Source organism: Bacillus sp. 205(2023), assembly GCF_037027485.1.
GTDB classification, from domain to species: Bacteria; Bacillota; Bacilli; order Bacillales; family Bacillaceae; genus Bacillus; species Bacillus halotolerans.
Window position 1 is genome coordinate 1205833 of the sequence record NZ_JAXCHF010000001.1, and the last position, 57671, is coordinate 1263503.

General features: G+C 45.7%; 58 protein-coding genes, 1 pseudogene and 1 other annotated feature (2 of these 60 only partly in view). Of the genes and pseudogenes, 10 read left to right on the top strand and 49 right to left on the bottom strand.

The window, feature by feature from the left end:
• The 10 genes from WA325_RS06155 to zapA all read right to left on the bottom strand — a co-directional run.
• Positions 1 to 187, bottom strand: the beginning of a protein-coding gene (locus WA325_RS06155; protein ID WP_305934557.1) for an electron transfer flavoprotein subunit alpha/FixB family protein. Its footprint begins 791 nt before the window's first position; the window shows 187 of its 978 coding nt (coding positions 1-187); the start codon lies at positions 185 to 187; its stop codon lies off the left edge, out of view.
• 35 nt (positions 188 to 222) lie between these two features.
• The gene (gene etfB, locus WA325_RS06160) at positions 223 to 996 is read right to left on the bottom strand and encodes an electron transfer flavoprotein subunit beta (protein ID WP_336183325.1); all 774 of its coding nucleotides are present in this window, start codon (positions 994 to 996) and stop codon (positions 223 to 225) included.
• 14 nt (positions 997 to 1010) lie between these two features.
• Positions 1011 to 1787, bottom strand: coding sequence for an enoyl-CoA hydratase (locus WA325_RS06165; RefSeq protein WP_322008448.1), 777 nt, complete (start codon positions 1785 to 1787; stop codon positions 1011 to 1013).
• Positions 1788 to 1801: 14 nt separating this feature from the next.
• The gene (fadR, locus tag WA325_RS06170; RefSeq protein ID WP_014477593.1) at positions 1802 to 2386 is read right to left on the bottom strand and encodes a fatty acid metabolism transcriptional regulator FadR; all 585 of its coding nucleotides are present in this window, start codon (positions 2384 to 2386) and stop codon (positions 1802 to 1804) included.
• A gap of 117 nt (positions 2387 to 2503) precedes the next feature.
• Positions 2504 to 4186 carry an AMP-binding protein gene (locus WA325_RS06175; RefSeq protein ID WP_336183326.1) on the bottom strand — a complete coding sequence of 561 codons (1683 nt, stop codon included), beginning with the start codon at positions 4184 to 4186 and terminating at the stop codon, positions 2504 to 2506.
• A gap of 187 nt (positions 4187 to 4373) precedes the next feature.
• Complete coding sequence (locus WA325_RS06180; RefSeq protein WP_010335217.1) at positions 4374 to 4778, bottom strand: DUF350 domain-containing protein; 405 nt, start codon at positions 4776 to 4778, stop codon at positions 4374 to 4376.
• A 14-nt stretch (positions 4779 to 4792) separates the two neighbouring features.
• Positions 4793 to 7150, bottom strand: a complete 2358-nt coding sequence (locus WA325_RS06185) for an endonuclease MutS2 (RefSeq protein ID WP_336183327.1) — start codon at positions 7148 to 7150, stop codon at positions 4793 to 4795.
• A 20-nt stretch (positions 7151 to 7170) separates the two neighbouring features.
• Entirely contained in the window at positions 7171 to 8883 is a 1713-nt protein-coding gene (gene polX, locus WA325_RS06190; protein WP_105953454.1) for a DNA polymerase/3'-5' exonuclease PolX, read from the bottom strand.
• A gap of 72 nt (positions 8884 to 8955) precedes the next feature.
• On the bottom strand, positions 8956 to 9489 hold the full coding sequence (locus tag WA325_RS06195) for a CvpA family protein (protein ID WP_024122409.1): 534 nt from the start codon (positions 9487 to 9489) through the stop codon (positions 8956 to 8958).
• A gap of 6 nt (positions 9490 to 9495) precedes the next feature.
• On the bottom strand, positions 9496 to 9753 hold the full coding sequence (gene zapA / locus WA325_RS06200) for a cell division protein ZapA (RefSeq protein ID WP_024122410.1): 258 nt from the start codon (positions 9751 to 9753) through the stop codon (positions 9496 to 9498).
• Between the two features lie 133 nt (positions 9754 to 9886).
• Between zapA and rnhC the strand changes: the two genes are divergently transcribed.
• Positions 9887 to 10828, top strand: coding sequence for a ribonuclease HIII (gene rnhC / locus WA325_RS06205; RefSeq protein WP_336183328.1), 942 nt, complete (start codon positions 9887 to 9889; stop codon positions 10826 to 10828).
• A 36-nt stretch (positions 10829 to 10864) separates the two neighbouring features.
• Here rnhC and pheT read toward each other — a convergent pair whose 3' ends face one another.
• Positions 10865 to 13279 (bottom strand): phenylalanine--tRNA ligase subunit beta, encoded by a 2415-nt coding sequence (pheT, locus tag WA325_RS06210; protein WP_105953453.1) that lies wholly within the window; start codon positions 13277 to 13279, stop codon positions 10865 to 10867.
• 15 nt (positions 13280 to 13294) lie between these two features.
• On the bottom strand, positions 13295 to 14329 hold the full coding sequence (gene pheS, locus WA325_RS06215) for a phenylalanine--tRNA ligase subunit alpha (RefSeq protein WP_059335559.1): 1035 nt from the start codon (positions 14327 to 14329) through the stop codon (positions 13295 to 13297).
• Between the two features lie 83 nt (positions 14330 to 14412).
• Here pheS and WA325_RS06220 point away from each other — a divergent pair, with 83 nt between their 5' ends.
• Positions 14413 to 14661 carry a hypothetical protein gene (locus WA325_RS06220; protein ID WP_202852729.1) on the top strand — a complete coding sequence of 83 codons (249 nt, stop codon included), beginning with the start codon at positions 14413 to 14415 and terminating at the stop codon, positions 14659 to 14661.
• 24 nt (positions 14662 to 14685) lie between these two features.
• On the opposite strand, the gene WA325_RS06225 is transcribed toward WA325_RS06220, so the two are convergent.
• Positions 14686 to 15432 carry a TrmH family RNA methyltransferase gene (locus tag WA325_RS06225; protein WP_103671718.1) on the bottom strand — a complete coding sequence of 249 codons (747 nt, stop codon included), beginning with the start codon at positions 15430 to 15432 and terminating at the stop codon, positions 14686 to 14688.
• 120 nt (positions 15433 to 15552) lie between these two features.
• On the opposite strand from WA325_RS06225, the gene sspI reads away from it, so the two are divergent.
• The 4 genes from sspI (at position 15553) to WA325_RS06245 (ending at position 19790) form a co-directional block, all read left to right on the top strand.
• Positions 15553 to 15768, top strand: a complete 216-nt coding sequence (gene sspI / locus WA325_RS06230; RefSeq protein ID WP_010335228.1) for a small acid-soluble spore protein SspI — start codon at positions 15553 to 15555, stop codon at positions 15766 to 15768.
• 68 nt (positions 15769 to 15836) lie between these two features.
• Positions 15837 to 16943: a CdaR family transcriptional regulator gene (locus WA325_RS06235; protein WP_336183329.1), complete on the top strand. Its 1107-nt coding sequence runs from the start codon at positions 15837 to 15839 to the stop codon at positions 16941 to 16943.
• A 103-nt stretch (positions 16944 to 17046) separates the two neighbouring features.
• Complete coding sequence (gene glcD / locus WA325_RS06240) at positions 17047 to 18459, top strand: glycolate oxidase subunit GlcD (protein WP_336183330.1); 1413 nt, start codon at positions 17047 to 17049, stop codon at positions 18457 to 18459.
• The gene (locus WA325_RS06245; protein ID WP_202852732.1) at positions 18456 to 19790 is read left to right on the top strand and encodes a (Fe-S)-binding protein; all 1335 of its coding nucleotides are present in this window, start codon (positions 18456 to 18458) and stop codon (positions 19788 to 19790) included. The genes glcD and WA325_RS06245 overlap by 4 nt, the downstream gene beginning before the upstream one ends.
• A 37-nt stretch (positions 19791 to 19827) precedes the next feature.
• On the opposite strand, the gene WA325_RS06250 is transcribed toward WA325_RS06245, so the two are convergent.
• The 16 genes from WA325_RS06250 to WA325_RS06325 form a co-directional block, all read right to left on the bottom strand.
• Entirely contained in the window at positions 19828 to 20211 is a 384-nt protein-coding gene (locus WA325_RS06250) for a VOC family protein (protein WP_044153993.1), read from the bottom strand.
• 33 nt (positions 20212 to 20244) lie between these two features.
• Complete coding sequence (gene cstA / locus WA325_RS06255; protein WP_336183331.1) at positions 20245 to 22041, bottom strand: carbon starvation protein CstA; 1797 nt, start codon at positions 22039 to 22041, stop codon at positions 20245 to 20247.
• 111 nt (positions 22042 to 22152) lie between these two features.
• A complete protein-coding gene (locus WA325_RS06260) occupies positions 22153 to 23043 on the bottom strand; it encodes a DUF4097 family beta strand repeat-containing protein (RefSeq protein WP_202852734.1) in 891 nt (296 codons plus the stop codon).
• Positions 23040 to 23594, bottom strand: a complete 555-nt coding sequence (locus WA325_RS06265; protein ID WP_099043322.1) for an HAAS signaling domain-containing protein — start codon at positions 23592 to 23594, stop codon at positions 23040 to 23042. The genes WA325_RS06260 and WA325_RS06265 overlap by 4 nt, the downstream gene beginning before the upstream one ends.
• A complete protein-coding gene (locus tag WA325_RS06270) occupies positions 23591 to 23917 on the bottom strand; it encodes a PadR family transcriptional regulator (RefSeq protein WP_024122421.1) in 327 nt (108 codons plus the stop codon). The genes WA325_RS06265 and WA325_RS06270 overlap by 4 nt, the downstream gene beginning before the upstream one ends.
• A gap of 151 nt (positions 23918 to 24068) precedes the next feature.
• The gene (gene abfA, locus WA325_RS06275; RefSeq protein ID WP_202852736.1) at positions 24069 to 25571 is read right to left on the bottom strand and encodes an alpha-L-arabinofuranosidase AbfA; all 1503 of its coding nucleotides are present in this window, start codon (positions 25569 to 25571) and stop codon (positions 24069 to 24071) included.
• Positions 25572 to 25589: 18 nt separating this feature from the next.
• Positions 25590 to 26435 carry an arabinose ABC transporter permease AraQ gene (gene araQ / locus WA325_RS06280; RefSeq protein WP_044153972.1) on the bottom strand — a complete coding sequence of 282 codons (846 nt, stop codon included), beginning with the start codon at positions 26433 to 26435 and terminating at the stop codon, positions 25590 to 25592.
• Positions 26436 to 27377: a carbohydrate ABC transporter permease gene (locus WA325_RS06285; RefSeq protein WP_010335239.1), complete on the bottom strand. Its 942-nt coding sequence runs from the start codon at positions 27375 to 27377 to the stop codon at positions 26436 to 26438. It lies immediately after the preceding gene.
• 35 nt (positions 27378 to 27412) lie between these two features.
• The gene (locus WA325_RS06290) at positions 27413 to 28714 is read right to left on the bottom strand and encodes an ABC transporter substrate-binding protein (protein ID WP_202852737.1); all 1302 of its coding nucleotides are present in this window, start codon (positions 28712 to 28714) and stop codon (positions 27413 to 27415) included.
• 30 nt (positions 28715 to 28744) lie between these two features.
• Complete coding sequence (gene egsA / locus WA325_RS06295; protein ID WP_105953440.1) at positions 28745 to 29929, bottom strand: sn-glycerol-1-phosphate dehydrogenase; 1185 nt, start codon at positions 29927 to 29929, stop codon at positions 28745 to 28747.
• Complete coding sequence (locus WA325_RS06300; RefSeq protein WP_105953439.1) at positions 29926 to 30744, bottom strand: HAD-IIA family hydrolase; 819 nt, start codon at positions 30742 to 30744, stop codon at positions 29926 to 29928. Before WA325_RS06300 ends, egsA begins: the two co-directional genes overlap by 4 nt.
• Complete coding sequence (gene araD / locus WA325_RS06305) at positions 30722 to 31411, bottom strand: L-ribulose-5-phosphate 4-epimerase (RefSeq protein WP_024122427.1); 690 nt, start codon at positions 31409 to 31411, stop codon at positions 30722 to 30724. Before araD ends, WA325_RS06300 begins: the two co-directional genes overlap by 23 nt.
• A gap of 12 nt (positions 31412 to 31423) precedes the next feature.
• On the bottom strand, positions 31424 to 33109 hold the full coding sequence (araB, locus tag WA325_RS06310; protein ID WP_105953438.1) for a ribulokinase: 1686 nt from the start codon (positions 33107 to 33109) through the stop codon (positions 31424 to 31426).
• Positions 33110 to 33124: 15 nt separating this feature from the next.
• Entirely contained in the window at positions 33125 to 34615 is a 1491-nt protein-coding gene (gene araA / locus WA325_RS06315; RefSeq protein WP_101860148.1) for an L-arabinose isomerase, read from the bottom strand.
• Positions 34616 to 34796: 181 nt separating this feature from the next.
• The gene (gene abnA / locus WA325_RS06320) at positions 34797 to 35768 is read right to left on the bottom strand and encodes an arabinan endo-1,5-alpha-L-arabinosidase AbnA (RefSeq protein WP_105953437.1); all 972 of its coding nucleotides are present in this window, start codon (positions 35766 to 35768) and stop codon (positions 34797 to 34799) included.
• A 197-nt stretch (positions 35769 to 35965) separates the two neighbouring features.
• A complete protein-coding gene (locus WA325_RS06325; RefSeq protein WP_024122431.1) occupies positions 35966 to 37051 on the bottom strand; it encodes a M42 family metallopeptidase in 1086 nt (361 codons plus the stop codon).
• A gap of 187 nt (positions 37052 to 37238) precedes the next feature.
• Here WA325_RS06325 and ysdB point away from each other — a divergent pair, with 187 nt between their 5' ends.
• Positions 37239 to 37631 (top strand): sigma W pathway protein YsdB, encoded by a 393-nt coding sequence (ysdB, locus tag WA325_RS06330; RefSeq protein WP_024122432.1) that lies wholly within the window; start codon positions 37239 to 37241, stop codon positions 37629 to 37631.
• A gap of 16 nt (positions 37632 to 37647) precedes the next feature.
• Here the strand turns inward: ysdB and WA325_RS06335 are convergent, their stop codons facing one another.
• The 8 genes from WA325_RS06335 to lytS form a co-directional block, all read right to left on the bottom strand.
• Positions 37648 to 37917: a DUF1294 domain-containing protein gene (locus WA325_RS06335; protein ID WP_336183334.1), complete on the bottom strand. Its 270-nt coding sequence runs from the start codon at positions 37915 to 37917 to the stop codon at positions 37648 to 37650.
• A gap of 53 nt (positions 37918 to 37970) precedes the next feature.
• Positions 37971 to 38330 carry a 50S ribosomal protein L20 gene (rplT, locus tag WA325_RS06340; protein ID WP_003222420.1) on the bottom strand — a complete coding sequence of 120 codons (360 nt, stop codon included), beginning with the start codon at positions 38328 to 38330 and terminating at the stop codon, positions 37971 to 37973.
• Positions 38331 to 38361: 31 nt separating this feature from the next.
• On the bottom strand, positions 38362 to 38562 hold the full coding sequence (rpmI, locus tag WA325_RS06345; RefSeq protein WP_003222418.1) for a 50S ribosomal protein L35: 201 nt from the start codon (positions 38560 to 38562) through the stop codon (positions 38362 to 38364).
• 12 nt (positions 38563 to 38574) lie between these two features.
• Positions 38575 to 39096: a translation initiation factor IF-3 gene (gene infC, locus WA325_RS06350; protein ID WP_071543361.1), complete on the bottom strand. Its 522-nt coding sequence runs from the start codon at positions 39094 to 39096 to the stop codon at positions 38575 to 38577.
• Between the two features lie 57 nt (positions 39097 to 39153).
• Positions 39154 to 39284 (bottom strand) — a sequence feature (ribosomal protein L20 leader region).
• Between the two features lie 529 nt (positions 39285 to 39813).
• Entirely contained in the window at positions 39814 to 40509 is a 696-nt protein-coding gene (lrgB, locus tag WA325_RS06355) for an antiholin-like protein LrgB (protein ID WP_336183335.1), read from the bottom strand.
• Between the two features lie 21 nt (positions 40510 to 40530).
• On the bottom strand, positions 40531 to 40971 hold the full coding sequence (gene lrgA / locus WA325_RS06360; RefSeq protein WP_059293441.1) for an antiholin-like murein hydrolase modulator LrgA: 441 nt from the start codon (positions 40969 to 40971) through the stop codon (positions 40531 to 40533).
• Positions 40972 to 41105: 134 nt separating this feature from the next.
• The gene (locus WA325_RS06365; RefSeq protein ID WP_336183336.1) at positions 41106 to 41831 is read right to left on the bottom strand and encodes a LytR/AlgR family response regulator transcription factor; all 726 of its coding nucleotides are present in this window, start codon (positions 41829 to 41831) and stop codon (positions 41106 to 41108) included.
• Positions 41809 to 43590 carry a two-component system sensor histidine kinase LytS gene (lytS, locus tag WA325_RS06370; protein WP_105953431.1) on the bottom strand — a complete coding sequence of 594 codons (1782 nt, stop codon included), beginning with the start codon at positions 43588 to 43590 and terminating at the stop codon, positions 41809 to 41811. Before lytS ends, WA325_RS06365 begins: the two co-directional genes overlap by 23 nt.
• Before the next feature lie 173 nt (positions 43591 to 43763).
• Between lytS and WA325_RS06375 the strand changes: the two genes are divergently transcribed.
• Positions 43764 to 44549 (top strand): HAD family hydrolase, encoded by a 786-nt coding sequence (locus WA325_RS06375; protein WP_105953430.1) that lies wholly within the window; start codon positions 43764 to 43766, stop codon positions 44547 to 44549.
• 39 nt (positions 44550 to 44588) lie between these two features.
• On the opposite strand, the gene thrS is transcribed toward WA325_RS06375, so the two are convergent.
• The 9 genes from thrS to WA325_RS06420 all read right to left on the bottom strand — a co-directional run bounded on the left by thrS (position 44589) and on the right by WA325_RS06420 (position 53973).
• Complete coding sequence (gene thrS / locus WA325_RS06380; protein ID WP_010335257.1) at positions 44589 to 46520, bottom strand: threonine--tRNA ligase; 1932 nt, start codon at positions 46518 to 46520, stop codon at positions 44589 to 44591.
• 396 nt (positions 46521 to 46916) lie between these two features.
• On the bottom strand, positions 46917 to 47762 hold the full coding sequence (gene ytxC / locus WA325_RS06385; protein ID WP_336183337.1) for a putative sporulation protein YtxC: 846 nt from the start codon (positions 47760 to 47762) through the stop codon (positions 46917 to 46919).
• A gap of 78 nt (positions 47763 to 47840) precedes the next feature.
• Entirely contained in the window at positions 47841 to 48482 is a 642-nt protein-coding gene (locus WA325_RS06390; RefSeq protein WP_202852742.1) for a TVP38/TMEM64 family protein, read from the bottom strand.
• 36 nt (positions 48483 to 48518) lie between these two features.
• The gene (dnaI, locus tag WA325_RS06395) at positions 48519 to 49451 is read right to left on the bottom strand and encodes a primosomal protein DnaI (RefSeq protein ID WP_024122442.1); all 933 of its coding nucleotides are present in this window, start codon (positions 49449 to 49451) and stop codon (positions 48519 to 48521) included.
• A gap of 27 nt (positions 49452 to 49478) precedes the next feature.
• Complete coding sequence (dnaB, locus tag WA325_RS06400) at positions 49479 to 50900, bottom strand: replication initiation membrane attachment protein DnaB (protein WP_336183339.1); 1422 nt, start codon at positions 50898 to 50900, stop codon at positions 49479 to 49481.
• A 113-nt stretch (positions 50901 to 51013) separates the two neighbouring features.
• Positions 51014 to 51472, bottom strand: a complete 459-nt coding sequence (gene nrdR, locus WA325_RS06405) for a transcriptional regulator NrdR (protein WP_010335260.1) — start codon at positions 51470 to 51472, stop codon at positions 51014 to 51016.
• Positions 51473 to 51745: 273 nt separating this feature from the next.
• A complete protein-coding gene (gene speD / locus WA325_RS06410; protein ID WP_003223584.1) occupies positions 51746 to 52126 on the bottom strand; it encodes an adenosylmethionine decarboxylase in 381 nt (126 codons plus the stop codon).
• A gap of 237 nt (positions 52127 to 52363) precedes the next feature.
• The gene (locus WA325_RS06415) at positions 52364 to 53386 is read right to left on the bottom strand and encodes a glyceraldehyde-3-phosphate dehydrogenase (RefSeq protein ID WP_059293437.1); all 1023 of its coding nucleotides are present in this window, start codon (positions 53384 to 53386) and stop codon (positions 52364 to 52366) included.
• A 206-nt stretch (positions 53387 to 53592) separates the two neighbouring features.
• Positions 53593 to 53973, bottom strand: coding sequence for a winged helix-turn-helix transcriptional regulator (locus WA325_RS06420; protein WP_202852745.1), 381 nt, complete (start codon positions 53971 to 53973; stop codon positions 53593 to 53595).
• A gap of 183 nt (positions 53974 to 54156) precedes the next feature.
• Here WA325_RS06420 and WA325_RS06425 point away from each other — a divergent pair, with 183 nt between their 5' ends.
• Both WA325_RS06425 and WA325_RS06430 read left to right on the top strand, forming a co-directional pair.
• Positions 54157 to 55347 carry an MFS transporter gene (locus tag WA325_RS06425; protein WP_044153909.1) on the top strand — a complete coding sequence of 397 codons (1191 nt, stop codon included), beginning with the start codon at positions 54157 to 54159 and terminating at the stop codon, positions 55345 to 55347.
• Positions 55348 to 55371: 24 nt separating this feature from the next.
• On the top strand, positions 55372 to 56214 hold the full coding sequence (locus WA325_RS06430; protein WP_336183340.1) for an aldo/keto reductase: 843 nt from the start codon (positions 55372 to 55374) through the stop codon (positions 56212 to 56214).
• A 35-nt stretch (positions 56215 to 56249) separates the two neighbouring features.
• Here WA325_RS06430 and coaE read toward each other — a convergent pair whose 3' ends face one another.
• From coaE to mutM, 3 genes and pseudogenes are all read right to left on the bottom strand, one after another.
• Positions 56250 to 56843 carry a dephospho-CoA kinase gene (coaE, locus tag WA325_RS06435; protein WP_095714231.1) on the bottom strand — a complete coding sequence of 198 codons (594 nt, stop codon included), beginning with the start codon at positions 56841 to 56843 and terminating at the stop codon, positions 56250 to 56252.
• A gap of 15 nt (positions 56844 to 56858) precedes the next feature.
• Positions 56859 to 57509: pseudogene (ytaF, locus tag WA325_RS06440) on the bottom strand (sporulation membrane protein YtaF); the annotation flags it as partial.
• A gap of 153 nt (positions 57510 to 57662) precedes the next feature.
• Positions 57663 to 57671, bottom strand: partial view of a DNA-formamidopyrimidine glycosylase gene (gene mutM / locus WA325_RS06445; protein WP_105953423.1) — the end only. The gene runs 819 nt beyond the window's last position; the window shows 9 of its 828 coding nt (coding positions 820-828); its start codon lies beyond the right edge, outside the window — the gene reads right to left on this strand; its stop codon occupies positions 57663 to 57665.

A 57671-nucleotide genomic window follows, 5' to 3' on the forward strand; every position in this document is an offset into this window, starting at 1 on the left:
CTGTGAGAACTTTGTCTGCACCATAGTGGATAAGCTCCTCTGCATGCTGTGATATGTTTTCTCCTATAAGAACACCGATCACTTCTCCATCACCTGAAATGATTCTTCCAGCGGAGATCGCTTCAAAGGTGACATTTCGCAGTTCTCCGTCACGAATTTCTCCGAGTACGATCACTTTTTTTCCCATCCTAACATCCCCCTGTTTCTTTGAATGTGCAAGCGCTAAATGACTTTCGTCTCGCTGCGGAGCAATGATACGAGCTCTTTTGCCTGTTCGGCAGGCTCACCCTGCAGAAGCTTCCCGGCTTCTTTTTTCGGCGGCAGAAAACGTTCAATTGTTTTCATTTTTGGTTCAGCATCTTCTTCATCCAAGTCCAGATCATCCAACTCAAGCTCTTCAAGCGGTTTTTTCTTGGCTTTCATGATTCCCGGAAGCGATGGGTAGCGCGGTTCATTTAAGCCTTGCTGAGCTGTGACCAGCAAAGGAAGAGTCGTTTTGATTTTTTCAACATCCCCTTCAACGTCCCTTTCCGCTTCTGCGTCACTTCCATTGATGTCGAGTTTGGTGATCGTCGTGATGCACGGAATGTCCAAAAGCTCTGCCAGGCGAGGCGCCACTTGTCCTGAGCCTCCATCGATCGCGACATTTCCGCCGAGAATAAGGTCAAACTCCTGTTCCTTCATATAGTGGTATAAAACTTGAGAAATGGAATACTGGTCGGGTTCTTCGAGATCATCTTCTATGTTGATTAAAACGGCTTGGTCACACCCCATGGCAAGCGCTGTACGCAGCTCCTTTTCCGCTTCTTCGCCGCCGACAGTGACAACGGTGATGGTGCCGCCGTGTTTTTCCTTCAGCTGAATGGCTTCTTCAATCGCGTATTCATCGTACGGATTGATAATCCATTCAGCCCCGTCATCCTGAATCTTCCCTGCGTCAATGACGATTTTTTCTTCTGTGTCAAACGTCCGTTTCATCAGTACAAATAGATTCATGATCATATCCCCTTTTATTCGCCTTTGAACTGAGGCTTTCTTTTTTCGAGAAATGCCTGAATGCCTTCCTTGGCGTCCTCCGACTCAAACGCTTCTCCAAACCGCTTTGCTTCAAGCTTTAAGCTGCCTTCATAGGAATACACCTTGTTTGTATAGAGAAGCTCAAGCAGAGACGCCATCGTTTGCGGACTTTTTTCTGCAAATTTGCCAGCAAGCGTTTTCGCTTTTTCAAGCACTTCTCCTTCATCTTTTGCTCCGATTGTCACAAGTCCGAGGTCAAGCGCTTCTTTCCCCGATATCGGTTCTCCTGATCCAATGAGCTCCAATGCTTTTGCTGTACCAACGTATCGCGGGAGCCGCTGTGTACCTGCAAAACCGGGAATAATGCCGAGGTTAAGCTCAGGAAGCCCCAGCTTGGCATCTTCTGCCGCAATTCTGATATGGCAGGCCATTGCAAGCTCCAGCCCGCCGCCGAGGGCAGCTCCGTGAATCGCTGCGATAATCGGTTTTGGAAAGCTCTCCATTCTCTCCATCAGCTGCTGGCCGCGTTCAGCCAGCATTGAGGAATCCTCACTGTTTCTCAGTGACGTAAATTCTTTAATATCAGCGCCTGCGGAGAAGAACCTTCCTTCCCCGTGTATAATAATGCACCGCACGCCGGCATCTGTCTCACACTGATCAAGACAGGAGGACAGCTCTTCTAATATCCGGCTGGAAAGCGCGTTTGCCGGCGGATTGTGAATCGTCATAACTGCAACAAATTGATCAACTGCGAGTGATATTGCATTCATAGGACAGAACTCCTTTACTTATTGTGAATTCCGGATACCAGTAATTCTAAAACACTGTCTGACAAAGCAGCCAGATCGTACTTTTGATCATTCATCACCCAGGTCGTCACGGTTTCGTCAATCGTTCCAAAAATCATTTGCCGGGCGAGGCGGACATCGAGGCCTTCTTTTAACTCGCCTGATTGTATTCCTTCCGTCAGAATGCCGTCTAAAATATTTAAGTAGCCTTTTAATATTTCATTAATTTTCTGCCGCAGCTCCAAATTGGATTGGCGGAGCTCAAGCTGAGTGACAATGGCGAGGTTATGGTCGCCCGCCAAAAGTGAGAAATGTTTTGAAATCACGAGCGCCAATTTCTCTTTTGCTGTTGCCTTTTCTTTTATGTCCTCTTCCATCCGCTCAATGAATTGGCCCATTTTTTCTTTAAACAGAGAAATTAAAATGTCTTCTTTATTTTTAAAATAAAGATAGATGGTGCCGTCCGCTACTCCGGCTTGTTTGGCGATTTTAGATACCTGTGACTGGTGGTAGCCGTTTTCCGCAATTACTTCAACTGCTGCATCAATAATCTGCATATACTTTGGCCGTTTTTGCTTCAATTTTCATCGTTCCTTCCTATAGGAATGAATGACTATTCATTCATAATTTTATGATAAGAAGGATTTTCCGGTTTGTCAAGTTTATTCATAAATGTTCTCTTTTTCTTGCTCTATTTGTTACTTGATATGATGATTTTCGGTTTCTTCTTCAAGTAAACGCCTTCTTAAAATTTTCCCAACCGCTGTTTTCGGAAGCTCTTTTCTGAATTCATAGGCTTTCGGCACTTTATAGGGTGCGAGACGGGCTCTGGCGAAAGCGTCCAGTTCTGCTGCGTCGGCTTGTGCGCCTTTCTTTAACACGACAAACGCTTTTACCGTTTCCCCTCTGTACGAATCAGGCACGCCTGCAACGACAATTTCCTGAATCGCTTCATGTTCGTACAGCGCTTCTTCAACTTCCCGCGGGTAAATATTATAGCCGCCTGCGATAATGATGTCCTTCTTCCTGTCGGCAATATAGAAAAATCCATCTTCATCCATATAGCCCATGTCTCCGGTGAAGAGCCATCCGTCCTTTAAGACAGCAGCCGTTTCCTCCGGCTTGTTCCAGTACCCCTTCATGACCTGCGGGCCTTTTACGACGATCTCACCATGCTCATACGGGGCGGCAAAATGGCCAGTCTCGTCAGAGTAAATGGCTGCGTCTGTATTTGGCCAGGGACAGCCGATACTGCCGGGTTTGTTTTTTCCCAAGATAAAATTAGCGTGTGTCACCGGAGATGCCTCGGATAAACCATATCCCTCCACAAGCTTTCCGCCAGTCACCTTTTCAAATTGCTGCTTCACCTCGACAGGGAGAGCGGCTGAGCCGCTGAGGCAGCTTTTAATGGATGACAGATCGTATTGCTGTAATTGGGGATGATGCAAGAGGCCAATGTAAATCGTCGGCGCGCCGGGAAACAGTGTCGGTTTTTGTTTATCGATGATTTTGAGCGTGTGCAGTGGATCAAACTTGGGAAGCAGGATCATTTCAAATCCTAGTTTAATCGAATAATTCATCACTGCTGTCAGCCCATAGACGTGAAAAAATGGGACAATGCCAAGCACTTTTTCATCGCCTTCCTTTACGTTGTACATCCAAGCCGCACACATTTCAGTATTGGCTAAAATATTTCTGTGCGTGAGCATGACTCCTTTGGGCGCTCCCGTCGTTCCTCCGGTGTATTGCAGAACGGCGATATCATGCTCAGGGTCAATGTCCGGAATTGTGATCAGCTCTGTTTTTTCCCGCTTCATGCTCGAAGCAAAGGTATGAATATTGTCGTTTTCATCATAGTCAATGTGCACTTTTTGTTTTTGCGTAAGCGGATAGAGAATATTTTTTGGAAACGGCAAATAGTCTTTTATACTCGTCACCACTATCTGATCTACGATTGATAACGTTTTCATTTTTATTGCCTTCGGGAAAAGCAAATCTAAGGTGATGATCACCCTGGCCTCTGCGTCTCTCAGCTGATATTCGAGCTCATGCTCAGTGTAGAGCGGGTTTGTCTGCACCACGATACCGCCGGCAAACAGCACCCCGTAATAAGAAATGATGGATTGCGGACAGTTGGGCAGCATGACAGCCACTCTGTCTCCTTTTTGCAGGCCATTTTGCTGCAAAAAAGCTGCGAGTTTAAGAGCATCGGTCAAAATATCATGAAAGGTGAGTTTTTTTCCGAAAAAAGATACGGCTGTTTTGTCAGGGAATCGTGCGGCGGAGTCTGTCAGGATGGATTGCAGGGTTTGGTTCGGCAACGGAAGCTCATGCGGGATATCGTCGGGATACTCGGCAAGCCACGGCTTTTGAGACTGCATAAAACCTCCCCTTTCGATTTTAGAGTTCACCCTATTATTATAGCAGATGGACGGCAAAAAAAAGAAAAAGAAAGGAAAATCTTTCTTTTTCTCATCATACGAACAGATATATAAGACCAATCAACAAAAAGATTCCTGCCGCGGCGAGCAGTATTTTTGCAAGCTTTTCCATCTATTCTCCGTCCCCTTATATTCCGGCTGCCACAACAAATGAGAGCCCGACAGAAATGACAAATGAAATAAAGCCGACAGCCCGGTTATCATTTTCAATTTCTTGATCAATTTTAAAGCGCGGTGTCAAAAACTCAAAAATGAAGTAGCTGATCAAAAGCATAACAAACCCGTACACACCCCAGCCGATCATTTGCAGCAGAGAATTGTGCTGAGAGATGGAGTGCTGGAACACATTTGCTATTCCTAAAATTTTCCCGCCTGTTGCCATTGCCACAGCGAGATTTCCATTTTGAATCTCTTCCCAGTTTTTATAAGCTGTCACCAGCTCAAACACAGTCAAAAAGAGGACGAGGCAGAGAACCGCGACACTGTAATACGCCGCGATTTCCACAAGCTCGTTTTCCCAAAAATCACTCATGGCCATACTCCCTTTTATTTTAATTCAACAATTGTAACGCCTGATCCTCCCTCACCAGCTTCACCGAAACGGGAGTTTTTAACGCTGCGGTGATTTTTCAGGAGATCCTGCACGCCTTTTCTTAAAGCGCCGGTACCTTTGCCGTGGATAATGGATACCCTTGGATATCCCGCTAACACCGCGTCATCCAAGTATTTTTCAACACGGCTGAGGGCATTTTCATAGCGCTCGCCGCGAAGATCAAGTTCAAGCGATACGTGGTAATCTTTGCCCTTAACCGCCGTAATGAGTTTTTCTTTTTTTGGTTCCGGAGCCGATTTGATAAATTCCAAGTCTTTTTCTTTCACTTTCATTTTTAAAATGCCGATTTGAACATTCCATTCATTGCCGCCGGTTTTTTCAAGCAATGTTCCTTTCTGCCCGAAAGTAAGGACTTTTACTTCATCCCCCGGCTTCAAGACGCGTTTTTGCGTTTTCGGTTTTTCCGGTTTTTTGGACTTTTCAAAGGTCGGCATCGCGCCTTCTAACCGTTTCTTCGCGTTAATCAGCTCGTGATCCTTGAAGGATTTGTGTTCTTCTTTAATCGAGCGTAATTCGTGAATGATGTCTTCAGCTTCTTTTGTGGCCGCTTTAACTTTTTCAGCCGCCTGCTGTTCGGCCTCTTCCATCAATTTGTCTTTTTTGCTGTTGAGTTCAATGATTTGCTGCTGCAGCTCTTTATGCAGCTTTTCGGCTTCTTTTCTGAACGCCTCTGTTTCAGAAAGCTCTTCTTCCGCCCGTTTTTTGCTTCGTTCAAGAGACGCAATCATCGTATCGACCTCATTATGCTCGGCCGTCATTTCTGATTTCGCCTGCCCGATAATATGGTCCGGAAGCCCGAGCCGTTTAGAAATTTCAAAGGCGTTGCTTCGTCCCGGTACACCAATTAAGAGCTTATAGGTTGGTGAAAGTGTCTCAATGTCAAATTCGACACTGGCGTTCATGACGCCTTCTCTGTTATAGCCATACGCCTTTAACTCCGGATAATGCGTCGTCGCTAATACTCTGGCATTGGTGCGGTGGACTTCATCCAAGATGCTCATGGCGAGTGCCGCGCCTTCTTGCGGGTCTGTACCCGCTCCCAGTTCATCAAAGAGCACAAGGCTGTTTTCGTTGACTTGTTTTAAAATGCCGACAATGTTCACCATATGGGAAGAAAATGTACTTAAGCTTTGCTCGATCGACTGTTCATCGCCGATATCAGCGAACACATGCTCAAATACAGCGGCTTCCGATCCTTCATCTGCCGGAATATGAAGACCCGATTGCGCCATTAAGGTCAACAGCCCCAGTGTTTTTAATGTAACTGTTTTCCCCCCGGTATTCGGTCCTGTAATCACGATCGTTGAAAAATCGCAGCCCAGCTCGATGTCATTGGCGACCACCTGATCAGACGGAAGCAATGGATGGCGCGCTTTTTTCAGACGGACAAATCCGCTGTCATTCATGGTCGGTTTTGTAGCTTTGACCGCTTTTGCGTATTTCGCTTTTGCAAAAATGAAGTCAAGCGTCTGCAGGACTTGCAAATCTTGAAAAAGCTCCTCTGTGTGCTCCGCCGTATGCTCTGTCAGCACGCGTAAAATCCGTTCAATTTCTTGCTTTTCTTTCACTTTCGCCTGCTGAAGCGAGTTGTTCATATCTACAATCGCCTGCGGTTCAATGAACAGAGTCGCGCCAGAAGAAGAGGTGTCATGCACAATGCCTCCGTAGCTTGATCTGTACTCTTGTTTGACCGGGATCACAAAGCGGTCATTTCGGATTGTAACAATCGTATCAGACAGCATTTTCGAAGCGGAGGAGGAACGCAGAATGGACTCTAACCGGTCTCTGATTCTCGATTCGAGCGTTCTGAGCTGCGTGCGGATTCCTCTTAACGTTTCTGACGCGTGATCAAGCACTTCGCCGTGATCATCTATGCAGGAATTAATTTCTCGTTCTAAATCGGGCAGTGTCATGAGCTGTTCAGTATATTGCTGCATCAGCGGAATGTCGACTCCGTCTTCAGCCATTTGTCCGAGAAAGTGTTTCATTTGTTTGACTGCGTAAAGCAGCCCTGATATTTCAGTGAATTCCGAGGGACTGAGAACGCTGCCGATTTCCGCCCGTCTTAATGCCCCTCTGATATCGGTAAGGCCGCCAAACGGTGCCTGGCCTCGCAGCCGGATGATCGCAGAGGCTTCATCTACCTCATCCAGCTGTTTTTTGATTTCGTCAATCGAAGCAGAAGGCTTTAGCTGGAGAAGCATTTCTTTTCCGAGCGATGAAGCGGCGTGCTCGATTACCTGTTCTTTCACTTTATGGAATTCAAGAGATGATAATACTTTTTGCTGCACGGTTGTGTGAGCCTCCTTACTTAATCGTTGCGCTTCAGGAATGCCTGTACGTCTTCAAGCGACCGGGCATTCAGGACGTTTTTCGTTTCCGTCCAGCCTTTGCGCGCGGCAGTGACGCCGGTTTTCATATCGTTTAACATCTCAATGTTATGGGCATCGGTATTAATGACCAATGTAACCCCTTGTTCATTTGCTTTGATTAAATGCTCTGTCCGCAGGTCGAGACGCGCAGGGTTAGAGTTGAGTTCAAGCGCCGTATTTGTTTTCTTCGCGAGCTCAATCAAATTGTCGATATCGATTTCGTAACCGGCACGTCTGCCGATGAGGCGTCCGGTCGGATGGGCGATAATGTCAACATGCTTGTTGGTCAGTGCCGTCTCAAGCCGCTTCATAATGACGTGCTCCGGCTGATTAAAGCTTGAATGGATGGATGCAATGACCAGATCCATTTCCGCCAGCACATCGTCATCATAATCAAGTGTGCCGTCAGGAAGAATATCCATCTCAACGCCTTTAAAAATACGGAAGTTCTCAAACTCAGCATTCAGCGCGTCAATTTCTTTCGCCTGCTGCTTGAGCCTTTCAGCAGTCAGCCCGTTGGCGACCTTTAAATATTGCGAGTGATCAGTGATGGCCATGTACTGATAGCCTTTTTCCATGCATGCTTCAGCCATTTCCCTGATAGAAAAGGCGCCATCGCTCCATGTGGAGTGCATGTGAAGATCACCCTTGATTTGATCGTGCTCTATGAGTTCAATGCTGTCGTTGTAGGTTTCCACCTCTTGCCCGCTTTCACGGAGTTCCGGCGGGATCAGCGGCAAGCCGAAGTGTGCGTAAAATTCCCGTTCGCTCGGGAAGGTTTTGATTTCTCCTGTTTCAACCGTCTCGACGCCGTACTCACTGATCCGTTCACCGCGTTCTTTTGCAATTTGCCGCATTTTGATATTGTGGTCCTTCGATCCCGTAAAATGATGAAGAGTTGTCGGGAATTGTTCTTCCGTCACGAGACGGAAATCGACACTTGTTTCATATTCAAAGGAAAGAATGACCGATACCTTCGTGTCCCCGCTGGCAATGACGCTTTTGATGTTTGGCAGCGCAAGCAGCTGCTCTCTTACTTCAGCGGGATGATCCGTCGCAATAATATAATCCAGATCTTTGACGGTTTCGCGTGCTCTGCGGAGACTTCCGGCACGGGAATATTTGATGATGTCTGTCAATTGAGAAAGATGCTCTTCAATTTCCCGCGCGACCCGGAGCGCATAGCCGATCGGAAAACGTTCAGGCTGTTTTCCGGCTTCTCCGAGCGCCTGTAATATTTTTTCTTCTGATTTCTTGCCGAATCCCGCAAGCCCTTGGACTTTCTGCTGTTCGCATGCTTCCTTCAATGATTCTGCATCATGTACGCCAAGCTCTTTATACAGCTTTGCGATTTTTTTGCCGCCGAGCCCCGGGAGCTTCAATAAAGGCACCAGCCCTTCCGGCACCTCCTGCTGCAGTGATTCAAGCGTACTTGACTTTCCTTCATCTATATATTCTTTTATGACGCTGTACGTGCCTTTTCCGATACCGGACAGTGACATCATGTCGTCCATTTCTGATAAACTGCGGTCGTCCTGTTCCAGGGCTGCCGCTGCTTTTCGGAATGCGGAAACTTTAAACGGGTTGTCCCCTTTCAGTTCCATGTAGACTGCAATGGTTTCCAGCAGCCGGATAATATCTTTTTTATGCATAGAATAACCCCCAGACGTTCACATATGTTTCCATCATACTTGAAAAAAACTTCTCCGGACAAGAGAAGTTTTTTATCCTCCGTATTGCGTCCAAAGCTCCTGTAAAAGCCCTGATAAATACGGTGTATGGTTGATCATGACATTTGCGAGAGACGATTGCCCCATCATTTGCTGTAAGCCGTCTATCGGAAGTACGGAAGCAACATACAGCAGCACAAATGTAAATAAATAGACTTCCAGAAAACCGAGAACGGCGCCGAGCATTTGGTTGATTTGTTTAATCACAGGAATGCCCGCTACAATACTTAGGAATGAGCCGATGATTCTCAGTAAGATTTTAGCGATAATAAATAGAACGACAAACGCAATCGCATTATAGTAGGCTGCTTCCAGATTTCCCGAGAAAAAAGAAAACGCCGGCTGTCCCGCTGAAAAATCGGGCGCAGGAATCCACTTCAAATGCGGTGCGACATTTTTATAGAATAAAGACGCAAACGCGATCGAAAGAATAAAGCTCGTCAAGCGGATAAACTGGAGGATAAAACCGCGTTTTAATCCCAGTAAAGTCCCCATCAGGAGCAAGATTAAGATGATGATATCTAGCATAGTTGTTCAATCCTTTTCTTTAAGCTGACGCTCCAGTTTTTCATATTGCTCTTTTAATTTCACATAGTCGTGCACCACATTTACCGCTGTCAGCACTGCAAGTTTATTTATATCAAGATATGGATTTTTTTGATTGATTTCTCTCATTTTATCATCAACAATTCCGGCCACATATCTCATATGGGCTCTGCTTTCTTCACCGATCATAGTGAAGTGCTGGCCGTAAATGTCAACGGTTGTTTTCGTTTTTTTGCCGTCAGACAACGTTTCTCCTCCATTCCGTGAGAATCCTAGTTCCTATCATAACACGTTTATTAAATGAATGGAAAGACGAGCCTCCCGCTGTTATGATACACTGGTAGATACAGCGAATCGTGTAAAAAAAGGAGATTATTACGTGTCCCATTCTGTGATAAAAGTACCAATGTCTGCTATTGACCAAATGAAAACAGCGTATAACAGTTCACTTACTGCATCTGTGCCGCAGGGTGCCATTTTCCAGGCAAAACCGGCAGGCTGTACCATTACAGCTTATAAGTCAGGGAAGGTATTGTTTCAGGGCAAAAACGCAGAGGCAGAATCTGCCCACTGGGGAACTGCTGAGCCGCAGGAAAAGAAAAAAACGGCAAAAAAGCCGGCTGATTCACGCTACGCCCCTCCAACAGATATCGCAGGGATGTCTGTCATCGGCTCTGACGAAGTCGGAACCGGAGATTACTTTGGCCCAATGACGGTTGTCTGCGCATACGTTGACAAAACAAAGCTTCCTTTAATGAAGGAACTCGGTGTGAAGGATTCTAAGCACTTAAAGGATCCGCAAATCATTGAGATCGCCCGAAGCCTGATCAAAACCATTCCGTACAGCCTGCTCGTTTTAAAAAACGAAAAGTACAACAGCATGCAGGAACGAGGCATGAGTCAGGGAAAAATGAAAGCTCTCTTGCATAATCAGGCCATAACCCACCTTTTGCGAAAAATGGACGGAGTAAAGCCTGAGGCGATTCTGATCGACCAATTCGCCGAGCCCGGCGTCTACTACAACCATTTAAAGGGAAGAGACATTGTACAGGAGCGCACCTATTTCAGCACAAAAGCCGAAGGCATTCACCTGTCAGTAGCTGCTGCATCGATTATTGCAAGATATTCCTTTTTAATGGAAATGGATAAGCTTTCGCGCGAGGCAGGAATGACACTGCCGAAAGGGGCCGGCCCTCATGTAGATGAAGCGGCCGCCAAACTGATCATCAAAAAAGGGGCATCCGCTCTCCGAACCTTTACAAAACTCCATTTTGCCAATACGCAGAAAGCGCAGCGCCTGGCGGATAAAAAACGTTCATAGAAAAAAGCTTGCAGAGAATATCTGCAAGCTTTTTTCTTAGCCTCTCAATACGGCCTGATAAGTGTTTTCTAACGCTTTCAGCACTTTGTCGTGCGCTTTTGCCACTTCTTCTTCAGTCAGCGTTTGCTCCGGGTTTACATATTGGAGTGAGAAAGCGACTGACTTTTTGCCTTCCTCCATATGCTCTCCTTCGTAGACGTCAAAGACGGTTACTTCTTTCAGCAGTTTGCCGCCCGCCTCTTTGATGACGCTCTCGAGCTGGCCGCTTGTCACTGATTGATCTGTCACAAGCGCGATATCACGTGTCACAGACGGATATTTCGGAATCGCCGTGTACACGAGCGGCGCCGTGTCTGCTGTGAGCAGCGTGTGAAGATCAAGTTCGAACACGTACGTTTCTTTAATATCCAGTTCTTTTTCCAGTGAAGGGTGGACTTGGCCAATAAAGCCGATAAGAGAGCCGTTTAAAAGAATGTTCGCAGTTCTGCCCGGGTGCAGCTGTTTTCTTTCTGATTGCACAAATTCAATGCTGTCCAGGACGTTCAGTTTATCTAACAGCCCTTCAACAATTCCTTTTGCGACAAAGAAATCGACCGGTTTTTTCTCGCCCTGCCACAGATGCTTGCGCCATAAACCGGTTACTGCACCTGCCACGCGCTCCGTTTCAACAGGTTTTGTATCCTCTTCCTTCGTCAGGAAAACGGAACCGACTTCGTACAATGCAACCGAATCAGTTTGTCTTGCCAGATTGTAAGAAACGGACTCAAGCAGATTCGGAACAAGGCTGTGTCTGAGAATGCTTCTTTCTTCACTCATCGGAAGCGCAAGGACAGTGTTAAACGATTTTTCAATCGCAAATGCCGCCGCTTTTTTCTCGTTTGTTAATGAGTAGGTAATCGCTTGTGATAAGCCGGCTCCTTCAAGGAAACGTCTGACTTTACGGCGTTTTGCCTGGTAAGGCGTCAATCCGCCTGTTGTTCCCGCTGTTTCAGGAAGTGTGGACGGAATGTTGTCGTAGCCATACAATCTTGCTGCTTCTTCAATCAAATCCTCTTCGATTCGAATGTCACCGCGGCGTGACGGAACAGTCACAACGAGCAAGTCATTTGCTTCTCCGACAGCAAAGCCAAGACGCTGATAAATGCTGATCAGTTCTTCTTTGCTGATCGTCATGCCGAGAACGCTGTTCACCTTTTCAGCCGATACATGAACGTTGTTCGCTTCGATTGTGAGATGGTCTTCTTCAACAGTTCCGGCAAGCACTTCACCGCCGGCATACAGGTGGATCAGCTGTGCCGCACGTTCTGCCGCAAGGCGCACACGCGCAGGATCAATGCCTTTTTCGAATCTTGCACTCGATTCACTTCTCAAACCAAGATCTTTTGAAGCCTTGCGAACCGTCTGCCCGTTGAAGAACGCAGCTTCAAGCAAAATCGTTGCTGTGTCTTCCCGAACTTCTGATTCTGCTCCTCCCATAACACCAGCAACGGCTTGTGCTTTCGACCCGTTTGTAATGACAAGGTGATCGGCAGACAGTTTTCGTTCCTGATCGTCGAGTGTTAAGATTGTTTCATTTTCAACAGCTTTTCTGACTACAACTTCCTTAGAGCCGAATCTGTCATAATCAAACGCGTGAAGCGGCTGTCCGTACTCTAATAAAACAAAGTTTGTGATATCCACGACGTTGTTGTGCGGGCGAATGCCTGCATTCATCAGTTTCGTCTGCATCCAAAGCGGTGACGGAGCAATTTTTACATTTTTAATGATTTTGGCTGCATACAGCGGATTTGCTTCCTGGTCTTCAACTTTGACAGAAATGTAGTCTGACGCTTGTTCTGAAGCCACTGGGTAATCCGTTTGCGGAAGCTTTACCTCTGTGTCTAAAATCGCTGCAACCTCATAAGCAACACCAAGCATGTTCATCGCATCGGCGCGGTTCGGTGTTAAACCGAGCTCTAAGACAGCATCGTCAAGCTGTAAAGCAGCTAACGCATCACTTCCTGCTTCAACCTCATTTGGGAAAACGAAAATGCCTTCCGCATATTCCTTCGCCACAAGCTTGCTCTCAATACCGAGCTCTTGTAAAGAACAAATCATGCCGTTTGATTCTTCACCGCGAAGCTTGGCTTTTTTGATTTTGAAATTGCCCGGCAGCACCGCTCCGACTGTAGCGACTGCAACTTTTTGCCCTTTATCCACGTTCGGCGCGCCGCAAATGATTTGGACGGGTGCCTCAGCTCCGATATCTACAAGGCACTTATTCAGCTTATCAGCGTTTGGATGCTGTTCGCGCTCCAGCACATGGCCGATGACAACGCCTTTAATGCCTTCTCCTTTATACTCAATTCCTTCAACTTCAATACCGGCTCTTGTTATTTTCTCAGCAAGAACAGCCGGATCCATGCCTTTTAAATCAACATAATCCTCTAACCATTTATAAGAAACAAACATTCTAGCATCCTCCTCTTACGCCTGTTTAAACTGCGAAATAAATCTGACATCGTTTGTGTAGAAGTGGCGGATATCATCGATGCCGTATTTCAGCATCGCGATGCGCTCAACACCCATTCCGAACGCAAAGCCCTGATATTCCTTCGGATCAAAGCCGGCCATTTCCAGCACATTCGGGTGAACCATGCCGGCGCCGAGGATTTCGATCCAGCCTGTTCCTTTACATACAGAGCAGCCGTTTCCTCCGCACTTAAAGCACGTTACGTCTACTTCCACTGAAGGCTCGGTAAACGGGAAGAAGCTTGGGCGAAGTCTGATTTCACGGTCTTGCCCGAACATTTTTTTCGCAACCAGTTCAAGGGTTCCTTTTAAATCACTCATGCTGATGTTTTTATCAACAACAAGCCCTTCAATCTGCATAAATTGGTGAGAGTGCGTCGCGTCATCATTATCGCGGCGGTATACTTTTCCGGGACAAATGATTTTAACAGGCCCTTTGCCTTTGTGCTTTTCCATCGTCCGCGTCTGAACAGGAGAGGTTTGCGTTCTCATCAGCATTTCCTCTGTGATGTAAAAGCTGTCCTGCATATCGCGGGCAGGGTGTTCTTTCGGCAGATTAAGCGCTTCGAAGTTGTAGTAGTCCGTCTCGACCTCAGGGCCTTCTTCAACGGTATAGCCCATGCCGATAAATAGATCTTCAATTTCTTCAATGACAACAGTGAGCGGATGGCGTCCGCCGATTGCGACAGGATTACCCGGGAGTGTGACGTCAATTGTCTGTCCCGCAAGCTTCTGTTTCATTTCTTCTTCCTCAAGCTTTTCGTTTTTAGCTGCAATCGCATTGGCGATTCGTTCTCTTACCTCATTGGCAAGAGCGCCCATTTTCGGACGCTCCTCCGCAGAGAGCTTGCCCATTCCGCGCAGCACTTCTGTGATCGGCCCTTTTTTTCCGAGATATTGAACCCGAATATCATTGACAACCTTCAATGAGCTTGCCGCTTCTACTTGATCTAAAGCTTCTTGTTCCAGCTGTTTTAGCTTTTCTTCCATTTTGCATCCTCCTTTTATGTAAACAAACCGTTATATGTCTTTGGAAAACAAAAAAACCCGCCCCTTATAGGACAAGGGACGAGTTGTGGCCGCGGTACCACCCTTATTTCAGACAGACTGATGCTGTCGTCAGCTTCATTGACATAACGGAATCAGATTCCGGTTCACCTTTACGCGCAAGGTGCGCGGTCCCGGTGACAACTCGAGAGGTGAAACCAATTTCCGGCTGCTTTAAAAATGCTCTCAGTCTGCGGCATTTTCTCCCTGGAAGGCAGTTGATGAGAAATCGAGATCCTCTGTCACGGTTTTTCAAATATTATGTTCTATTATAGTGAAATACTCCGCTCGGCGCAACACTATCCTCGCAAGTGGTACACCAGGATAGCCGCCGCAATTGCAACGTTCAGTGATTCAGCCTGCCCGTACAGCGGGACGTACAGGTTTAAATCTGTTTTTTCCAGCAATCCGGCATCCACCCCTGCCCCTTCATTGCCGACGATTAAAGCAAATGAACCGGATGGTGAGATGTCCTGGTAAGGCGCCCCGTTTTGCAGTGCTGTGCCGTACACTTTTACGCCCTCTGCTTTTAATTCATCCACGTATGATTGTAAATTTCTTCTCACAACAGGAATGTGAAAATGGGAGCCTTGCGCGGATCGCAGCGTTTTTCCGTTAAACGCGTCCGCCGTGCCGTCACCGAGCACAACCGCATCCAAACCGGCTGCGTCCGCCGTGCGAATCATCGTGCCGAGATTCCCCGGATCTTGAACAGCGTCAATCAGCAGCACACGTTTAGGCGGCGCGAGATGTTCTTCCGGCATATGGCAAACAGCGGCGATCCGCTGCGGTGTTTCCGTTTCTGTAACAGCTGAAAACGCGTCTTCGCTCAGCACGTAGCACTGGATGCCCATATCAAGATTCGGCGGGATGTCCGCTTCATCCTTGACAAGAATTTCTTTCACCGCGCCCGGGCTCTTCAAGGCTTCTTCAACAAGATGTTCTCCTTCAATCAAATAGGTATTCGTTTTTGTTCGTTCTTTTTTTGTGTGAAGTTTTTTCCAATCCTTCACTTTTTGGTTTTTTGCCGATTCTATTTGTTTCACTGTCTGTGTGGCTCTCCTTTTTTTAACATGATGTTATTATATCGCAAGAACAGCACATAATAAACCGGGTGCAGGGTTAGAATATACGTATTACATTTTAGAAAAAAAGGAGCGCTTCATATGGATCTTAATTTACGTCATGCCGTCATTGCCAATGTAACCGGCAATGATCAGGAGCAGCTTGAGCACACAATTGTGGACGCGATTCAAAGCGGTGAAGAAAAAATGCTTCCGGGACTCGGCGTTTTGTTTGAAGTCATTTGGCAGCACGCATCTGAGAGTGAGAAACAAGAAATGTTAAAGACGCTGGAAGGCGGATTAAAACCTGCCCAATAGCACATCAAAACCGGGTGACAGCGCCCGGTTTTTTTCTTATATAATAAAAACATGAGGGGGATCGCCGCATGTTTTTACAACCGCTGTTAGCGAAAAAAATCATTGCCGAAGTGAAAAAAATGTACGAACGTGAAGTCATTATTGTCAGCACAGACGGCCTCATTATCGCAAGCACAAATGATGAGCGAGTCGGGCTATTTCATGAAGGAGCGCTTATCTGCGCGAAAGAGAAACGCAATGTGATCATTACAAAAGAAGATGAAAAGAGGCTCAAAGGGGTAAAGGCGGGGTTAAACCTCCCCGTATTTTCTGAGCGTGATGTCATCGCCGTGTTCGGACTGACGGGAGAACCTGCTGAGATTCAGCCGTACGGGGAGCTGCTCAGGAAAATGACAGAGCTGTTTATTAAAGAATCGTGGCATTTGGAGCAGACCCAGTGGCGCGAGAGAATGCTGGAATCCTTTATGATCGACTGGCTGCAATTAAAAGAATGGTCTCCGGGTTTTCTCGAAAAAGCGCAGCTTCTTGGCGTTGACCTTACCTCCCTCCGCCAGATGATCCTCATTCAAGGGCACGAATGGTCACCCGGCGATATTGATCAAATGACACGCGCCTGGAAATCAGTGTTTCCATCCGATTTATTCATCAGATGGGGAAATGAACGTATTCTGATTAATCACGAAGTGCCGAAACATGAACAAAAGGAGCAGCTTTTGCGGCAAATTCAGCTTATTTGTTCATTGGCTGAACGCCTCGGAAACAGCCGCGCAGCTGCCGGCGCCGGAAGGGCTGTCGCAAGCTCCGGCCTGCCGCAGTCATACGAACAGGCAGAAAAAGCGCTGGCCGTCAGCCTCAAACGCAAAACCGCCGTATGCGAGGAAGACCTGAAGCTTGACATGTGCCTGACTGAGATCAGCCCGGGGACACGACATGAATTTCCGCAAAGAGTATTTCAGGAAGCGCTCCGAAACGAAGAGCTTATGAATACGATACGAACTCTCTTCCATTACGATTTGTCCCTGAAAAAAACGGCTGAAGAGATGCATATTCATATCAATACGCTCCGCTATCGCCTGTCAAAGGCTGAACAGCTGACGGGTTTAAGTTTTCAGCGCACAGAGGACATCGTCACGATGTACGTTGCGCTCTATTTTTTAGATCAAGATACAAAATAGAGAGAGTTTCAGTTTCATATTTTGTATGTTTATCCATAGAAGGCTTCTCTTTTTTTCTTTTACAATAGATTGAAAGCGTTTTTTGACAGGGGGATGGGTGAACATGATCACCAAAGACGTAAAAGAACAGCTGATCCAAATCGTCGGACCGGAAAACTACGATGACTCGAAAGCCGGCCGTCTCGTGTATTCATATGACGCGACACCGCAATTTCAGTCTATGCCGGATGCAGTGATTGCGCCGAGAGATCCACATGAAGTATCACGTATTTTAAACATTTGCAGTGAGCACCGTGTACCGATTGTTCCGAGAGGATCGGGGACAAACCTGTGCGGGGGCACGTGCCCTACTGAAGGCGGGCTTGTTCTTCTCTTTAAGCATATGAATCAGATCCTTGAGATTGATGAAGAAAATTTGACGGCCACAGTCCAACCTGGCGTTATTACCTTGGATATAATCCGTGCGGTTGAAAGCAAGGGGTTGTTCTATCCGCCTGATCCGAGTTCTATGAAAATATCAACCATCGGAGGAAACATCAACGAAAATTCCGGCGGTCTCCGCGGCTTAAAATACGGCGTCACCCGTGACTACGTCATCGGGCTGGAGGTTGTTTTGGCAAACGGAGATATGATCCGCACTGGGGGAAAACTTGCAAAGGATGTAGCCGGGTATGATCTCACGCGCCTTTTTGTCGGCTCAGAAGGGACACTCGGCATTGTGACAGAAGCGATTCTCAAACTCGTGCCGAAGCCAGAAACAAAGAAGACGCTGCTCGCCCTTTATGAAAATATTGATGCCGCTGCTCAAACAGTGTCAGCCATTATTTCCGAAAAAATTATACCGGCTACGCTTGAATTTCTCGATCAGCCTACCCTTTTGGTGATTGAGGATTATGCCAAAATCGGCCTTCCGACAAATGCGAAAGCGGTTCTTTTGATCGAACAGGACGGGACAGCTGAGACCGTGGCTCGTGACATGGAAAAAATTGAGGCAATTTGCAAAAAAGGCGCTGCCGTCTCCGTTCAAACTGCGCAAACAGATGAGGAAGCATTCGCCCTCACTGAAGCCCGGCGTTCAGCGCTTTCTGCACTTGCCCGCTTAAAGCCGACCACCATTTTGGAGGATGCGACTGTACCGCGGTCAGAAATCGCGAATATGGTAAAAGCCATTAATGACATTGCCGCAAAATACGATATTTCGATCTGCACCTTTGGCCATGCCGGGGATGGAAACCTTCATCCGACATGCACCACAGACATAAGAAATAAAGATGAAATGCAGCGAGTCGAGCAGGCTTTTGCCGAGATTTTTGAAAAAGCGATTGAGCTTGGCGGCACAATTACCGGGGAGCACGGAGTCGGGGCCATGAAAGCGCCTTACTTGGAAATGAAGCTGAAAAAAGAAGGCATCGCCGCGATGAAAGCAATGAAAGCGGCATTTGATCCCAAAAATATCTTAAACCCGGGCAAAGTGTTTGCGAAAGATGCCAGAAAACGTGTGGTGACGGAAAGATGACAACAGAAAAAGAAATGAAACAGATCCAACATGAGTTTAAAGAGCGTATGGATGAAAGCGAACTTTTGAATTGTATGCGCTGCGGTTTCTGTCTGCCTTCTTGCCCGACCTATATCGAATCCGGTTTTCAGGAATCTCACTCGCCGCGCGGGCGAATCGCCTTAATGAAAGCAGTCGCCGACGGTGTGATTGAACCGGATGAAGATGTCGAGCGTTCACTGTCTCTTTGCCTCGGCTGCCGCGCGTGTGAACCGGTATGCCCATCAGGCGTTAAATACGGACAGCTGCTGGAGGAAGCAAGAGATATTATCCACCAAAATAAAAAGCACTCGCTCAGCGCGCGTGTTATGAGAAAAGCGGCTTTTCAGGAGCTCTTTCCGCATCAAAACCGCATGCGTTCGGCTGTGAGTCTCATTGGTTTGTACCAGCGGTCAGGGCTGCAGACGGCTGTGCGAAAAACCGGCATGCTCCGCATTCTGCCTGAGCATTTGCGCACGATGGAAGCCGTTCTTCCGGATGTGCCTAAACGTGAAGAAATGAAGCATCGGCCGCGTTTACTGCCGGCGGCCGGCCCAGCTAAAAAAAGGGTTGCCTTTTTTTCAGGCTGTTTAATGGATACGATGTTTTTGCCGACAAACAATGCCACGCTGAAACTGCTGCAGCTGGCAGGCTGTGAAATTGTCATCCCGCCTGAGCAGGCATGCTGCGGCGCACTGCATGGACACAGCGGCGAAAAAAATGCGGGAAAAGAGCTTGCGAAACAAAACATCGCCGCGTTTGAAGCGTTAGACGTAGATGCTGTCATTACAAACGCGGGCGGATGCGGAGCTTTTCTCACTGAATACGGCCATTTGCTGAAGGATGATCCCGAGTGGTCGGAGCGGGCTGTTTCATTTGTGCAGAAGCTAAAAGATTTTTCATCGGTTTTGATTGAGCTTGATTTTCACCAAAAAGACTTGGAGCTTGAAACACCTAAGCTGATTACCTATCAAGATTCATGCCACCTGAGAAATGTAATGCATACATCTTCGGAGCCCAGAAAGCTTCTTCAAAGCATCAAGGGAGCTGAATTCAGAGAAATGGATAAAGCGGACAGCTGCTGCGGATCAGCGGGAATTTACAATATTGTTGAAGCAGACATGTCAATGAAGATACTGGACAGTAAAATGGCTGCTGTCAAAGCAACCGAAGCAGCGGTCATTGTAACCGCCAATCCAGGATGTCTTTTGCAGATGAAGCTCGGCATTGAACGAGAGGGGTTAAACGGCAAGGTCCGAGCTGTTCACCTTGCTGATTTGCTATTAGAAGCCGCCGGATCGCTAACATCATAAGAAAGCCCAAAACAATTTCTGTTTTGGGCTTTGTGCTTTATTCCATCGGACTGCAAATTTCAATATAATGTCCGTCAGGATCGGCGATATAAGCGACCGTCTGTCCCCATGGCTTCACTTTAGGCTCCCCGATAATGGTTATGCCGTGTTCTCTTACTTTTTTGATGACCGCTTCTACACTTTCAGTGACAAACCCGATTTCAAATGTTTGTGAAGAAACGGGTGTTTCCGGTATATCTAACGGCGTCATTTCCTTGACACTTTCTCGTGTATTGAGCGCCAAAATGGTGGAGCCGGTATCAAACTCTACATATGTGCCGTGTTCCGCGCGGATCGGCAGCCCCAAAATATGCTGATAAAAATGAATCGAGCGCTGGCTGTCCGATACATACAGGATGATATACTTCATTGATAAATTCATTTCTTTTCCTCCTTAAGGTTTCCATTTTTCCTTTTATCCCGGTATAGAGGCTTCCATTCTTAAGCTGGGATCTCTCCACATCTGCGCCCATTTTTTCACTGCCGCCACGATAATGATGAAGCCTAACAGCAGCATGATGATAGACAAAACGCCATTCAGGACACTGTAACCCGCAGCGTCTGGATTGAGATACACATAGCGCACCATCCAATAGCCCGCGTAATTCACAGTCACATATAAATAGGCGAGCGGAATGAGGCAGGTGAGGATGTAACGGCGTTTGTCGGCGATTTTCAGCACAATGGTTGCTCCGATAATCAGACCCACTGAAGCCATCAGCTGATTGGAAACGCCAAACAGCGCCCAAATGGATCCGATATCACCTGAGTAAAGCAAATAGCCCCACATAAAGCAGGCAAGCGCACTGGCAAATACAGATCCGGGAATCCAGTCCGTTTTCTTCAGCGGCTTATACGCCTCTCCGAAGAAGTCCTGAATCAAATAGCGTGCCACACGCGTGCCGGCGTCGATCGCCGTTAAAATAAACACCGCTTCAAACATAATGACAAATTGGAAAAAGTATGAGGCCAGATGGCTGAAAAACGGAATTCCGGTAAAAATATAAGTCATTCCTACCGCAAGCGTGACGGCTCCCCCTGTTCTGCCTTCTAAGTCCAAACCGATTTCCCTGCTCAGTTCAGGCAAATGCACAACATCCATGCCGAGCGTACGGAAAACCTCAGGCGTGCTGTTGATCGCAAAGTAATCTGCAGGCTGCAAAGCAGTCGCCGCAATCAGCGCCATAATGCCGACAAGGCACTCAACAAGCATTGCACCGAAAGCAACCGGCTTCATATCACTCCATTTATTAAGCATTTTCGGCGTGGTGCCGGAACCGACAAAGGCATGGAACCCCGAGATCGCGCCGCAGGCTATCGTGATCGAGATGAATGGCCAGACAGGACCCGCAAGCACAGGCCCGCCGCCTTTTACAAACTCCGTAAAAGCCGGAAATGGAATGGACGGATTCACAACAAACACACCCGCAATTAAAGCGACAAACACACCGATTTTCATAAAACTGCTTAAATAATCGCGCGGTGCGAGCAGCAGCCAGACCGGCAGTGCCGCTGCAAAAAAAGCGTAAATCGGCAACGCGATTGCAAGCGTTTTCGTATCAAGGGTTAACAGATCACCAAATGCGGTAGTCTGCACCCAAGGGCCAATAAACACTCCGGCCATTAAAAATAGAAAACCGATAGAAGACGCCAGCTTTAAATTCCCTGTTTTCTTATAAAACAAGCCGACGCCCATCGCTATCGGAATCGTAATCCCTACAGCAAATGTCCCCCACGGATTCCGTTCAAGCGCGTGCAGCACAACCATCGACAGTCCCGCCATCGTTATGGTAATAATAAATAGCATGGACAGTCCCGTACAAAAGCCGGCAACAGGACCAAGCTCATCCTTCGCCACTTCCGACAGCGACTTTCCGTTTTGACGCATTGACGCGAACAGCACAACAATATCATGGACGGCTCCCCCTATCACCGCCCCGATTAACAGCCATAATAATCCCGGCAAATAACCGAACTGCGCCGCGAGAATCGGTCCGACCAGCGGCCCGGCCGCCGCAATGGCCGCGAAATGATGACCGAATGAGACCCATTTATTCGTAGGCACATAGTCTTTTCCATCCTCAAGCGCATGTGCAGGCGTTGGCTTATCATCATTCACTTTGAGAACCTTCACCATCATAAATGTTCCGTATAAACGATAGGCGATAGCCAATATACACATTGACGCTATCACAATTGTAACCGCATTCATTTCTCCCCAACCCCTTTGCTGTTTTTCATAAATATATCATAATTTCAGAGCAAAAAGCGGTCATTTTTTCCTATTCAAAAAAGCCGGCTGGAATGGGCCGGCTTGAGGCAGTTAGTTTAGTTCAATGTCTCCAGAGGTTGTACGAACTTTTAAACGGTTAGAGGGGCTATCACCTACATAACCTACAACACGGTGCTCTGTCTTTTCTTTATACAGGATGTGGTCGAGATTGACCGCAGCATCACCTGAGTCAGCCTGAAAATCCACTGCCAAAGATGCAGGTTCTTTCTGATACCCTACTGACACACTTCCGCTCGTAGTGACGATGTCGACCTCTTCGTTCTGATGATCCTGAAGAAGATCAATATCCCCGGAAGTTGTCTTATAGTTCACCTTTTCAGCTGTTGTGTGGCTGCTTTTTATTGATCCGCTTGTTGTCTTTACCTCACCTTGGCCGAATGAATTTTGATCAGCTTGAACATCTCCGCTCGTTGTTTTTAGCGTCAGCTCGTTTTCGATGCGTGTATGCTTCAGCTCAATATTTCCTGATGTAGAGTCAGCAGCTGATTGATCCGTTTGCATATTTTCTATCAGAATATCGCCAGAGGTTGTCGTTACGGTTATCTCATCATACTTCTTTTTCGGAATCGTGATTGTGATTTTCATATCCTTTTCGCTGCCCCACGGTATAAAAGAGATGATATTCTCGCGTGCTATTTGATTGATTGTTAATGATTTGCCATCTTGGGTCACATCGAACAGCTTTTTGCTTTTATCACTGACTTGTCCTTCAGCAGCTACCTGAATATCATCCGTTTGCCCGCTTTTGACCTCTGCATTCATCGAGCTTGTTGCTACCTCAATTTTTTTAATATCTGCAGGATCATAAGTTTCGGCAGCTTTCACCTCTTCTTTTGTAAAATCCGAGGCAGCTGCAGAGATGACAGCTCCGATTGCCCCGACTGCAAATACTGCGATCAATCCTATTATGATTTTTTTCATGTCTGCGCCCCCGTCACCAGCTTTAAATTATATCTGATATATCGTAAACTCACGCTATACAGCAGCTTTCCTATATGCCACAGCCCTATACAAGATAGCAATCCCAGACTGCCAAACATGAGTGATAAAAAGAACTCCAGCATCATGTGCGTATTCATTTGAAACATCACCATGCCGACAAACATAATTGGTGATACAGAGAGTGCAAGCGCTGCCCCGCAGAAACCTACGTACACTCCAAAAATGCCAATAGCTGGTCCCAGCACAAAAATCAAATTCAAGATGCTTATCGCTGCTGCTGAACATGCCATCTGGAAGAGGTTCTTCTTAGGGCGCTGCACTGCTGGAGCAGTTTCCGTCACATCTGGCACCAATTCCTTTGCAATTTGTTTTGGGGAGCCGAGTTCCCTGATAATGTTCGCTTCCGGCCTGCCTTCTTTCATCCCTTCGGTAATATGTTCCTCAAAATCAAATAAGATCTCATTCCGCTCTTCTTCAGAAAGCGGCTTTAACGCTTTACTTAACTCCTGTAAAAACTGTTCTTGATTCATCGTTCTCCTCCCCTTGCCGCATCAATGATTTGGTTGACGGATGCTGTGAACTGATCCCATTCTGCCAGCAGCAATTTCATTCGCATGACACCAAGCTTTGACAACGTGTAATATTTTCTGGCTGGCCCTTCAGAAGACGGAGCCATATATGTTTCTAAATACTCCTCTTTCGTCAGTCTTCTGAGAAGAGGATATAAGGTGCCTTCAGCAATAGCCATATACCGGGAAATGTTTTGAGACAGCTCATATCCGTATTGGTCTTTTTCAGCAATACATACAAGCACACATAACTCTAATGCTCCCTTTTTAAATTGAGCATTCATGATCAAATCCTCCCTGCGGCCCATAAATTTTGTTTATATATTCCACCGTCCATCACATGGTAACATCCACTACTGAGCATTACAAGGTACTGAATCATATTTACTAAGAAAAAATAAAAAACCGGAGACAGGTCTCCGGCTCATGTTGCTATTATGATTGTTTTTGCAGGCGGATCACATTCCATGAAAGCGGCGTGAAATGCGCAGTTAGACCGTTTTCGCTGACGGAAGACGTTCCGTTGGAATGCGGGACGACATTTTTTCTGTTATGCAGGTTTGTCGCTTTGATGTCCTGATGCTCAAGTACGATGTGCTCTGCGATTTGGTACGATTCAAAGCCTCTGAGGGAAATTTCAGTTTCCATTTGATCTTCAGCTTTGTTCACCGCAAAAATCGTCAGTGTTTCTTCCTCTTCAGAATATACGACAGCGGCGTCAACATACGGCACATCAGTAAAATCAGAGCAGTCATACTTCGGTGAAGAAATAAGCGGTTTCAGCGACTCTCCTCGGCCGTAGACAGAAGCATGCATGTACGGATAGAAAATCGGCTGCCTCCATGCTTCTCCGCCTTTTTCCGTCATGATCGGCGCGATGACATTTACAAGCTGTGCAAGACACGCGATTTTCACACGGTCTGCGTGCTGCAGCATCGTAATGAGCAGAGAGCCGACCAATAAGGCATCTTCAAAGTTATAAATATCTTCTAAAATAGGCCGCGCAGTAATCCACGGTTCTACTTTTTTATCAGCTTCATTCGAGTGGTACCAAACGTTCCATTCATCCAGAGAGAGATTGATTGTTTTCTTGCTGCGTGTTTTTGCTTTTACATAGTCACAGGTTGCAGCAACAGATTTAATAAAATGATCGAGATCCATGGAACGGGCCAAGTAGTTTGGCAGATTGTTATCCCGGTTTCCGTAATACGTATGGAGAGAAATATAGTCGACATGCTCGTACGTATGCTCCAGTACCTTTGCTTCCCAATCGATAAAGGTCGGCATGCCGCTGTTTGAGCTGCCGCAGGCAACAAGTTCAATTGATGGGTCAACCCATTTCATGACCTTTGCCGTCTCCGCGGCAAGCCGTCCGTATTCATCAGCTGTTTTGTGGCCGATCTGCCACGGGCCATCCATTTCGTTACCCAGGCACCATGTCTTAATGCCGTACGGCTGCTCATAGCCATGCGATCTTCTCAAATCACTCCAGTAAGAGCCTTTCGGATGATTGCAGTATTCTACGAGATTGCGGGCAGCATCTATCCCTCTCGTGCCGAGGTTAACAGCCATATTGACTTCTGTGTTCACCTTTTTTGCCCAAGTTAAAAATTCATTCGTTCCCACTTCATTGGTTTCTGTCGTTTGCCATGCCAAGTCAAGGCGTCTCGGGCGGTTCTCGACAGGCCCGACGCCGTCCTCCCAATTATACCCTGATAAAAAGTTTCCGCCCGGATAGCGGATGATCGGAACCTGCAATTCCTTGATTAACGCCTGAACATCCTTGCGAAACCCGTTTTCATCAGCCTGAGGATGATCAGGTTCATATATGCCTTCGTATACAGCACGCCCCATGTGCTCGATGAACGACCCGTAAATCCGTTTGTCGACTTCACCAATTTTATATTCTTTGTCCACAATCACTCTCGCTTTTTTCATTACACGTTTCCTCCTTCATTATCCTTTGACTCCGCCTACTGTCAGGCCGGAGATAAAGTACTTTTGGAAAAACAAGAAAATGATAATCACCGGCAAAATGGCAAATACTGAGCCGGATATGAGCATGTCATAGTTGTTTCCGTAAGGGCTAAGCAAGCTGGACAGCCCGATTGGAAGCGTAAACATTTCTTTCGACCGAAGCACAATCAAGGGCCATAAGAAGTTGTTCCAGCTGTTTAAAGACTGGAGAATAATCATCGCTCCGAATGCCGGTTTCATCAGAGGCGCCATAATCCTGAAAAAAATGCCGAATTCCGTACATCCGTCCATCCTTGCTGAATCCAGCAGGTCTTTCGGAAGGCCGAGTGCATATTGCCGGAAAAAGAAAACAGCTACCGGCGAAACGATAAACGGCAAAATGACACCCGTATACGAATCAATCAAATGCAGTCCGACTGTAAGCTTAAACAACGGGAGCATCATCACTTCCAGCGGAACCATCATAATAATCAGCACAAGAACAAAAATGATATTTCTGCCTTTAAATTCATACACCGCTAGCCCGTATCCGATCATCGACGAGAAAAACAGAGTAAGCACTGTCGTTAATAGACCGAGCACAAGGCTGTTAAAAAACCATTTAAAATAAATGCTGCCGCCGTTAAACAAAAATGTATAGTTATCAAGGCTCATCACTTTTGGATCGATGTCAACATTCAGTCCCACCCGTAAAAGCTCAGATGACGGCTTTAATGATCCTAAAAGCAGACAGAAAATCGGGAAAATATACAACAGGCTCAGCATGATAAAAAATAGAGTAAGCGCGATTCTGTACACCCGAAACTGAGGACTGTGCTGCAACATTTACCCCTCCCCCTTAAACGAGCCTGACAGTTTTAATGAAATCAGGCTGACAACAAGTATGACAATCAAAAGGACAATGCCGATGGCCGCCCCGTATCCCATTTCATTGTAAGCAAGGCCCTGCTGATACAAATATCCGACAAGCGTCAGGCCGATATTACCCGGGGAATTATTTTGCCAAAGGACGTAGCTTTCCTCAAACATCCTGAACCCGCCAATGATGCTGATGGTTAAAACATAGACGGATACAGGCTTCAGAAACGGCAGCGTAATGTGCATAAATTTTTTCATCGTATTTGCTCCGTCAATATCAGCAGCTTCGTACAGCTCTTTCGGCACATTTTGCAGTCCGGCCAAAAAGTAAAGGATGTTGATTCCCATCCATCTCCACGAAGCAAGCAGCACCATCAAAAACATGCCGGTATGTTCATTGTTCATCCAGTTCTGCGGTGAAAAGCCGAGTTTCAATAAAATCGAATTGGCTAAAGATGTTTCCATCTCTCCAAAGATCAGTCTGAAAATGATACCAGCCACAATGGTAGAAGTCAGTGCAGGTATAAATAACGCTGATTTGAAAATGTTTCTGAATTTGACCAGTTTCGAATTCAAGAATATGGCTAACAGCAATGGAACTGGAATCAGCACAATCAGCGTCCAAAACGTATATTCCAGCGTATTAAAAAGGGCGGTATAAAACGTCGGGTTGTTAAGAGCGGTGTAATTGGATAACCCGACAAACGTCACTTCTCCAGGCAATATTCTTTGAAAGCTCATGATGAAGACACTAATGATGGGGTATAGAAAAAAAACAAGAAAGGATAAAACAAATGGCGCTGTAAACAGATAAGGCGCCGCTTTTTTCGAATAAAAAATACCTCGCCAGCCTGATTCTTTCGCAGCCGAAGGAACGGGATGAGCCGTTCCCGTTTTCACAGGTTTCATGAGAACCTCCCCGCTTTCACTTTTTGAATGGGATTCTATTTCTGTTTCAGTTCACCTGCCGCTCTGTCCAAGGCTTGTTTTGGCGTCTTTTGCTGAGATTTGAGCGCGTCGAATAATACGCTTCTGTTGACAAGGTCTGAAGCCTTGGCAAAATCCTCATGTAAATAAATCGGATTGATTTCATCCTTGATATCGAGCAGCACAGAAAAAATGCCTGTTCCGTTTTGGAAGTAATCCGTGTATTGGTTTTTCTCTTTCAATTCCTTGGAGCTCCAGACATCCCAGCGAAGCGGATCGAACCCGAGCACACTCCAAAGCTTTTTGTTTCCTTCTTCAGAACCCTTCGCAAAAGCGAGAAACTCTTTAGCTAATTCGACATGTTTGGCCTGCTTTGGCACAACGGTGGCTGTGCCGCCCAAACCTGCTGAACGGTCGCCTCCTTCTTTCCATGCCGGAAGCGGCCGAATGGCAATCTTCCCTTTCAGATCAGGCATATAATCTATGAATCTTCCCATATACCAAATCGGCATCAGAACAGAAGCCGCTCCGCCTTGGTTCATAAAACCGTAATATTCTTCACTGTGATGCCCGCCGCCTGGTGCAGCGATCATTGTTTTATCATTAATCAGGTCTTTTAAATACTGAAGCGTTTTTACGTTGGTGTCATTATTCAGAATCAACTTTCCATTTTTATCAAAATACCCTGAGTTTTGCTGTGAAATCATTGATAAAAATGTTGCTGAATCATTTGTCTCCACCGTTCCCATTGGCTTTCCGGTCGCTTTGCGCACTTTCTGTCCGGCTTTGCGGTAATCATCCCATGTTTTAATATCATCCGGGTTGATGCCGGCTTGTTTCATAATATCCATGTTATAGAACATAACTGTCGTTCCTACATGTGTATCCAGCCCGTATAGCTTGCCGTTTTTGCTGTACAGCGTAAGACGCGCCTCTACGAATTTATCCCGGTCCTTTTCAATAAGCGGGGACAAATCGGCAAGCGGCACATCGGTGCCCTTCAGAAAGTTTGAAAACCGGGCCAATTCTACATCTGCAATGTCAGGCACGCCTTCCCCGGCGATTAAGGAAATCGACAGATTATCGTGCATTTGGCCATACGGATAGACGACCGTATTCAGTTTAATTTGACGGTCAGGATATTTCTTGTTCCACTCTTTCACCATTTCCACATAAAACTGCTCATGAAGTCCGTTAAATGTCCAAAAAGTCAGCTCCGTTTCACCCGGTTTACCGGATGACCGTTCCGCTGAACACCCAGCGATAAATAATGTCAAAACCATCATGAGCGCAAGAAAACAGACAGTCATCTTTTTCATCTATGTTACCCCTTCCATTCGAGGTGCGGGCTATTCATAAAGACCATGATTGACAAGCGTTTTGTTTTCATTGATGAGTCTTAATCCGGTGCAGCGGTCTCTTAAGGTGTGTGCGTGCCTGAAGGCATTTTTGACGGAATCCTGCCCGACACCAATTTCGTCAAAATACGCAGGACCTCCGGCAGATTTCAGCCAGCCGGCCAGCTTTTTTCCTTCCGGCAGCGTTTCATAAGCCGATTGAATGACTTCCCGCTGACGCGGAGAAAACTCGTTCAGCCCTTCAGCCTGGATGAGCTTTCTGTACGTGTCAGTCAATAAAACGGCCGCACAGCCCACTTTTGCCCCATGGAGAATCTGAGGCCGTCTTTTCTCCATTAATTCCATCTCAATCCAATGGGAAATATGATGCTCCCCTCCTGATGCAGGACGGGAATGGTCCAAAGCCAGCATGACAAGTCCTGATACAATCAAGGACTCCATCAGGACCCGGATGCCGGTTTCCGTTTTCATCGCAATGTCTTCAGCGTGTTCGATACAGGCATCAAGTGCTTCTTGTACGAGCTTTGCGCCTGTTGGTGAATATGGCTCACCAGCGAGCTGATGAGAAATGTTCCAATCAGCCAGAGACGTCATTTTGCCTAGCATATCCCCAAATCCAGCCGCCACCATAGGCTGCGGCGCCGCTTTTAAGATGTCAAGATCAGCGAACAGCGCGGACGGGGCCTTTGTTTGGATGGTGGTTTTCGTACCGTATAAAATAATGGGCGCACCGGCTGATGTAAATCCGTCAACGGATGGGGCGGTCGGATAAGAAATAAACGGCAGCCCCCTCTGGAAGGCGGCAAAACGCACGATATCATGGATAGTCCCCGAACCGACTGCGATCATGATATCTGTTGATTTTTTCGTATGGACCAGCACATGAATGAGTGACCGTTCATCTGCCGCCACATCTCCTGCTTCATTTTCCGGAATGACCAGACACTCCGCCTGAAGCCCTTCCTTTATCAAGCGGTCTTCTAACTCGATCCCCGCTATGCGGTGCGTATTCCGATCACAGACAAGGACGATACGCTGATCATTCTTTCTTTTTACATAATCCAACAACCGATCGGCTGCTTGTTTTTCTAGAACAATTTCTTCTACTTCTACAGGAAATGTCATCTCCCCCGCGTGTTCAAAAGCACGCTGAACGTCAGCTGCGATATGATTCATAGCAGAATCCCCTCCTCAGCCAGTTTGGTTACATCCTTAATCGACTCCAGTACATAATCCGGCGTATACAAACGCTGTTCACCCGGTTTCGCTGAACCAGTCAGCACTAAAGCGCTCTTCATGCCATACAGCTTTCCCATTGCGATATCAGATTCAATGCTGTCCCCTATAATCATACATTCATGTGCAGAAAGCCCCAGCGCTGTACAGGCAGCCTCCGCCATCAGCCACGATGGCTTTCCGATGACAAGCTCCGTCTTCGCCTGAGCAGAAGCTTCTATCGCCCCAATCATTCCGGCGACGTCGATGGCATTGCCGTCCTCATTAGGAAAATAGCGGTCTTTGTTCGTGGCAATTATACGAGCGCCTGCGGCGGCCGCTTTAAAGGCTTGATTCAAGTCTTCGTAGGTGAGTGTTTCATGAAGCGAGATGACAAGCCAATCCGCCTCCTTCGGTTCATCTGCTGTCTGGACGCCTGCCAGCCTCAGTTCGTCAATCAAGCCCTGTTCTCCAAGCACCCATACCTTTGAAAAACGATAGTTCCTTTTTAAAAAGGCTGCTGTCACACTTGATGACAGGACAATTTCGTTTACATCTGCATCTATTCCGGCACCAAGCAGTTTTTTTCTGCACATGGCACGGGAGATATTTCCCCGGTTGCTCAAAAAGACGATTTTCTTTCCCATATTTCGAAGTGTACTGATGGCTTCTCTTGCTCCATCGATCAGTTCGTTTCCTCTGAATACGGTACCGTCCAAGTCAATCAGAAAACCGGCCGGTGATACTGCGGGATTATGACTGGCCATAATACGCATTTGCTCCGTGTTTTCGATAAAAGTGCTTTTCGTGGAGAACAGTATTGATCGGGTTGACATTCTTGTTCAGCATCATAGAGTGATACGCCATTTCCGCAACCGTTTCTAACACCACCGCGTTATGAATGGCGTTTAAGGCATCTGTGCCCCAGCAGAACGGGCCGTGGTTATTAACGAGCACGCCCGGCACCTGCTCGTATTTATGATGCTGAAAGGTCTCCGCGATCACTTTGCCTGTATTCAGTTCGTAGTCATGAATGATTTCTTCATCGTACATTTCACGTGTACACGGAATCGCACTGTCGAAATAATCGGCATGTGTCGTGCCTAAAGGGGGTATGTCCCTTCCGGCTTGCGCCCAGCTTGTCGCCCATTGAGAATGGGTATGGACAATCCCGCCGATATTTGGAAACGCGTTATACAAATAAACATGAGTGGGTGTATCAGAAGAAGGTTTGAGCGAGCCTTCTACGACCTCACCTTCCAAATTCAAAACAACCAAGTCATCGGCTGTCAGCTCGCTGTATTCGACTCCGCTCGGTTTAATGACGATTAACTCTTTTTCACGGTCAATACCGCTCACATTTCCCCACGTAAAGGTCACCAGCTGATGCTCTTGAAGCTTCAGGTTGGCAGCCAGCACCTCTTTTTTTAACGTTTCAAGCATGCTCATCACCCTTTATGAATTCTTTTGTGCGGCAGATGAAAATTGAAGATTTTTTATCGTTTTCAGACGCTTCATGACATGATTCTTTCTTCCGAAATATTGAACCAGCTCTTTATATTCAGCGTATAGCTTTTCATATACGGCGGCATGCTCAGCATTTGGCGTATAGGATATATCTTTCAGTTTCCCCATGTGCGCCGCTGCCTCTGTGACGTCATCATAGCCGCCGTTTTCTTTACCGGCCGCAAGCGCGCCGAAAATGGCAGATCCTAAAGCAGGGGCTTGCGGTGAACCTGAGATTTTAATATCCATGTTTGTGACATCCGCATAAATCTGCATGACAAACGGGTTTTTCTCAGCAATACCGCCAGCTGCGTAAAGCTCTTCAATTGGCACTCCGCTTTCTCTAAATGTTTCAATAATCATCCTTGTGCCGTATGCTGTTGCTTCAACTAACGCACGGTAAAGCTCTTCGGGTTTCGTCAGCAGCGTCATGCCAAGCAGCATCCCCGTTAGATCAGCATCAACAAGGGTTGAACGGTTTCCATTCCACCAATCCAGGGCAAGGAGGCCGCTCTCCCCCGGCGCTTGCATGTTTGCCTTCTCGCTCAGCAGCTCGTGAATGCTGACGTTTTTTTTCTCCGCTTCGTCTTTATAGGCTTGCGGGACACACGTTTTCACGAACCATTCAAAATGATCGCCCACACAGGACTGTCCGGCTTCATACCCCGCAAATCCCGGAAGAATGCCGTTGTCCACAACCCCGCACATGCCGGGCACAATGTTTACCTCGTCTCCTAAGAGAACGTGGCATGTTGAGGTTCCCATAATCATCAGCATTTTTCCTGGTTCTGTGATACCGACAGCCGGAACAGAAACATGAGCGTCAACATTCGCAACAGCAACCGCTGTTCCCGGAAGGAGACCGGTCAGCTGTGCCATTTTTTCCGTCAGCCCGCCTGCTTTTTCCCCTACTGAGTGAATCGATCCCGCTAACTTGTCTTTTGTAATCGTTTTCATTGCAGGGTGAAGTTTTTCAAAGAAATTCTCTGAAGGATATCCCGCTTTTTCACTCCAAATCGCTTTATAACCGGCTGTGCAGTTGCTTCGCTTCAGCGAGCCACAAAGCTGATACACGATCCAGTCAGCTGCTTCGATCATCCGATCAGCTGCTTCATAAATGTGCGGCGCTTCTTCGGCAATCTGCATCACCTTCGGAATCATCCATTCTGATGAAATCTTTCCTCCGTAGCGCTGTAAAAAAGCTTCCCCTTCTTCTTCGGCGATTTGATTGAGCCGATCAGCATGCTTTTGGGCGGCGTGATGCTTCCAAAGCTTCACATAGCTGTGCGGCTCCTCTTCAAATTCCGGCAGCATACATAATGGCTGCCCTTCACTGTCGACAGGCAAGATCGTACATGCCGTAAAATCAATTCCGATCCCGATGATCTCTTTTGGATCAACACCAGTCTGTTCAAGTAATGACGGTATCGTTGTTTCCAAGACTTCCAGATAATCTGCCGGATGCTGAAGCGCCCAGTCCCGCGGCAGCTTTTGACCCGTTTTGGGAAGGACGGTATCAATGACGGCGTGTGGATATTCTTTGACAGCCGCCGCCAGCTCTTCTCCAGTTTTGACGTGAACGAGCACCGCTCTTCCTGATAATGTTCCGAAATCAACACCTATTGTGTAAGCCAAGTGACATCCTCCTCTCTACTTTTGAAGCCTGTAAAGCGCCTCGTTCCATTTCAATTCATGTTTCAGCTTGTGAATCGATGTATCGCGAGAAATCAAGATACTTTCAACCCCCGCCATTTCCGCCCAATCCATCAATTGCTCCGCTGTCAATTCGTAAGACAAGCAGGTATGGTGTGCGCCGCCGGCTAAAATCCATGCCTCCGCCGCTGTTTTTAATGAAGGCTCAGGCTTCCAGAGAACGCGGGCGACAGGCAGATTCGGCATATCTTTCTCAATTTCCTGTCCGTTTACCTCATTGAGCACAAGACGGAAACGCCCTCCGATATCAACCAGACTCGCTTGAATGGCTGATCCGCTGATGCCATTGAATACAAACCGCGCCGGGTCATCCTTGCCTCCGATAGACAGCGGATGTACTTCAATTTTCGGCTGATCCAAAGCAACTGTCGGGCACACCTCAAGCATGTGTGAGCCAAGAATCATTTCATTTCCAGGTTCAAAATGGTACGTATAGTCTTCCATGAAGGACGTTCTTTTACCTTCAGCCATGATTTTCATCATCCGGACGAGAGCAGCCGTCTTCCAATCACCTTCTCCGGCGAACCCGTAGCCTTTTTCCATCAGCCTCTGAACGGCCAGCCCAGGCAGCTGTTTCATTCCGTGCAGCACTTCAAATGAAGTCGTAAAAGCCGTGTATCCGCCTTGTTCAAGAAAAGCGGTTAGACCAAGTTCAATTTTCGCCTGTTCTTTAATGGACGCTATCTTTGCTACGTCTCGTTTCGTTTCCTCGCTGATGACATAAAGCTTGTCATACTCTGCATAGAGTGTTTCGACCTCATCGTCAGAAATTCCATTCATCACTTCGACAAGATCCCCGATGCCATAGCCGTCAACCTGCCAGCCGAACTGGATATGCGCTCCCACCTTGTCTCCGTCCGTTACTGCAACATGGCGCATGTTATCTCCGAATCTGGCAACCTTGATATGTCTGCTTTCATTTAACGCAGCCGCCGTATTCATCCACTGAGAAATTTCTTTCTTTACCTCTTCATCATCCCAATAGCCCGCGACAACTTTACGGCTCAGCCCCATACGAGAATTGATGTACCCGTACTCGCGGTCGCCATGTGCGGATTGGTTGCTGTTCATAAAATCCATGTCAATCGTACCCCATGGAATATCGCGATTATATTGAGTATGCAGATGCATAAGCGGTTTTTGATAAGAGGAAAGGCCTTCTATCCACATTTTTGCGGGAGAAAATGTGTGCATCCATGTAATGATTCCGGCGCATGTTTCACTGTACTCCGCTTCTCTTAACAGCTGTCTGATGGTTTCCGAGGAAGTTACAACAGGTTTATGCTTAATTTTATATCTGGAAGAAATGCCGCTAAGCCCCTCACAAATGCTTTTTGCATGCTGGTCTACCAGCTGCAGCGTTTCTTCTCCGTATAGGTGTTGGCTTCCTGTTACAAACCAGAATTCATAATCTCTTGTCTGTAGCATGTTAACTGCCCCTTTCTTATAAAATAAAACGCTTTCAATTCTAGATTGATAGATACGTACTAATAAACAAAAACTAGTGAATTATTATTAATTTGTACGAACAACTTCATTATAGTAATTCAGTAGGATACTGTCAATCTTTTCTTTTTAAAAAAGCCAGGTGTTCACCCGGCTTATCAGTTTAATAGGACGGCCAGCCCGAACTCCAATTCAAATCATTGATTAGTAGCTTGGGAATGCCGTTATCTTTCGCGTCATAGGCATGGCGCACAAGTATGTTTCCATTTACAATATCCTGACCTCCAGGCCCTTTCCATTGATCATTGCCTGAATCTAAGATGGTGCCCCCTCCTTCCAGCATGCTTTTTCCGCTTTTATCAAGATAAGGCCCTGTTATGCTTTTAGATCTCCCATAAGCAATTTTGTACGTACTATTTACCCCGTCACAGCATTTATCAAATGAAACCATTAAATAGTAGTAACCATTTTGGTACGTGAGGGTAGGAGCCTCCAGCGCTCCGCTATTACTCGGTCTCGACGCAATGGAATAAAGCGATCCGGTAGGCTTCATCGTGTTCTTATCCAGCTTGGTCAGCTTGATTCCGCTCCAAAATGAGCCGAACGCAAGCCACGGGTTGCCATCCTTGTCAAAGGTGAGTTCCGGGTCGATGGCGTTATAATTATTGGAGCTTGTCGACCGGATTACCAGGCCTTCGTCTTTCCAGCTTCCCGAGCTGATACTTGTTGAAGAAGCAAGGCCTATGGCAGAGACATTTTTTCCGAAAGAAGAAACTGAATAATACAGCCAGTACTTTCCGTTATAATATTGAATGTCCGGTGCCCACTGGTTTTGGCCGTAATTCGGCACATAAGTGGACCACCATGATAAAGGTGTGCTGAAAATCGATTTTTGCACGGTCCAATTTTTAGCATCCGACGATTTGAGAACCCGCAGCCCCCTTTCTTCCGTAAGGCCTGTTCCAAACGCGTACCACGAGCTTCCCTCTTTGATCATCGTTGGATCATGAAGCAGTTCATTAGACGCTCCCCAAAATGCAGCGGATGCCGGAGAAGCGGAAGTCAATAACAAACCCGCTGTCAGAGCAGCACTCGAAAAGTGAAAGAACCGTTTCCATGCTTTTTTCTTTTTCAATTTTTTCAAACCTCCCTTATTTTAGAAAGCGCTTACAAAACGTTAAATTGAATCCTCCTTTCCTTACAAATGAGCTGCATCTCGTACGTGATCAGATTCAGGAATTTTTCGGTATCTCCTTTATTGTAGTCACTCCGCCAAAATTTGTACAGACAAAAAAATAGAATCCGCCTCACAAGGCGGATTCTTCCGTATCTTTATTGGTACGTAATATCGTCAACCGTTTGCCGGTCTAACTTCTTAATGACTTCGGTGATTAATTTTACCGCGTTTTCATAATCGTCACGATGCAGCATGGCGGCATGCGTATGAATGTATCGTGTTGCAATGGTAATGGACAGCGCCGGAACACCGTTTGCCGTCAAATGAATAGACCCGGAATCAGTTCCTCCGCCGGCGATCGCATCAAATTGATATGGAATGCCTGCTTCTTCTGCTGTATTGACAACTAAGTCACGTAGTCCTTTATGGGAGACCATAGATGCATCGTACAGAATAATCTGCGGCCCTTCTCCCATTTTGCTTTGCGCTTCCTTCTCAGAAATGCCTGGTGTATCTCCGGCTATCCCTACATCAACACCAAAAGCAATATCAGGCTGTATCGTGTGCGCAGAGGTCTTCGCTCCTCTTAGGCCAACTTCTTCTTGGACAGTTCCAACGCCATACACAACGTTTGGATGATCTGTGTCTTTTAAATTCCTCAAAACATCAATGGCGATCGCACAGCCGATACGGTTGTCCCACGCCTTTGCTAAAAGAAATTTTTCATTGTTCATGACCGTAAATTCAAAATGCGGAACGATCATATCGCCTGGAAGTACGCCCCATTCCAATGCTTCCTCACGGCTTGAAGCCCCGATATCAACGAACATCTCTTTGATATCGACCGGTTTTTTTCTCGCTTCAGCAGATAAAATGTGCGGTGGCTTAGATCCGATAACACCTGTGACCTCTCCCTTTTTCGTCACAATGGTGACACGCTGAGCCAGCATGACTTGAGACCACCAGCCGCCGACAGTTTGAAAACGGATAAAGCCTTTATCGGTGATTTGTGTCACCATAAAGCCGACTTCGTCCAAATGCCCGGCAATCATAATTTTCGGACCGTTTTCCGCACCTGTTTTTTTCGCAATTAAACTGCCAAGCCGGTCAGTTGTCACTTCATCAGCAAATGGTTCTATGTATGATTTCATCACTTGCCTGACTTCTCTTTCATTTCCCGGAATGCCTTTTGCATCAGTTAATTCCTTCAGCATGGTTAACGTTTCATCCAATTTTGCCATGATTCCAAAAACCTCCTTCATCTGTCCTGCATTATTATTATACAAAACCTGACGGCAACCATACGACTATTTCACTTAAAAAGCGGGTATATCTTTTTTAACAAACTTCTTTTAGAAAAAGTGAAACCTTTTTCTATGCTCTACGTATTACATCAGATCATCACAATGAGGGAGGTGCCTTCACACAATGTTTATCATGGTTCTCCGGATTTTATTGCTTGCTTTATTTGCTTACTGTATTTATGCCTTGGTCAAATATGTCGCAAATCCAAAGAGAAGACTGAAGCTGGCCCAATCAAAAGAACTTTTTTATATTATCGATGAACAGAACAATACCCGAAAGAACTTTCAATTGACGTATAAAGGCGTGCTTTTTGAAGGAGAAAAGCATATTCCTTCCAAGGATCATCCGCTGTTCATCCACACCATCTTTGTATGGACGGAGTCTCCTGAAAAGCTAAAAAACTTTTCCGCAAAAGATTTTGAGAATATTGAAGAAAAAGTACTGGAGCGATATCCGGATTGTAAAATTGACTGGGATCTGCCCATTAAACTTGCAAAAAAAGCAGAAGAGCGGTAAACGCTTTTCTGCTTTTTTATAAATCAAACGGACTGTAATAGATGCCGATCAACACCGCTTCAATCAACAAAAGAAACGGCACACCGTATTGAAAGGATGCGTGCTTCGTTTTATGTCTGAAGGTCTGCATGCCGAGCCAGACACCAAGTGCCCCAAACACGATGGCGATCAGCCACAGCCGGTTTTCAGAAATTCTCCATTTGTGGTGCTGCGCTCTTCGTTTATCTGCGCCCATCACCCAAAAACCGCACAGATTGATCAGAACTAGATATACAGCAATTATCATGTTGCCTCATCCTTTATATAAAAAAGCCGCTCTCTAAGAGCGGCTCTATATCATTATTTGTTTAATTGAGCTTTAGCAGCATCAGCAAGCTGATTGAATGCAGTAAGATCGTTTACAGCAAGATCAGCAAGCATTTTACGGTTTACTTCGATACCAGAAAGCTTAAGACCGTGCATTAAACGGCTGTAAGAAAGACCGTTCATACGAGCAGCTGCGTTGATACGAGTGATCCAAAGCTTACGGAAATCACGTTTTTTCTGACGACGGTCACGGAAAGCATAGTTTCCAGATTTCATGACCTGCTGGTTAGCTACTTTGTATAATGTATGTTTTGAACCGAAATAACCTTTTGCTAATTTAAGAACCTTTTTACGACGCTTACGTGTAACAGTTCCGCCTTTTACTCTTGGCATTAAATTTCCCTCCTAATTGTTCCTTGTCCGATTACTTGATGTTAGCAAGCATTTGTTTGATACGTTTGAAGTCTCCTGCGCTTACAACAGCACTCTTGCGAAGCTTACGCTTTTGCTTTTGAGATTTGTTGGCGAATAAGTGACTTGTGTATGCATGAGAACGTTTTAACTTCCCAGAACCTGTCTTTTTAAAACGTTTAGCAGATCCGCGGTGAGTTTTCATTTTTGGCATGGGATTTCCTCCTTATTGCTTTTCGTTTTTCGGCGCGAGCATTAAGAACATGCTGCGGCCGTCCATTTTTGGTTTTGTTTCGACTGTCGCAACCTCAGCACATGCTTCAGAAAAACGGTCTAGTACACGCTGGCCGATTTCTTTATGAGTGATTGCGCGTCCTTTAAAGCGGATAGAAGCTTTCACTTTATCGCCTTTTTCAAGGAATTTAATCGCATTGCGCAACTTCGTGTTAAAGTCGTGCTCATCGATTGTCGGGCTTAATCTAACTTCTTTTAAGTTAATGATTTTTTGATTTTTGCGTGCTTCTTTGTCCTTTTTCTGCTGCTCGAATCTGAACTTTCCGTAGTCCATGATACGGCAGACAGGCGGTTTTGCATTTGCTGCAACTAACACAAGGTCAAGATTTGCGCGGCCGGCTATTTCAAGTGCTTCCTGACGGGACTTGATTCCAAGCTGGTCGCCATTTTGTCCGATTAAGCGGACCTCACGTGCACGGATACCCTCATTAACCAATTGATCTTTGCTAATAATGAGCCACCTCCATAGTTTCTTCGAATTGATTCACAACTCTTTTGACTGCATTCTGCAGGCAAACAAAAAGTGCGGGCATTATAAAACACCCACACTACGAACATCTGTATCAATAAAAATGTACGGTCAACCTGCCAACTACATGAATGTGTCAATCAGGTGAGAAGCGGGTGCTTCTGCTTGTGATTTATATTCAATTCAATAACTATTCTACACAATGCCGGATGTTTAGTCAAGGATGACTTACCCGGAACAACTTTCTCATTGTAACATGGGTTATTTATGAGTGCAAGAGAGAAAAAGAAAATCTTTTATTCTTATCCAGAATGCAAGGTTCTGAACCCTCCAGCCCATCATGCAGGATTTTGTTAAACAGCATCGGCTGAGCCAGCGGCGCTCCATGGCAGATCCCTGGAAACATAGCGTTCTCGAACTTTCATTCATCTTTGCGATTTCAGCTGCCGATGCATTCATCACTTTTCTTTCTTTTCCCGACCGTCACCAGCAGGCTGGCACTGGTTTGTCTGAGCGAATCGGGTATCGTGCATGTCATATTAGTATTTGATAAAGCGTATCTGCACTCAATTGACTGCTTTCTTTTATAGTATGTTTCGAATCGGCTGGCATGACGATCAAGCGGAATGGGCCATTAAACAAGGATATATCGATCCGGAGGACGCACCATAAAATAGAAAAAACCAAGGATTCAACCTTGGCTTAACCTCCGATCAGCTGCACGAACACAGGAATGACCAGAACCGTTACGACCCCGACAACGACAACAGCAATACTTGCCATCGCGGCTTCGACTTCACCCATCTCGATCCCGACAGCTACACCGAGTGCGTGTCCGGACGTTCCGAGAGCCAACCCTTTCGAAATGGGATTATTCACTTTAAACACTTTTAAGAACAAAGCGCCGAGCGCATACACAATGACGGCGTTAAAGATAACAGCAAAAGCTGTGATATCGCTGATGCCACCAATATCTTTTGATAAAGGAAGCGCAATCGCCGTTGTTGCCGCCTGCGGAAGCATACTTTTCATCACTGACGCATCAAGGTGAATCCCTTTTGCAAGCAAATAGACAATCGTGACAGAGCAGATAGAGCCTACGATAATGGAGAACATAATTTGCCACCAGTATTTTTTCAGTTTATCTCTTTGTTTGTACAATGGAATGGCAAAGGCAATCGTCGCGGGTTCCAAGAAAAACTTAATGATTTCTCCCCCGTTATTATAGTCAGCGTAAGAGAAACCGCCGATTTTCAAAAATGCAATCCCTAGCACCATCGCAACAAACAATGGAGTGAAAAGGAAGAACCCTTTTGTTTTTTTAAATAAAAAGGTGCCGATGCCGAAAGCGGCCAGTGATACGACAATTCCGAAATAAGGACTCATTGTGCTTTCCATATCATGAACCTCCTGTTTCTCTTAATGATGAACAAGTTCGTTTTTCTTCTGCGGGGGCTGTACTGTTTTTGCTTTTATGTCATCAGCAGTCTTGCGTTTTCCGCTCAGTGTAAGAATAAGCTGAGAAAACAATCCTGTTGCCCCCAATAAAATAATCGTTGCGAGAAGAATGACAAGGACGATTTGCAGGCCGTATTGCTGCATCACACCAAGAGAATTCATAACAGATATACCTGATGGAACAAATAAAAATCCGATCAATGAGGTTAAAGACGCTCCGAGCGTTTCTACTTGTTCCAGTTTAATCACTTTCAAACATAATAGGAGAAATAATAAGACCAAACCTACAACCGACGCCGGTATAGGAATTGGGACAAAAGCGGCAATCATATTGGAAACCAGCATAATGACGGCAAAAATAAATGCTTGTGTTAAAAATCCGTACACTTTTTTAGCACTCATTTTCTTCACCTCTTTCTCTTTTGTATCCTCATTATAAATAAGAATCCCTCTCTATTAAGCGCTTACATGATAACTTGCCGAATATTAAAGATGAGTTGCAGCATAAAAAGGATGAAATACAAAAAGCCGCCCTGTCAAATATGGAGCAGCTTTTTTAATTCCTTGGCATATGTCCGGCTGACCGGTATTTTCGATCCGTCTTTCATGATCAGATTATAGGTGGAATTAAACCATGGCTGTATCTCTTTGATGTACTCAGTATTAACGACAAAGCTTCGATGGACGCGGAGAAAATCAGTTTCCGGCAGCTTTTTTTCAATGACAACGAGCGTATCATTGACTGAATAAGATGCATCAAAGGTTTTTACATGGACATGGCCGTCTCCGGTTCCCGCAAAGATTATATCCTTCGTATCCACAATCACAATCGATTCACCGACAGATAAGGCTAATTTATGCTGGCTGGCATGGCTGATCTGTTCTGGTTCATCAATCTCCCGCTTTACCTTTTTATACTTTTTCATTGTTTGCCTAACCCTTTCTTCATCGAAAGGTTTGGTTAAGTAATCAAGAGCGTCCACTTCAAAAGCTTTAAGTGCATACTGGTCATAGGCCGTCGCAAACACAATAGCCGGGGGGTTCTTCATATTCTTCAATCGTTTTGCGATATCAAAACCATTCTCTCCGGATAAGTCAACGTCTAAAAACAGCAAATCAGGCTTTTGATCCATCATTTGGTCAAACGCTGATTCAATATTTTCCGCTTCATTGATTTCCAATTCCTCACTTGTCCTTTTGAGTAAATAAGCCAGTTCATCTCTTGCCAGAATCTCATCATCAACTATTAACACCCTGAGCATGTTCTTCTCCCTCTTTCATTTGTTGCATAGGTACTTGAAAGGAAACCTCTGTCCCTTTATGTACCTCACTCTTGATATGTAATGCAGCCTGCTGGCCGAATAAACCGATCAGCCGCTGATTCAGATTATAAAGCGCAGTCCCTGTTCCTTCCTTAGAAGGCAGCGGTTTATTCCCCAATTCCGGCAAGACGTCCGGCGGAATTCCGCGCCCATTGTCCGTGACCTTCATATAGACGGATGACTCGTCAGATAAGACACAAACCGTTACCTTGCACATGTCTTGTTTTTTTGGAAATGCGTGCCGTAATGCGTTTTCAACAAGCACCTGCAAGACAAACGGAGGAATCTCAATTTGTTCCAGCCTGCTGTCAATATCAAGCTCAATCTTATATTTCCCGGGAAAACGCGCCTGTTCTAATGACAGATAGGCTTGAAGATGGTTCAGCTCCTTTGAAAGCGGGATCAGCAGCTGTCTTGCTCCCTGGAGATTAGAACGAAAGTACACGCTAAGCTGCAGCAAAAGCTTACGGGTTTTTTCAACATCTGTCCGGCATAAAGCAGAAATCGTATTGATGGCATTAAATAAAAAATGCGGGTTAACCTGCGCTTGAAGCGCTTTGATTTCCGCATCCTTCAGAAGCTTGCTTTGCAGCTCGGCTTCACCGAGCTCAAGCTGTGTCGAAAACAGCATAGCCAGCCCCTCGGCAAGCTCCTCCTCTACCTGACTGAGGCCTGCCGGGCTTTTAAAATACATTTTTAACGTTCCGATTGTGTTGCCGTTTGATGTCAAAGGCAGTACAATCGCCGCATGCAAAGGGCATTCCGAATGGGTGCATTCAATCTCTTCCTGTGAAGTAGCCTTCATGATACGCCCTGATTTAATTACCTTTTTAGACAGGCCTGTGATCAGGCTTTTAGATGGGATATGATGGTCCATTCCCGCGCCGACATGCGCAAGTATTTTCTCATTGTCCGTCAGAGATACCGCATCCGTTCCGGTCATCTTATGGATGATGGCCGCTACACTTTTACAAGAACTTTCATTTAACCCTTGACGGAAAAAAGGAAGCGTCTGATCGGCAATGGTCAGCACCCTGTGCGTTTCAAGCGCCCTTGCCTGTTCTTCCTTGCGAATAATGGCTTGAATAATCGACAGGAAAATAAAGCTGCCTGTTCCGTTAATGAGGATCATCGGAATCCCGATCATGCTGACAAGCTCCCAAGCGTCATTGAACGGCTTTGCCATCAGCAAAATAATGACCATTTGCAAGGTCTCCATACCGATCCCGACGAGGGCTGCGATACGCGGTGTCGGCATTCGATAGCGCTTCGTAAAATACCTGCCGATCCATCCCGCAAGAAACCCTGCTAAAACGGATGAGACCGCACAGCTTAAAGCCGTGCTGCCGCCGAGCGAAAAACGATGAAGGCCTGCTAATAAACCGATTCCCGCTCCAACAAACGGCCCGCCCAAAAGCCCGCCTATTTCAACGCCCAAAATACGGGTATTTGCAATAGAGCCCGACGGATCTATTGTAAACACCCAATCATTATTCACAATCATATGTTTTTGAATTTCGATGCCGGTATAATTGCTGATGATGCTGAAAAGAGAAAAAATAGAAATCAATACGGCTTTTCCTTTGTAGCCCTCCGGATTTTGAAGTGCCTGTCTGAAAAGTTTAGTGTGGGCCAGAATAAATCCCAATATAACAATAATCCCTACTCTTTCCAGCATCATGATCATTAATTGAATCATCTGTGTCACCTGTTCTTTCCCATTTCATTTTATCATTTTTTCGGCAAATCGTTTCATGGCTGACTGTTTTTTTAAAATCGTCTGAAAACATATTTCACAAGGCTTTTATCTATTGTAGAATAAACATGAGCCTTTTGGCAGAAAGAATTGAATCTGAAGCAGAGGAGAAGATCATGAAAGCCGTATTTTTTGATTTAGACGATACACTACTTTGGGATGAGAAAAGCGTCAGAACAACATTTGCAGAAACATGTTTACAGGCCGAGAAAAAATATGGTCTTGACCCTGAGGAATTCGAAGCAGCTGTTCGGGAAGCGGCGAGAGAATTGTACATGTCTTACGAGACATACCCTTATACGGTGATGATCGGCATTAACCCATTTGAAGGGCTGTGGTCGAATTTCTCCGAGCCGATCAGTGAAGGATTTCAGAAGCTGAATAAGATTGTGCCGGAGTACAGACGAAACGCATGGACAAACGGCCTGAAAGCGCTTGGTGTCGACGATCCGGCATATGGTGAATATTTGGGAGAGTTTTTTGCAGCGGAACGCCGAAAACGCCCGTTTGTTTACGATGAAACATTTGATGTGCTTGATCAATTAAAAGGAAAGTATGAGTTGCTGCTTTTGACTAACGGCGATCCGAGTCTGCAAAAGGAGAAGCTCGCCGGCGTGCCTGAGCTCGCCCCTTATTTCAATGAAATTGTCATCTCAGGCGCTTTTGGCAAAGGGAAACCTGATGCTTCTATTTTCGAGCATTGCCTGCAGCTGATGAAGATCCAGAAAGAGGATGCCATCATGGTCGGCGATAACCTGAATACAGACATTTTAGGCGCTTCCAGAGCCGGTATCAAAACCGTATGGATCAACCGGGCGGATAAGAAAAATGAAACAGAAGTGACGCCGGATCACATCATCAGCAGCCTTCATGATTTGTTTCCTATTTTAGAACATAAATAAAAAAGCATGATCTCTTTCATGAGATCATGCTTTTTTGTATTATTTCTTCGCTTCAGCTACAGCCTTTTTCACAAAATCATCAAGTGAAATGGTTTCAGACTTCTGCTCTCCGTATTTACGGACGTTTACCGCACCGTTTTCTGCTTCTTGGTCACCGACCACAAGCATGTACGGAATTTTTTGCATTTGCGCTTCGCGGATTTTGTAGCCGATTTTTTCATCACGGCTGTCGACTTCTACACGCAGGCCTTCACGCTGGAGGCGCTCTTGTACTTGCTTCGCATAATCCAAATGCACAGCCGGAGAAACCGGGATGACTTGGAACTGAACCGGTGCAAGCCATGTTGGAAGTGCGCCTTTATGCTCTTCGATTAGGAATGCAACAAAGCGTTCCATTGTTGATACCACACCTCTGTGAATAACAACCGGACGATGCTGCTTGCCGTCTTCACCGATATATGTCAGATCGAAGCGTTCAGGCAGCAAGAAGTCCAGCTGAACAGTAGACAATGTTTCTTCCTTGCCGATCGCTGTTTTCACCTGAACATCAAGTTTAGGGCCGTAGAATGCAGCTTCGCCTTCTGCTTCGTAATAGTCATGGCCAATTTCGTCCATTGCCGCTTTCAGCATAGATTGCGCTTTGTTCCACATTTCATCGTCATCAAAGTATTTCTCTGTGTCTTCCGGATCACGATAAGACAGACGGAATGTGTAATCGTGCAAGCCGAAATCTTCATATACGTCCTGAATCAAACGAACTGTCCGGATAAACTCATCCTTAATCTGATCCGGGCGGACAAAGATGTGGGCATCATTCAGTGTCATGCCGCGCACCCGCTGAAGACCTGACAGCGCACCTGACATTTCGTAGCGGTGCATTGTGCCGAGTTCAGCGATACGAATCGGAAGCTCACGGTAGCTGTGAATATCGTTTTTATAAATCATCATATGGTGCGGGCAGTTCATCGGACGGAGCACAAGTGTTTCATTATCCATTTCCATCGGAGGGAACATGCCTTCTTGATAATGATCCCAGTGTCCTGATGTTTCATACAGCTCTTTGCTTCCAAGCACTGGTGTATAGACGTGTTCATAGCCGAGGCTGATTTCTTTATCGACGATGTAGCGTTCGATTGTGCGGCGGATTGTCGCGCCTTTTGGCAGCCAAAGCGGCAGACCTTGTCCGACTTTTTGAGAATTCGCAAACAGCTTTAATTCTTTGCCAAGTTTTCTGTGGTCACGCTCTTTTGCTTCTTCAAGCATGCGAAGATGCTCGTCAAGATCAGCTTTTTTGAAGAAAGCTGTTCCGTATACACGCTGAAGCATTTGATTATTGCTGTCACCGCGCCAATATGCACCTGCAAGGCTTAACAGCTTAAACTCTTTAATTTTTCCTGTTGATGGAACGTGTACGCCGCGGCACAGGTCAAAGAATTCGCCCTGCTCGTAAATCGATACGGTTTCTCCCTCAGGAATCGCATCCAGCAGTTCAAGCTTCAGGTCATCGCCGATTTCCGCAAAGCGGGCTTTCGCTTCTTCACGGCTGACTTCTTTTCGAACGATCGGAAGGTTCGCATTGACGATTTTTTTCATTTCTTTCTCGATTTTCGGCAGATCCTCCGGCGTAATCGCTTCTTCCATTTCTACATCATAGTAAAAACCGTTTTCGATAACAGGACCGACACCGAATTTCACGTCTTTGTAAATGCGTTTAATCGCTTGTGCCAGCAAGTGAGCCGTACTGTGGCGCATAATCTCAAGACCCTCTTCTGATCCTTCAGTAATGATTTCCACAGTGCCGTCTTCGTTGATCGGCGTTTTCAAATCGATTTCTTTTCCGTTCAGTTTTCCGGCTAATGATTTCTTTTTTAATCCCGGACTGATGGATGCCGCGATATCTTCTGTTGTTGTTCCTTTCGCAAACTCCTTGACTGCTCCATCAGGAAATGTGATTTTTACCATATCTGACATCATTGTCACTCCTTTTTTTGCATATAAAAACCCCGCCCCCTATGAAAGGGACGAGGTTGAATAAACGGAATCGTGGTTCCACCCTTTTTTCCGCAAGCCAATACACCGGCACCTGCGGCTCTAAACTCTGTAACGGGAGTTCCCGTCAGCTATTACTGTTCCTTATAAAGGGGTTCACAGCTGAGGTTCAAAGGCGGTAAAGCGAATGGTCCTTAGCTGGGAAGCTTGCAGCCGTGACTTCCCTCTCTTTAAGCCGGTATCATTCCTTCATGTCCTTATCAGTACGTGTGTCAATCTTAATCTCCTATGTATTATAAATTGTTCGTTCCAAAAAATCAACACGATTGTATTTCCTTTTTTTCAAGCGGCAGCCTTATGTTTACAGGCTGCCGGCACTTATCCCTCTGAGTGCTTGACCGGTGTTTCAGCGTTTGAAAACGCCTGAAGCGGAAGCATTTGCACACGCTCTTGAAATACGTTTTGAATCGTCCTTACCATCATATGCTCGGGCTGGTCTGTATAGAGAATCACCTCATCAGGCGCGATGGAGATCAGCGGCGCAAGCAAATGGGAGTCAATGTACATGGGATGATCCCGGACAAATCGCCTGTCTATGTATTTCATTTTTTCCCGTTCCGGCACATAGCGCATCTCCCACAGTGTAAATGAACCATCATGGACAATGTGCACCTTTTTGATTCGCGGCGGTTTAGCCATTACATAATCTCTGAGTGTCTGAATAAAGTTTTGGTACTCCTGCTCCATCTTATATTCGTCTATTGCCGCTTCCACAGTTTCTCTAAGCTGTTCGTAGTACTTTCCGAGGCGAAAGGTTTGAAAGGAACGAATTGAAAATACCCCTTCCTCTAAACAAATCGTTTGGAGCTCATCTAAAATACACTGCTTGCGCGGCGGCTTCATCGGTTCAAACGGAAGAACATCAGCTTCTCCTTCTATAATACTGTGTGCGAGCTGAAGGATTTGCTGCTGCTCATCCTGGTCCGTGAAACAATACGTCTCTTCAATCAACGACAGCATATGCTCGTCTTCTTTGCAGTCTAAAAAAAACTTGACCAGAATCGGCTCCATAAAACCCTGAATAGAGAAAGCCTGCTCAGCTTTTTCAATCCCGATTTTTCGTATGCCTTCACGGACAATGATGTTTTTCCGATCGTCCGAATGCTGAATGAGATGTAAAAAAGCGGCTGTATCATGGTCATCTTCAAAGATTATTTCAAGCATGTTTGTCCCCCCTTACGGCATCTGTTACAAGTATATGGGGGATGTTTTTAAAATAGACGTAAAGGTCACCGGCAAATCTTAATTTGATTCTTGAAACAGGCTTTGCATTTTCCTTCTGAAGATAAATGGCAGCGCCATAAAAATGAGATAGAATCCGAGGACGAGAAAGAAGGCGGGCAAATTGCCCGTGAAAAAGCTTGCTCCCAGCACGTTCAGTGCAACGGTCCCAGGGATGATTCCCGCAGCCGTCGCCGCAAAATATGGGAGCGGCTTGACATTAGAAAGTCCTGCCGCATAGCTGACAAAGTCAAAATTAATCGGAAGGATCCGCAGAAGAAAGATATAGAAAAAACCGTTTTCCTCCATCTGTTTCTGGATGTTTTCCAGCCTTTCGTGACGGCTGTTGGTTTTTGCCGCCAACAGACCGGCTGCAAAAAATGAGACAGCCGAAGCGCACATCGACCCGAATAGTGTGTAAAGCGTGCCGAGAATCGGGCCAAAGGCCAGACCGCCCGCAATAGAAATAACTGATACCGGAAATAATACAAGCGGCCTGACGATCGATATCCCGATAAAGATAAGCGGCGCAAAGATGCCGAATGATAAAACCCATATCCGGATTTCTTTCGGAGATAGATTTAAATACCTTTTATTTGCCCAAAAAATCAAGCCTGCTCCCGCAAGCACTGCCAGCCATTTAACAGCCGTTTTTAGTTTCATACCCTCAGTTCCTTCCCCTTTGAACCGCAGCGGTTATTAATGGCGGCGGTTTTCTCCGTCAAGACGGATAGGAGCAGCCAGATATAAAATCCGCTCCATTAATCTTGCCGCTTTCACTTCTTCCTTTTCTCCCCTTTGCGAATACGTAAAATGATGCTTCAGCTCATCAGGCGAGAAATTAGAAGAGAAGAAAGTCGGCAGCTGCTGGGACATTCTGTGCTGAAGCACTGTCCCGATAACTTCATCCCTGACCCAGCTCGTCATCGATTCCGCTCCGATGTCGTCGAGCATCAATACAGGCGTGGTTTTTACCATGTTCAGCTTTTCTTCCAACGAATGATCTTGAAGCGAATTTTTCAGCTCTCTGACAAATTCGGGCACATAGACGATCATGGAGGAATACTCTTTTTCCGCCAGCTCATTGGCAATAGCGGCGAGCATAAAGGTTTTTCCTACACCGAACTTGCCGTACAAATATAATCCTTTCCCTTTTCCCGTCTCATTATAGCTTTTCAGAAAATCCGTGACATGCTGGAACATTGCAAGTCTGCTCGGATCATTAATATCGACCTGCTGGAAGGTCGCTCCGAGAAGGTCCTGCTGAATATACATGCTTTTCATGAGAGACTTCTGTTTTTTCTGCTGATCGAGCTTTCGTTTGACCGGGCATTCGTAATACTCGATATCAATAGAGCGGCCGGTCATCACAAGCTTCGGATGGTAGCCCTCCAACAGATTATTGCTGTTTTCGTCTTCTGAACAATAAGAGCAGTGCTTGCTCTGTCCAATATATTCATAAAGCTTATTTAAGCTTCTTTCAATCATTTTTTGATCGATGACGTCTTCATTTTCCTTTAAAAATGCCTGAACGTCTTGATCCTTCATCACTTTTTCTTTCATTTGTTCAAGACGCTTTTGGAAATCCGGTCTGCCGGTTACGCCCTGCAGGGAACGGCTGATTGGTTCCATGTATTACTTCACCCCGCATCTCTGCTCTTAATAGGCAGAGTATTTTTTCAGTTTTTTCATTTCTTCCATCATCTTTTTCTTCTGTTCTTCCAAGTCCTGTTCATGCAGCATGTGCTGTCCGGTTTCAGAATCGGAAGCCGTTTTCTTTTCTTTCATCCAGTCAGGAAGTTTTTCCTCGCGAATCACTTTTTGATTTCGTTTAGAAGATTGGCTCGTTTTCCCTTCAGCCCATTCGAGATACTGGCGGTTTTCTTCTATGGCAAGCTTCATCGCTTCTCTGACCGTTTTGACTTTTTTGCGCGCCCAATGGGAGGCAATTTTTTGTATATAATTTTTCGACAGCTTCATGTCGGTTTTCAGCATGACGTAATAAATCAATACATTTGTGACGCCTGGCTCCAGCTTCTGTTCAAACATAATTTCTTCTATAATTTTTAGATCTGCTTTTGACGGTTCGGTTCCGTCCGCGATATCCTGAAGAAGCTTTTTCGGTGAGATGACCTCCAGCAATGCGATCAGCTCACTATCCAGCGAATCCTCTTCTGCCGGTTTTCCGCCTTCGCGCAGATGTACCGGCTGTGTTTTCTCCACTAAGTCTGGCAGCTGTCCGTTCCTCTCAATTTGGTACCAGTCGCTTGCTGCTTTTCTTAAAGCTTCGGTGGTAATCACTTCATGCTCATCGATCGCGCTCATGACGACATTTTGCATCTGCAAAGGATCAATGCCGTACAAATAAGAAAGCTTTTTAATCGTTTCCCGCACCTGCTGTGTCATTGCTTTTCTTGGAATCATCGTCTCCGAAAGCCCCGCTAAAAACAAATCAAAATCGAACACATCCTCTGTAACGGTATAGGACGGAGCCTGTCCGACAGTTGTATACTCCCTTCCCGTCGCAAGTCTCACCGTTTCCTCCATATCGGATGTGAGCTTCCATTCACTCGGCTGCAGTGATTCAAACGCATGATTAAACGGCCTTGTAATTTCTTTGGCGTCTTCTGAAATCGCCGGATGCGTAAAAAATTGTTTTAACTGCTGATATTTTGTTTTTCCGACCCTGTTATACAGAAAAACGTTCAGCATGCCGTCTTCGAAAAATTCATTCGGCCGCAGCGGCGGCAGCAGTTCATATATAAAGAGGCGCTCCTGCCGTTCGGATTCTTTCATATATACTTTTAGCAATCCGATGCCCTCGAGCTTTCCCTGTTCCTGATGGATCGTTTTCAAATTGGACTGGGTCATTCCCATCAGCTGTCTATGTGTGGATTCTCCGCCCCACAGACGGTTTTGTTCAAGTTCTCCCCACAATGTCATATAAAGAGAGAATGCAACAGGGCCGATTAAGGGCTGGTACAGTTGTGTAACAATTTGTCTGTCAATATCCTGCAGCATTGATTTGCTCTTCACCACATAAGGGTCTACAGGCAGTACATCTTTCCAATAGTCAGCCATACATTCTCAAACCTTCCGATTATGTTTCTACCTCTCATTTTACACCGTTTCGAATATCTATCAAATGCCAATTTTGCACATGAGAAAAGAGCTAGAAGAATCCTTTTAGCTCTTTAACGCTCTTTCTTTATTAAATCTTTTAATTCATCGATAAAGACATTAATATCTTTAAACTGCCTATAGACGGACGCGAACCGCACGTATGCGACTTCATCAACCTTAGCCAGGCGGTCCATGACCATTTCTCCGACGAACTCGCTTTTCACTTCGGAACAGCCTTGATTGCGCAGTTCTTTTTCAATGTCAAAACACATATCTTCCAGCGTTTTGAGTGAAACAGGCCTTTTTTCACACGCTTTAATAAGGCCGCGCAGCATTTTTTCCCTGCTGAATTCCTCTCGCACGCCTTCTTTTTTTACAACGATGAGCGGGGTTTCCTCCACTTTCTCAAAGGTAGTAAAGCGGTAATGGCAGGCTTCGCATTCCCGTCTTCTGCGAATGGATTTTCCGTCATCCACAGGCCGTGAATCGAGGACTCGCGTTCCGTTATGCTGGCATGAAGGACATTTCAATAAAATCAGCTCCCAACTATTTCGTTCCCTGCAATGTATATTCGGCAGCCTCCGGCTATAAAGTGATGTGACAGGCATCTGTCGGGAGAGCCGTTGTTTAGGCTGTATCTAACAGCATCAGGCGGTTTATGACATATCTCTTTCTTATTTTACAAAAAAAACGGAAAAAGAAAAAGCTAGCCGCCCCTGTTTGTTCATAAAAATAAAAGGAGCATAAGCTAAAAAGCGCGTAACGGCTTTCTAGCTCCAGCTCCCTTTGTGTTCGTGTTTACTTTATAGGACTTTCGCTTGCGCCTGTTTAATCTGCACAGGCCCCATTCCTCTTGGTATTTCAATGTTTTCTCTTGTATCAGCATGTAATGCCTCTGCAATGTAGTCAGCAGCGACATTAGGATCTAAGTCTCCACAAGTATAAACATCAATGCTTGCATATCCGTGCTCAGGAAAACTGTGAATCGTTAAATGTGATTCAGAAATAATAACGACTCCGCTTACGCCCTGCGGTGCAAATTTGTGAAATGCAACCTCGCGCACCTCAGCTCCTGATTTTAAAGCAGCATTTACAAACGTTTTTTCAATAAAATCCATGTCATTCAGCTTATCAAAATCGCATCCCCATAGCTCGGAGATAACGTGACGCCCCATTGTTTCCATAGTCATGGACCCCCCTTAACAAGAATTAAAAAGTGAAGTTCCAACAACTGGGTCGGCTATTTACCACGGGGGAAAGTTAGTCCGGAGAGGTCCTAACCCTTTAAGTAATCCCGAAACAGTCTCAAGCAAGAAGTTCACGAAAAATAGTATACTGTGTTTAAGTCTAATTTGCAAGAAGCGTTTTTTCAGAAATATGCTGTTAAGGGTTTTTTCTTAAATTGTGTCCATGACCTTATTCTATACAGCAGATGGATGTTTCATTCGTGCCGCCACATGGCGGATGAGATCAACTACTCTGCATGAGTAGCCCCATTCATTGTCATACCATGCGAGAACCTTTACTTTCCTGTCTTCCATCACCATTGTCGTAAGCCCGTCAATAACCGCCGAATGCGGATTCGTATTATAATCTGTCGACACGAGCGGTTCATCCGAATAATCAAGCACTCCGTACATTGACGTTTTGGCAGCCTGTTTGAATGCTTCGTTTACCTCTTCTGCCGTTACATCCGTTTTCAAGTCGACAACAAGATCAACTAATGAGACGTTCGGTACAGGCACACGCAAAGCGAGACCGTGAAGTTTTCCTTTCAGGTGAGGAAGAACAAGCGAAAGCGCCTTTGCCGCTCCTGTTGTCGTCGGAATGATGGATTCACCGCATGCCCGGGCGCGGCGCAAATCTTTGTGCGGATTATCAATATTTTTTTGATCGTTCGTATAAGCGTGCACTGTCGTCATTAGACCGCTCTCAATGCCAAATTCATCATCAAGCACTTTCACAACCGGTGCAAGGCAATTTGTCGTGCATGACGCATTTGAGATAATCACGTGGCGTTCAGCATCAAATTGGTCTTCATTAACACCCATCACAATGGTAACGTCTTCATTTTTCCCCGGAGCGGTCAGAATGACTTTTTTCGCGCCCGCTTCAATATGTCCCATCGCTTTTTCTTTTGAATTAAACTTCCCTGTTGCTTCAACGACAATGTCAATATCATATTCCCGCCAAGGCAGCTGTTGCGGATCACGGCTGTTTAACAAGAGTACTTTTTTTCCATTCACAATCAGACTGTCTTCTCCAGCCTCAACCTCTTTGTCGTACCGTCCGTGATTTGTGTCATACTTTATTAAATGAGCCAGCGTTTCAGCCGAATAGCTGGCGTTAATAGCCACTACTTGAATTTGATCGTCTAACATTGCTTTTCTAAAGACCATTCTTCCGATTCTTCCAAACCCGTTTATCGCTACTTTTACCTTCACGTTGGTCACCCCTCATCAATTATGTCATTCTAAATTGTTGTCATCTGAAATTAGTATAACACATTAAAAAGAATTCGCCAGTACATATTGATAAAAATCAACGATTATAACGCTAATTTATGATGTATCATACGTTTTCTTGCACACAATATGAGGATAAAGAATCAAAAAAGCAGCCAGCGCTGCGCACTGCCTGCTTTATTTTCTTATGATTCCTGTTTCAATTTATCATTGAGCACACTTTCTTCTAATACAGAGAAAGTATTGCCGTATACCTTGTTGATATGATTCGCTCCCCAATCGCAGAGCATATCTAAAATGCCTTCTAAGCTGCGGCCGTATTCACTCAGTTCGTATTCCACTTTAGGAGGAACCTGATTGTACACGATACGGTTAATGACACCGTCAGCTTCCAGCTCACGCAGCTGCTGGGTCAGCATTTTTTGAGTGATATTCGGCATTAAACGCTTTAACTCACTTGTTCGTTTTTTTCCGTGTGTCAGGTGGCATAAAATCACGCATTTCCATTTCCCGCCTATTACTTCAAGAGTCGCTTCAACTGAAATGTTATATTTTTTCTTCTCCATGCGGTTCACTCTCCTTACAGGCACCAAAAAGTGACTATAGCACTTAAAAGTACGTACTTTTCTTTTTTGATGATATCTTTCATAATCACATTTGCCGGCTGAATTGAATCTGCTCTTTTATTTATATAGCTTGTTCGGCAGAATTTCAATCATACAACACATAACAGAAAAGGAGGAACTTGAATGACTTCAGCCAATAAAAGCAGCATTCCTGCACTTCTGGCTCTCGCCATTAGTGCATTCGCGATAGGGACAACCGAATTTATCAGCGTCGGCCTTTTGCCGTTAATATCTGATGATTTACACATTCCTGTAACAACAGCGGGATTGACCGTTTCGCTATACGCACTGGGTGTTACGTTCGGCGCGCCTATTTTAACGTCATTGACCTCAAGCATGTCACGAAAGACGCTATTGCTTTGGATCATGATCATTTTTATCGCCGGGAATACGATGGCCGCGTCGGCCTCAAGCATCGGGATTCTTTTAGCAGCACGTGTGATATCCGCTTTTTCACACGGTGTGTTTATGTCGATCGGCTCGACGATCGCAGCTGATCTTGTCCCTGAAAATAAAAGGGCGAGTGCGATTTCCATTATGTTTACAGGACTCACCGTCGCAACAGTAACCGGAGTTCCTTTCGGCACGTTTATCGGCCAACAGCTCGGCTGGCGGTTTGCCTTTATGGTTATTATCGCCGTCGGCATTATCGCTGTCATTGCAAATGGCATTCTTGTCCCTTCCAATTTACGAAAAGGGACGAAAACAACGATGCGGGATCAATTGAAGCTTGTGACAAACGGCCGTTTACTGCTTTTATTTGTCATAACAGCTTTAGGATACGGAGGAACATTTGTTGTGTTCACTTACCTGTCTCCCCTGCTTCAGGAAGTGACGGGCTTTAAGGCCGGCACTGTAGCCATTATCCTGCTCGTATACGGAATTGCCATTGCCATCGGCAATATGATTGGCGGAAAACTGTCCAATCGAAATCCGATCGCCGCGCTGTTTTATATGTTTATCGTACAGGCGCTCGTCCTGTTTACGTTAACATTTACGGCTCCTTATAAAATTGCTGGCCTCATTACGATTCTCTTTATGGGCTTGCTGGCCTTTATGAATGTGCCCGGCCTGCAAGTATATGTCGTCATGCTGGCTGAACGTTTTGTACCGAGCGCAGTAGATGTAGCATCCGCGATTAATATTGCAGCATTTAACGCAGGAATTGCCCTAGGATCTTTTTTGGGAGGCGTGATTACCGATTCCATCGGACTGATTCATACCGCGTGGATTGGAGCTTTAATGGTAGCAGGAGCCGTCATCTTAACAGGCTGGAGCCGTCTTCTGGAAAAACAGGATCGGCAGGCAGCCTAACATTTCAATAAGGAGGAAACAAACATGACAACACATTTACAAGCAGCAGCAACACTTCATAACGGGGTGAAAATGCCGTGGTTCGGCCTCGGTGTATTCCAAGTGGAAGAAGGATCGGAACTCGTCAATGCGGTGAAAACCGCCATTGTTCACGGTTACCGCAGTATTGATACTGCCGCTATCTACGGAAATGAAGCGGGAGTCGGGGAAGGCTTGCGGCAAGGAATTGAAGAAGCCGGCATCTCCAGAGAGGATCTATTTGTCACATCAAAAGTGTGGAATGCGGATTTAGGGTATGAGGAAACATTGGCGGCATTTGAAACAAGCCTGTCAAAACTCGGTTTGGAATATTTAGATCTATACCTCATTCACTGGCCTGTGGAAGGCAAATATAAAGAAGCTTGGAGAGCACTTGAAACATTGTATAAAGAAGGCCGTGTCAAAGCGATCGGTGTGAGCAATTTCCAAATCCACCACCTGGAGGATCTGCTGAAGGGTGCTGAAATGAAGCCTATGATCAACCAAGTGGAATTCCACCCGCGCCTCACGCAAAAAGAGCTGATGGCTTATTGCAAGAAGCAAGGCATTCAAATGGAAGCATGGTCACCTTTAATGCAGGGACAATTGCTTGATCATCCCGAACTGACAGACATTGCAACATCATATAACAAGTCCGTCGCGCAAATCATTTTACGCTGGGATTTACAGCACGGCGTCATCACCATTCCTAAATCAACAAAGGAACATCGAATTAAAGCGAACGCGAACATATTTGATTTTGAATTATCACAGGATGACATGAACCGAATTGATGCGTTAAATGAAAATCTGCGCGTCGGTCCTGATCCGGACAATTTTGATTTTTAATCACAAAAACACCGTTCATAATGAACGGTGTTTTATTATGCCCAGCAGCTGAGAATTTCCTCAAGCTGCTGTTTTGTCTCTTCGAGTGTGCCGCTATTGTCTATTACGTTATCCGCTCTTGACACTTTTTCCTCTAATGGAATTTGGGAGCGGATCCGGCTAAGCGCTTCTTCCTCCGTTAATTGGTTGCGCTTGGTCAGGCGTTCAAGCTGCAGCTCTTTTGTCACACTGACCACAATAATTTTATCCACTAAAGACTCCAATTTGCTTTCGAACAAAAGCGGGATATCTAATACTACAAATGTCTCCTGATTTGCAATGGACTCATCACGCCGCTTGAGCATTTCCTCTCTGACCGCAGGATGAACAATTGAATTCAAAGCAAGACGCTTCTGTTCATTTGTAAAGACCAGCGCCCCAAGCTTTCTTCTGTCTATATCACCATTTTCGAGCAGAATGTCTTCACCAAATTCGTCAATGATCTGCCGGTAGGCCGGCATCCCTTTTTCTACCGCTTGTTTTGCAATGATATCCGCATCTATGACAGTGATTCCTTTATCTATCAGCATATTGGCAACCGTACTTTTGCCGCTTGCTATTCCTCCCGTTAAACCAATGACTAAGGTCAAGAGATCCACTCCTTTTTACAATTTCCAGAGCCCGATCGTGATCAGCAGAAGCCCCGGCAAAAACGCCATTTTATCGATCCATCTCCATTTAGACAGAATATGGCCGGCATTGATGCCGACTGACACAAACAGCGAACTCATAATCGCGACGGTTATGCTCATCGCAATGGGAGAAAAACCGAGAATGGCTGCTCCCATACCTGCTCCGAAGGCATCAATCGACAGGGCGAATCCCAATAACACCGCTTCAATTCCATTAATCACACCAGATTTGTCGATATCCGCACTCATCGGTTTTCTCAAAATATGGATCACAATGCCCAATGACCGAACCTCTAAATTAAGCAGCGTTTTTTCATGCAATAAGTAGTCTTTGTCTTTTGCCGGCCTGAAAAATTGATATAAAACCCACACGCCGATTCCAACCAATATTAACCCGCCGAGCTTCTCAGTCACATATACGGGGAAAAACTTGGTGAGAAAGCTTCCGATCAGCATGGATATAAACATAACAGTGCCGGAACAGAAGGCAATGACAATAATGGCTTTTAGCGGTATCTTCATTTTTCGCAATCCATACGTAAATCCGACTGAAAAACTGTCCAAGCTGACAGCTAACGCCAGCAGCAGTATAGAAACCATTTGCATATCCGTTTCTTCCTTTCTGTTGGTGCTCTTGTATCAGATGTTTAATGCCCGGAGATTCATCACAATCATGTATATGGAAAAGTGAAAAATCCGTGTTTCCGAAAAACGGCACTTCCTCTATTACAGAGTTACTGATATATGCACCGACAGCTTGGACGATGAAGCATTCCTCTATTTTTT

Coding starts and splice junctions, on each gene's coding strand:
- ytxC (WP_336183337.1), bottom strand. CDS start 47,762: ATGCTTGAAATAATCTTTGAAGATGACCATGATACAGCCGCTTTTTTA.
- pheS (WP_059335559.1), bottom strand. CDS start 14,329: ATGGAAGAAAAGCTAAAACAGCTGGAACAAGAAGCTTTAGATCAAGTA.
- WA325_RS06325 (WP_024122431.1), bottom strand. CDS start 37,051: ATGGCAAAATTGGATGAAACGTTAACCATGCTGAAGGAATTAACTGAT.
- araA (WP_101860148.1), bottom strand. CDS start 34,615: ATGCTACAGACAAGAGATTATGAATTCTGGTTTGTAACAGGAAGCCAA.
- dnaB (WP_336183339.1), bottom strand. CDS start 50,900: ATGGCTGACTATTGGAAAGATGTACTGCCTGTAGACCCTTATGTGGTG.
- WA325_RS06290 (WP_202852737.1), bottom strand. CDS start 28,714: ATGAAAAAGATGACTGTCTGTTTTCTTGCGCTCATGATGGTTTTGACA.
- egsA (WP_105953440.1), bottom strand. CDS start 29,929: ATGAATCATATCGCAGCTGACGTTCAGCGTGCTTTTGAACACGCGGGG.
- polX (WP_105953454.1), bottom strand. CDS start 8,883: ATGCATAAAAAAGATATTATCCGGCTGCTGGAAACCATTGCAGTCTAC.
- WA325_RS06365 (WP_336183336.1), bottom strand. CDS start 41,831: ATGCTCAGGGTGTTAATAGTTGATGATGAGATTCTGGCAAGAGATGAA.
- WA325_RS06335 (WP_336183334.1), bottom strand. CDS start 37,917: ATGATAATTGCTGTATATCTAGTTCTGATCAATCTGTGCGGTTTTTGG.
- lrgA (WP_059293441.1), bottom strand. CDS start 40,971: ATGAGTGCTAAAAAAGTGTACGGATTTTTAACACAAGCATTTATTTTT.
- rpmI (WP_003222418.1), bottom strand. CDS start 38,562: ATGCCAAAAATGAAAACTCACCGCGGATCTGCTAAACGTTTTAAAAAG.
- pheT (WP_105953453.1), bottom strand. CDS start 13,279: ATGTTTGTTTCTTATAAATGGTTAGAGGATTATGTTGATTTAAAAGGC.
- araD (WP_024122427.1), bottom strand. CDS start 31,411: ATGCTTGAAACGTTAAAAAAAGAGGTGCTGGCTGCCAACCTGAAGCTT.
- WA325_RS06180 (WP_010335217.1), bottom strand. CDS start 4,778: ATGAGTGATTTTTGGGAAAACGAGCTTGTGGAAATCGCGGCGTATTAC.
- WA325_RS06430 (WP_336183340.1), top strand. CDS start 55,372: ATGACAACACATTTACAAGCAGCAGCAACACTTCATAACGGGGTGAAA.
- WA325_RS06250 (WP_044153993.1), bottom strand. CDS start 20,211: ATGAATTTATCAATGAAGTATATCATCCTGTATGTATCGGACAGCCAG.
- rplT (WP_003222420.1), bottom strand. CDS start 38,330: ATGCCAAGAGTAAAAGGCGGAACTGTTACACGTAAGCGTCGTAAAAAG.
- WA325_RS06270 (WP_024122421.1), bottom strand. CDS start 23,917: ATGAATGCTCAATTTAAAAAGGGAGCATTAGAGTTATGTGTGCTTGTA.
- glcD (WP_336183330.1), top strand. CDS start 17,047: ATGATCACCAAAGACGTAAAAGAACAGCTGATCCAAATCGTCGGACCG.
- dnaI (WP_024122442.1), bottom strand. CDS start 49,451: ATGGAACCAATCAGCCGTTCCCTGCAGGGCGTAACCGGCAGACCGGAT.
- WA325_RS06375 (WP_105953430.1), top strand. CDS start 43,764: ATGAAAGCCGTATTTTTTGATTTAGACGATACACTACTTTGGGATGAG.
- lrgB (WP_336183335.1), bottom strand. CDS start 40,509: ATGGAAAGCACAATGAGTCCTTATTTCGGAATTGTCGTATCACTGGCC.
- WA325_RS06195 (WP_024122409.1), bottom strand. CDS start 9,489: ATGCTAGATATCATCATCTTAATCTTGCTCCTGATGGGGACTTTACTG.
- thrS (WP_010335257.1), bottom strand. CDS start 46,520: ATGTCAGATATGGTAAAAATCACATTTCCTGATGGAGCAGTCAAGGAG.
- sspI (WP_010335228.1), top strand. CDS start 15,553: ATGGATCTTAATTTACGTCATGCCGTCATTGCCAATGTAACCGGCAAT.
- WA325_RS06420 (WP_202852745.1), bottom strand. CDS start 53,973: ATGGAGAAGAAAAAATATAACATTTCAGTTGAAGCGACTCTTGAAGTA.
- WA325_RS06300 (WP_105953439.1), bottom strand. CDS start 30,744: ATGCGTATTATGGCCAGTCATAATCCCGCAGTATCACCGGCCGGTTTT.
- lytS (WP_105953431.1), bottom strand. CDS start 43,590: ATGATTCAATTAATGATCATGATGCTGGAAAGAGTAGGGATTATTGTT.
- WA325_RS06285 (WP_010335239.1), bottom strand. CDS start 27,377: ATGAAACCTGTGAAAACGGGAACGGCTCATCCCGTTCCTTCGGCTGCG.
- cstA (WP_336183331.1), bottom strand. CDS start 22,041: ATGAATGCGGTTACAATTGTGATAGCGTCAATGTGTATATTGGCTATC.
- WA325_RS06165 (WP_322008448.1), bottom strand. CDS start 1,787: ATGAATGCAATATCACTCGCAGTTGATCAATTTGTTGCAGTTATGACG.
- etfB (WP_336183325.1), bottom strand. CDS start 996: ATGAATCTATTTGTACTGATGAAACGGACGTTTGACACAGAAGAAAAA.
- WA325_RS06265 (WP_099043322.1), bottom strand. CDS start 23,594: ATGAATCAAGAACAGTTTTTACAGGAGTTAAGTAAAGCGTTAAAGCCG.
- WA325_RS06245 (WP_202852732.1), top strand. CDS start 18,456: ATGACAACAGAAAAAGAAATGAAACAGATCCAACATGAGTTTAAAGAG.
- araQ (WP_044153972.1), bottom strand. CDS start 26,435: ATGTTGCAGCACAGTCCTCAGTTTCGGGTGTACAGAATCGCGCTTACT.
- WA325_RS06390 (WP_202852742.1), bottom strand. CDS start 48,482: ATGAAACTAAAAACGGCTGTTAAATGGCTGGCAGTGCTTGCGGGAGCA.
- WA325_RS06260 (WP_202852734.1), bottom strand. CDS start 23,043: ATGAAAAAAATCATAATAGGATTGATCGCAGTATTTGCAGTCGGGGCA.
- WA325_RS06235 (WP_336183329.1), top strand. CDS start 15,837: ATGTTTTTACAACCGCTGTTAGCGAAAAAAATCATTGCCGAAGTGAAA.
- WA325_RS06425 (WP_044153909.1), top strand. CDS start 54,157: ATGACTTCAGCCAATAAAAGCAGCATTCCTGCACTTCTGGCTCTCGCC.
- WA325_RS06175 (WP_336183326.1), bottom strand. CDS start 4,186: ATGCAGTCTCAAAAGCCGTGGCTTGCCGAGTATCCCGACGATATCCCG.
- ysdB (WP_024122432.1), top strand. CDS start 37,239: ATGTTTATCATGGTTCTCCGGATTTTATTGCTTGCTTTATTTGCTTAC.
- speD (WP_003223584.1), bottom strand. CDS start 52,126: ATGGAAACAATGGGGCGTCACGTTATCTCCGAGCTATGGGGATGCGAT.
- abfA (WP_202852736.1), bottom strand. CDS start 25,571: ATGAAAAAAGCGAGAGTGATTGTGGACAAAGAATATAAAATTGGTGAA.